A 57671-nucleotide genomic window follows, 5' to 3' on the forward strand; every position below is an offset into this window, starting at 1 on the left:
ATCAGCAACGGATAATTAAAGCTGCTGCGGTCGGTCAGGTTGACCTCGACCGTGCGCTTGACATTGCCCAGGCACAGCTCCAGATCAACCACTGGCCGCTTGGTGGGTGCGACGTCTTCATCATCATCGTCGCCTTCTTCCGAGCGGGTCTTGATCTTGCTGATCCGCGCGACTTTGTGTTCGTAGACCTTGTTGCTCGCATCTTTGGTGCCGAGGCGGAAACGTACCCATTCGTCGCCGTCACGGGTGAAGGTTTCGATGTCCTTGGCCGACAGCGAGGCGGTCAGGGCGCCGGTGTCCATTTTGGCCTTGAGCACTTCGCCGCCGATTTCCGGCAAGGCGATGTATTCGTAGCGGCCGTACAGGGTCGGCTCGGCGGCCAGGATGGGCAGGGCCACCAGGGAGAGCAGTGCAAGGAGGGATTTCACGTAATGGGCTTCCTTGAAGAGTGGGCAGCGGGATTTTAGACCGTTATCGATTAGATCGTTCCACGCTCTGCGTGGGAACGATCGGTAAGCAGCTGGACTTGCCCCTACCAAACCGGACACCAATTCCCCGTTAAATTGATGCTGCCGCTAAGCGCCTGAACTCCCTCGGAGAGCGATAGTTCAAGGCGCTGTGTGGATGCTGCTCGTTGTAGTGTTCGAAGGCAATTGCCAAATTACGCAGTGCGGTTTCCCGATCCGGTTTGGGCATGTGTGCCACATAGTCACGCTTGATCGTCTTCACGAAGCTCTCAGCCATGCCGTTGCTCTGCGGGCTGCGCACCGGTGTGGTCACCGGCTGCAAACCGATCTGCCGAGCAAACAGGCGTGTCTGTTCGGCGGTGTACGCCGAGCCGTTGTCGCTCAGCCATTGCACCGGCGTAGTGGGCAGTTGATCACCAAAACGCTTCTCCACGCTTTCCAGCATCAAGTCGCGGATATCATCGCCGCTGTACCCGGTCGGGCTCGCGACCCAGCCGATGGCTTCGCGGTCGCAGCAGTCCAGGGCGAAGGTCACGCTCAGTTTGGCACCGTCCTCACAACGGAACTCAAAGCCATCCGAGCACCAACGTGTATCACTGGTCTTCACGGCAATACGGCCTTCGTGCCGACGCGGCACACCGGGCTGTTTGATCCGCCGCTCAAGCAGCAAGTTGTGATCACGCATGACCCGGTAAACCCGCTTCACGTTGATCGCCGGCAGCGACCGCTTTTCACGTGCACGACGCAGCAGTCCCCAGACGCGACGGTATCCATAGCTGGGCAGTTCGCTGACCTCTTGCTGGATTTCAGCGACCAGCTCTACATCGTTCACAGGCCTGCTTCGCCGCACTTTGGGCGATACCGATTGCTTGATTCGAACCGTTAATTGCGAGCGCGCCACACCGAGACATTCGCTGACCAGCTTCACTGGTCGTCCCCCGGCAACAAGGGTGAGTGCGCAATCCATTTTCGCGACCGGGCGATCTCCACGGCCTCTTTGAGGATTTCGGCTTCCATCGTTTTCTTGCCCAGCATCCGTTGCAGTTCACGGATCTGCTTAAGCGCATCGCTCAGCTCGGAGGCAGGCACCACGGCTTCGCCAGCACTGACCGCCGACAGGCTGCCGTCCTGATACAACTTGCGCCACAGGAACAGTTGGTTGGCATTGATGCCGTTGCGCCGAGCGACGACCGACACACTTTGTCCTGGCTCAAGGCTCTCGCGAACCATGGCCAGTTTTTGCTCCGGGCTCCAGCGGCGCCGCCGCTCCTGGCCCAAAAGCTCCCCACTCTTATCGTTGCTGTTAGTCATAAACATAACCGTTTGCCTATCCCTTATCGTAAGGGGGAAACGGTGTCCTGTCTTTCACGGGGCTCGTTCAGCAGCCTTCCACACGGCGCGTGGGAACGATCAGTGGAGGGAGGTTAGCGGTTCAAAGGTGAAACATTTGTCACCGTCGATTTGGCCTCTCGAACGAAGCTGCCTATCATGGCGCGCCCAAACGTTTTCAAGAGTGCCCCATGCGCCGCCTGCTCACCGGCTGTTTCGTTACCCTGTTGCTGTTGCTCAATACCCTGGCCCTGTTCGGACCGCTGATGGTGTTCGCCTTGCTCAAGCTGGTCCTGCCCGGGCGTTTTCGCGATTACGCCTCCTGGGCGGTGATGTGGATCGCCGAGACCTGGGCCGAGATCGACAAGCTGATCTTCCAGCTGTGCATCCCCACCCGATGGGACATTCGCGGCGGCGATGACCTGCGCCGCGACACCTCGTACCTGGTGATCGGCAACCATCAATCCTGGGTCGATATCCCCGCGCTGATCCAGACCCTGAATCGACGAACGCCGTTCTTCAAATTCTTCCTCAAGAAAGAATTGATCTGGGTGCCCTTCCTCGGTCTGGCCTGGTGGGCGCTGGATTACCCGTTCATGAAGCGCTACACCAAGGCGTTCCTGGCGAAGAACCCGGAGCTGGCCGGCAAGGACCTGGAGATCACCAAGGCTGCCTGCGAGCTGTTCAAGCGCCAGCCGGTGACGGTGGTCAATTACCTGGAAGGCACCCGTTTTACTGCAGCGAAAAGCCGTCTGCAACAATCACCCTTCACTCACCTGCTCAAACCCAAGGCGGGTGGCGTGGCCTTTGTGCTGGCGGCGATGGGCGAACAGCTTGACGCCGTTCTCGATGTGACGGTGGTGTATCCGCAGCAGCAGATTCCGGGGTTTTGGGACTTGATCAGCGGTAACGTGCCGCGGGTGATCATCGATATCAAGACCCGCGAACTCGACCCTGCGCTGTGGCAGGGCGACTACGAAAACGATCCGGTGTTTCGCCAAACCGTCCAGAACTGGGTCAACCAGCTCTGGATCGAAAAGGACCGGCGCATCGACGCCTTGCGCGCCGAGCGCCCCTGAATCAGCTACCGATGCCGGTGCCGGCGCCCCAGATCCCGCCCAGACTTTGCAGCAACGAACCGCCAACGCCCTGTTGACCGAAGTATTGCAGGATTAGCGGGGCAAACTGGGCGATCATGCCAGTGTCCATGCCCAAGGCGCTGAAGGCGTTGTTCAGGTCATTGGTGCTCTTGACGGCGCCCAGTGCGTTGTCCAGGCCGGCCATCTTGCCGGAGGAGCCGAGCAAACCGGCGAGCGCGCCCAGTTCACCACCACCCGACAGCTTGTCGATACCCGGCACGCTTTTGGCCAGTTCCGAATAGTCGGTCGAACTCAATTGATTCTTCGCCAGCCCCAGCATCGCACTGGTGCCGCCAACGGCCTGTTGTGGCGTCACGTTCAACTGGCTGAGCGCACTCAGCAGGCCAGCCGTCTCGGAAGTGGGCGCGGCCGTGGCGGCGGTGTTATCGCCTTTCATGCCGGAAATGGCATTGGCCGCATCGCTGAAGCTGAACTGAGCAAAGACCGGGCTGGCCGCCAGGGTCATGAGCGATGCCAGTGCAAAACCGCGTGAAATCTTCATTCAGACATCCTCTTGTGCCATGAAAACCGCCTGTTGATAGACGGAAAAACTGCCGGTTTGACCGGGTATTGGCCGGCATGTTCCTCAGCGCTGCGCCCATTTTTACGCCCACTCACGTGAATACAACGTGAAACCAACCATGCCGCTCGATAAAACGGTTTTCGCCGTTCGAACCTAGCAGTTCTGCTAGTAGGCAATCCGGACCGATTGCATCAAAGTGAAAGCTTGGATAGATGGATCCTTCAGGAGCCCTAGTCATGACTGCTCGCCGCGAAATCCCACTCTGCCATTACCGGTACGACCCACTGGATCAACTGATTAGTTGCGCGACGTCCGCGCAAGCCAACACTCAGCGTTTCTACCTCAAGGATCGCCTGGCCAACGAGGTTCAAGGTGCGGTGCAGCGTTCGATCATGCAGCATGGGGATCAACTGCTGGCGGAACAACGCTGTGAAGGCGGCCCACTGGAAACCACCATTCTCGCCACTGATCAGCAGCGTTCAGTGTTGACTACCCTCGACTCAACCAGACCGCATACTCTCGCTTACACACCCTATGGTCACCGTATTCCGGAAAACGGCTTGCTCAGCCTGCTCGGCTTCAGCGGCGAACGGCCAGATCCAGTTACGGGGTGCTATTTGTTGGGAAATGGCTATCGTGCGTTTAACCCTGTGTTGATGCGGTTTAACAGCCCGGAAAGTTTAAGTCCGTTTGGGGAGGGAGGATTAAATGCATATGCTTATTGTGTGGGGGATCCGATTAATCGAGTGGATCCGACAGGACATGTTGGAGAGTGGATAAGTAAACTCTTAGGTTTTTTAAATAATGCAAGCGGCACCGTGGCAGTCAACCAATCCGTGTCGAAAAGTAGATACATGAAGAACATGACTATCTTGGGTGATGGAGCGTTCACATTTGACGATATTTTCAAGGGAAAACAGCGCCTAAACATATCAGCGCACGGAATAGAAACACCTTTCGATCAGCCTTCAAAAATGGTGATGAACAGAGAAACCTGGCTCCCCTCTCAAGTGTATACCGAAATGAAAAACCAAGGATATGATTTCAGTTCCTATGCAGAAATTCGTTTGATCTTTTGCCATTCTGCGAATGGCGGACAGCAATCATTTGCATCACAATTTCAGAAACTGACGAATATAAACACGAAGGGCTATCTCGGAACTGTCGTTGAAAAACATCCCATTGACGATGTTATGAAGGTTTTTGAAAAAGGCAAAATCAAATATCCTGACAACCCCCAGAAATATCTTCGTGAGCATTACAATAAAGAAAAGTCATATACCTACAAAAAACGCTATGGCCTCATAGCCGTCAATTACCACTCAGTTAGATTCCCATCATAGTGCAAAAAAATGACGACATCACAAGGCCATATGACGATCCAGCTGCAGCGATTTAAAGCAAATGCCCTTATCTTGCGATACGGGCATTTTCTTTAAACGATGACCAGGTTGCCAGGTTTTTACACGGCCTGACCACGTCGCCCTCTTCTTATTTGAAAATGAATGCTCAGCTGCCCATTTTCGTGGCCGCATCCACAGCACCTGGATCTTCAGTCACGTAGAGGTCAGGGATACCGATCTTGCCAGCCATGCGAACCACACCCATCAGGGAGTTGAGCACGGTGGCCGGAGCCTCGTGTTTCACACCGTCATGACCATGACCACGCGCTTCGAAGCCCACGGCGTCGACGGCGTAATCCACTTCCGGCTCGCCCAGCAGCGCGGCGATCTGCTCGTGCAGCGGTGTGTCCGGGAACAGGTCGACGATTTCGAAACCATTCAGACATCCTCTTGTGTCATGCAAACCGTCTGACGGAAAAACTGCCGATTGAACCGGGCATTGGTCGGCATGCTCCTCAGCGCGGAACCCATTTTTTACGCCCCCTCACGTGAATACAACGTGAAACCAACCATGCCGCTCGACGAAACGGTTTTCGCCGTTCGAACCTAGCAGTTCTGCTAGTAGGCAATCCGGACCGATTGCATCAAAGTGCAAGCTTGGATAGATGGATCCTTCAGGAGCCCTAGTCATGACTGCTCGCCGCGAAATCCCACTCTGCCATTACCGGTACGACCCACTGGATCAACTGATTAGTTGCGCGATGTCCGCGCAAGCCAACACTCAGCGTTTCTACCTCAAGGATCGCCTGGCCAACGAGGTTCAAGGCGCGGTGCAGCGTTCGATCATGCAGCATGGGGATCAACTGCTGGCGGAACAACGCTGTGAAGGCGGCCCACTGGAAACCACCATTATCGCCACTGATCAGCAGCGTTCAGTGTTGACTACCCTCGACTCAACCAGACCGCATACTCTCGCTTACACACCCTATGGTCACCGTATTCCGGAAAACGGCTTGCTCAGCCTGCTCGGCTTCAGCGGCGAACGGCCGGATCCAGTTACGGGGTGCTATTTGTTGGGAAATGGTTATCGGGCGTTTAATCCAGTGCTGATGCGGTTCAACAGTCCGGACAGTTGGAGTCCGTTTGGGGACGGTGGACTGAATGCTTATACGTATTGTGTAGGAGATCCGATAAATCGGGAGGACAAAACAGGACATGTTCCAAACTGGTTCTCCAAGATAAAAGCTCTGATGACTCGCGGAAATGGATTTAAGCGTCTCTCATCAACTTCGCTTGACTCAGCCCGTTCAATGGTTAGCACGAAAAGTGCGCTTGCTACAGGTTCTGCAACTCCACACGCTACGGCCGGGACGCTGCTGCCTGGCCTTGATCCATCCTCGACGTCGCGAAATGCAACAACAACTGCGAGCAACTCGACACCAAGCGCCAGTGGCGTATGGGATGTGAAAAACACTTTATACGATGCTAATTCCGCCATAGAAAGCGCACAATTGAAAAAATATAGCGGATCGAAACTAAAGTCATTAAAAAAGGCTGCAAAAAAACTGGAACACTACGATAACAACAAGGAGAGATTGCTATCAAAACTTAAAAACAGGCAAGAAAACCTTATTGAGTACGGCTTAGTAAAACCAGAAAACCTTCCAACACCGCAGCAACTGGCACTGGAAAAAATTAACGAACAACGCAAAAGCGTTATCTTTTTAACCGACGAACTCAATAAAAAACTCAGAGGAACGTAAATCAACTAAAGCTTCGAGTTGAGCACATACCCAACACATGACCTCTCATAAAAAAGAGCGACCACTGGTCGCTATTTTTTAGCCTTTCTTACGCCGCACCAAACAACTTATGCTGATCAATCACAAACTTCTTCGGTACACCCGCATCAAACTCGCCATACCCGCGCGGCGCGTCATCCAAGCTAATCACCTCAACGTCCACGATGTCAGCGATATGAATACGGCCCCACATGATCGCTTGCATCAACTGACGGTTGTACTTCATCGCCCGCGTCTGCCCATCGTGGAAGTTGTGAGATTTAGCCCACCCAAATCGAAACGGACGCTTAGGCTGCCCATTTTCGCGACGGCATCCACTGCACCTGGATCTTCGGTGACGTAGAGGCCCGGGATACCGATCTTGCCGGCCACACGCACCACGCCCATCAACGAGTTGAGCACGGTAGCCGGAGCCTGATCCATAAATAAATCTGTCCCCTTAAATACTGTTAAATACAGTCCCCTTAAATACATACATAAGTCTGGCTGCTGCTTGCTGCCGTCCCCTGCTGGCTCCCTTGCTGTGCACTGATAAATTCAAGAGGCTTTCAATCGGTTACAACTACTATCACAAGTGATAGTAGGACTGAAGACTGTAGTTCGTAAAGATGACCACTCCCAAACAATGGAGTATCAATCATGCGATCAACAATTACTGCTAGTTTACTCATTACATTAATGACCATCGGAAACGCTTATGCCGCAAGTTCTGCCTGCCCGGCCGTCAGCGACATCATTCAAGTCAAGGATGAACAGGAAGGAGGCTATGAATATTTCGCCCCTGGACCTGATAAACGGGTATGGGTTGGCTCCAACCCTTATGCTGAAGAGCATCACATCGAGACGTTTGAATTCACCGGTGGGTTGTACCGGGATATCAGTTCGGAGGGCAATAAGTTTGTGGTGTCCTGCGACTACGAGGGAGAGGAGTTTCTCGCGTTCACGCGCTTGACGCTGTACTCCTTCAATGATTGGAAACCTGCTACCCATACGCTTTGGAAACGCGAAGTTAACAAACAAGCGCTCCTTAACAACAAGAACGCCCAGCACGTGGAAACCTGTACATCCAAGGACCAGGAGAAGTGTGTTTTCGAGTATTCTTCGCTGTCGGCTGCACCGTCTAAAAAATAACCTGCATGCATCGTTCTGGAAGAGCGTGACAGGCAGGAAAGTATTGAATTGCGCTACAACAAAAAAGGCGATCCAAGATCGCCTTTTTTTTGTACAGCGTTTATGCAGCGCTAAACAGCTTATGCGGATCAATCACAAACTTCTTCGGCACACCCGCATCAAACTCGCCATACCCACGCGGCGCGTCATCCAGGCTGATCACCTCAACGCCAACGATGTCCGCAATATGAATACGGTCCCACATGATCGCCTGCATCAGCTGGCGGTTGTACTTCATCACCGGCGTCTGGCCAGTGTGGAAGCTATGGGATTTGGCCCAGCCCAGACCGAAACGAATGCTCAGGCTGCCCATTTTCGCGGCGGCGTCCACTGCACCTGGATCTTCGGTGACGTAGAGGCCAGGAATACCGATCTTGCCGGCCACACGCACCACGCCCATCAACGAGTTGAGCACGGTGGCCGGAGCCTCGTGTTTCACACCGTCATGACCATGACCACGCGCTTCGAAGCCTACGGCATCGACGGCGCAATCCACTTCCGGCTCGCCCAGCAGCGCGGCGATCTGTTCGTGCAGCGGGGTGTCGAGGGACAGGTCGGCGATTTCGAAACCCTGGGCCTTGGCGTGTGCCAGGCGGACGGTGTTGACGTCACCGATGATCACCACGGCCGCGCCCAGCAGGCGAGCGGAAGCGGCGGCCGCCAGGCCAACCGGGCCGGCGCCCGCGATGTACACGGTGCTGCCCGGGCCAACGCCGGCGGTGACGGCGCCGTGGTAACCGGTGGGCAGGATGTCGGAGAGGCAGGTCAGGTCACGGATTTTTTCCATGGCGCGATCGCGATCCGGCAGTTTCAGCAGGTTGAAGTCGGCGTATGGCACCATGGCGTATTCGGCCTGGCCACCGGTCCAGTCGCCCATGTCGACATAGCCGTAGGCACCGCCTGGACGGGCGGGGTTGACGCTGAGGCAGACACCGGTATGCATCTCTTTGCAGGAACGGCAGCGCCCGCAAGCGACGTTGAACGGCACGGAGACCAGGTCGCCGATTTGCAGGTTTTCGACGTCGCTGCCCTTCTCGATCACTTCACCGGTGATTTCGTGACCCAGTACCAGGCCGGTCTGGGCGGTGGTACGACCGCGCACCATGTGCTGGTCGGAACCACAGATGTTGGTTGAAACCACACGCAGGATGACGGCGTGATTGATCTTCCTGCCGCGCGGGTCCTGCATTTTGGGATAGTCGATTTTCTGTATTTCGACCTGGCCATTGCCGAGATACACGACACCACGATTACCAGACATGCTTTCACCTCGCTGTTGTTTTTATGTAGTCGCGTCGCCCGGGATCGGCGGCGCGTTGATTGCTTGGGTTATTGCTTGTGTCTTTTTGCGTTGTTTGTAAGGGCCTCATCGCGAGCAAGCTCGCTCCCACAGTTGATCTTTGGTGTGACTGAGATCTGGGGGCAGACACAAATCCCTGTGGGAGCGAGCTTGCTCGCGATAGCGATCTAAAGAACGACAGTGCGATTAGCGTTCAGGAAAACCCTTCGTTCAATGTGATATCCAACGGCCCGCGCCAATGTCAGCCCTTCGATATCCCGCCCCTTGGCAATCAGATCTTCGGGGTAATGACTGTGATCCACAGCCTCCACGCCCTGGGCGATGATCGGACCTTCGTCCAGGTCGTTGTTGATGTAGTGCGCGGTGGCGCCGACCAGTTTCACGCCCTTGTTGTAGGCCTGGTGATACGGCTTGGCGCCCTTGAAGCCCGGCAGCAGGGAGTGGTGAATGTTGATTGCCTTGCCGTCGAGTTTGCGGCACAGCTCTGGCGACAGGACCTGCATGTAACGAGCAAGAATGACCAGCTCGGCGCCGGACTCTTCGATCACTTGCCAGACCTGGCGCTCCTGGGATGGCTTATCGTTCGGGTCCAGCGGGAAGTGGTAATAGGGAATCTGGTGCCAGTCGGCCAACGGCTTGAGGTCGGGGTGATTGGACACCACGGCGGCCACATCCATGGACAGCTGGCCGATGCGCTGACGGTAGAGCAAGTCGTTGAGGCAGTGGTCGGCCTTGGAGACCATGATCACCACTTTCGGCCGGTAGTTCGGCGCGGTCAGTTCGAAGATCATGCCAAACGCCTGGCCACGTTCTTCAAGGCCTGCGCGGAAGGATTGTTCGTCGAAGCCGTCGGGCTGGCGGAATTCCACGCGAATGAAGAAACGGCCCGAGAGCCGGTCATCGAAGGAGTGGTGTTCGGTGACGTAGCAGCCCTGCTCGAACAGAAAGCGCGTCACCGCATCCACGGTGCCGAGGACGCTTGGGCAATCGGCGGTCAGAATCCATGTGTCTGGGGCGCGGCTCATAGTGCGGTGACTCCTGAGACATCGATAATCGAAACTGCCTCCCCTGTAGGAGCGAGCTTGCTCGCGATGGACGTCAACGATAACGCGTACTTCCTGGAATAACGCGTCGCCTTCAACTCCATCGCGAGCAAGCTCGCTCCTACAGGGAGGCGGCGGTCAGGCCTGGACGCTAAGCCCGAATTCAGCGGACGCATCCTGCAACCACAACCACCAGTAATCCGAGAAGCTGCGACGGATCAGCAGTTCCCAGGTGTCTTCGGCGGTGTGGCGGATCATCAGTTGCGATTTGGCAAACACCGTGCCCACTGCCTTGCCGACCGGAAAGCTGTTGGGGTGCACGTCGTAGCTGGTGGATTTCATCAGCACCTGGCGCACGTTCGGGCCGCTCAGTTCGAGAAGCTGCTGGCCGCCGCTGACGTTGACGATGGCGATATGCAGATCGCCCAGCGCTTTACGCAGTTTTTGCTCGGCAGCGAATTCTTCGCCGCTCGGGACGATCAGCAACCATTCATCCGGCCCCATCCATTGCAGGCTGGTTTCGCCTTTGACGATGACGGTCAGCGCGCCTGGCAATTCGATGCCCAGCGCTTTTTGCACGCCAGCGGCGAAGGCTGCATCGTGGCCATCGCCACGAATGGTCAGGTGGCCGAGCAGTTTTTTCTCGCGCACGATCACGCCGGCGCTTTTACGGCCCTTGCCCACCAGGCTGGCGAGGTCGGCATGATGCAGCGACGACTCGGCCTTGGCCCCGGTGGTTGGGCGTTGTTGGTACACATTGGCTGCGGTCATAAAACACCTTTCCTGAATTCGTACGACACACCGTAGGAGCGAGGCTCGCCCGCGAAGGCAGCGACGCGGTTTATCTGAGGGACCGCGTTATCGTTCTTCGCGGGCAAGCCTCGCTCCTACGGGAGCTGTGGTGTTACACGTTCTGGCGATCGCCTTTCGGATCGAAGAACACCGAAGAAACGATTTCCGCCTCGATCACGCTGCCGTCGGCCAGCGGTGCGAACACGCGCTCACCGATGCGCTTCAAGCCGCCCTTGACCACACCCATGGCAAACGAATAGCCGAGGGAGTTGTGCAGGTAACTGGAAGTCACGTGACCAACCATGGTCATCGGGATGGTTTGCTTGGTGTTGAACACCAACTGCGCACCCTCTGGCAGCCATTTGGTCGGATCGATCGGCTTCAGGCCCACCAGCTGCTTGCGCTGATCACGCACGCAGTCTTCGCGGTTCATGCCACGCCAGCCAATCCACGAGAACGGTTTGGTGCGACCGACACACCAGCCCATGTTCAGGTCGTCCGGGGTCATCGAGCTGTCAGTGTCCTGACCGACGATGATGAAGCCCTTCTCGGCCCGCAGCACGTGCATGGTTTCGGTGCCGTACGGGGTCAGGTTGTACTTCTTGCCAGCATCGACAATTTTTTCCAGCACGCCCATGGCGTAGTCGGCTTGCACGTTGACTTCGTACGACAGCTCACCGGTAAACGAAATCCGGAATACCCGCGCCGGCACACCGCCGACCAGGCCTTCTTTCCAGGTCATGAACGGGAAGGCTTCGTTGCTGATATCGATGTCGGTGACTTCGCCCAGCAGCTTGCGGCTGTTCGGGCCGGACAGGGTCATGGTTGCCCAGTGGTCCGTCACGGACGTGAAGTACACCTTCAAGTCTGGCCATTCGGTCTGGTGGTAGATTTCCAGCCATTGCAGCACGCGCGCAGCGCCGCCGGTGGTGGTGGTCATCACGAAATGGTTGTCGGCCAGGCATGCAGTCACGCCGTCGTCGAACACCATGCCGTCTTCTTTGCACATCAGGCCGTAGCGGGCCTTGCCCACGTCGAGCTTGGTCCAGGCATTGGTGTAGATGCGGTTGAGAAACTCGCGGGAGTCCGGGCCCTGGATGTCGATCTTGCCCAGGGTCGAAGCGTCCAGCAGGCCGACGCTGTCGCGCACGGCTTTGCATTCGCGCTTGACCGCGGCGTGCAGGTCTTCACCGTTTTTCGGGAAGTACCATGGACGTTTCCACTGACCGACGTCTTCGAACTCGGCGCCATTCTTCACGTGCCAGTGATGCAGCGCAGTGAAGCGTACCGGCTCGAAGATGTGCCCACAGTGACGACCGGCCACGGCGCCGAAGGTCACCGGCGTGTAGTTCGGACGGAACATGGTGGTGCCCATCTGCGGGATGGTCACGTTCAGCGAACGGGCGGCGATGGCCAGGCCGTTGACGTTGCCCAGCTTGCCCTGGTCGGTACCGAAGCCCAGTGCGGTGTAGCGTTTGACGTGCTCGACCGATTCGAAGCCTTCGCGGGTCGCCAGTTCGATGCCGCCAGCGGTGACGTCGTTCTGGAAGTCGACGAATTGCTTCGGCGCTCGTGCAGAGTTCTTTTCGTGAGGCACCTGGAACAGCGCCAGCGTCGGTTCTTCGACACGGCTCAGGGCTTTGGGCAAGGTGCCTTCGACCCCACTGAAGCCGGCTTCGCTGGCCGCGCGGGCGCCACCTTCGAAACCATCGGCCAGGGAATCGCCGAGACCGTAGACGCCGTTGATGCCACCGACACATACGCGTTTCTGCGGTGCTTCGCCCGGTACGAAACCGAGGATATCGTCGCGCCAGATCGGCTTGCCGCCCAAGTGCGAGGCCAGGTGAACCACCGGGCTGTAACCGCCGGAGCTGGCGACCAGGTCGCATTCGAGCCATTCACCCGGGCTGGTCACGGCGTGCGCCTTGACGTCGATCGCGGCAACGCGGGCAGCGGTCACGCGCTTGCTGCCGCGGGCCTCGATCACGGCGCTGCCGGTCAGGATGCGGATGCCTTTGGCGCGCGCTTCTTCAACCAGCGCACCGCGCGGATTGCTGCGAGCGTCGGCGATGGCCACCACTTGCAGGCTGGCGTCGAGCCAGTCCAGGGCAACGCGGTAGGCGTGGTCGTTGTTGGTCGACAGCACCAGTTTTTTGCCTGGCGCCACGCCGTAACGGCGCACGTAAGTCGACACCGCGCCGGCGAGCATGTTGCCCGGCACGTCGTTGTTGCCGTAAACCAGTGGACGCTCGTGAGTGCCGGTCGCCAGCACCACACGCTTGGCGCGAACCCGGTGGATGCGCTGACGCACCTGGCCAATCGGTGCGCGGTCGCCGAGGTGATCGGTCAGGCGCTCGTGAATGGTCAGGAAGTTGTGGTCGTGGTAACCGTTGACCGTGGCGCGCGGCAACAGCAGCACGTCCGGGGTATTTTTCAATTCGTCGATGACGCTGGCGACCCACTCGATAGCAGGCTTGCCGTCGAGGCTTTCACGGGAATCGAGCAGGCTGCCGCCGAACTCTTCCTGCTCATCGGCCAGGATCACACGCGCACCGCTGCGGGCAGCCGCCAGTGCAGCCGCCAGACCCGCAGGGCCAGCGCCGACGATCAGCACGTCGCAGTGCTGGTTCATGTAGTCGTAGGTGTCCGGATCGTTCTCGGTCGGCGAACGGCCTAAACCTGCGGCCTTACGAATGTACTTCTCGTAGGTCATCCAGAACGATTGCGGGTACATGAAGGTTTTGTAGTAGAAGCCCGGCGGCATCAGCTTGCCGCCGACCTTGCCGAGAATCCCCATCATATCGTTGTTCACGCTTGGCCAGCCGTTGGTGCTGGTGGCGACCAGGCCTTGGTACAGCGCCTGTTGCGTGGCGCGCACGTTTGGAATCTGGGTGGCTTCGGTGGCGCCGATCTGCAGCACCGCGTTCGGCTCTTCGGCACCGGCGGCGAAGATGCCGCGCGGACGCGAATACTTGAAGCTGCGACCGATGATGTCCACACCGTTGGCGATCAGGGCGGCCGCCAGGGAGTCGCCTTCAAAGCCTTTGTAGCTCTGGCCGTTGAACGTGAAGCTCAGCACTTTGTTGCGGTCGATCCGTCCGCCGTTGGACAGGCGATTGATCTGGCTCATACCTTCTCTCCCAGAGCCGTGGCGGCCGCTTTCGGGCTGTCGGTCTTGTCGGTGAATTGTGGCTTGGTGCCGATCTTGTAGGTTTCGAGAATCTCGTAGGTCACGGTGTCGCGCGTCACGTTGAAATACTGACGGCAGCCGGCGACGTGATCCCACAGTTCGTGGTGCAGACCGCGAGGGTTATCGCGGAAGAACATGTAGTCGCCCCACTCCTCGTCGGTGCAGCTATTCGGATCCAGTGGACGCGGGATATGCGCCTGGCCGGATGCGTGGAATTCCTCTTCGGAGCGCAGTTCGCCACAGTGAGGACAGAAGATATGCAACATAGGGATTTCTCCTGTTAGTGGGCGACTGCTGCAGCGCCGTGTTCGTCGATCAACGCACCGTTGTGGAAACGGTCGATGGAGAAAGGTGCGGCCAACGGGTGCATTTCACCCTTGGCCAGGCTTGCGGCAAATACGTTGCCCGAGCCAGGTGTGGCCTTGAAGCCACCGGTGCCCCAACCGCAGTTGAAGAACATGTTCGGTACCGGCGTCTTGGAGATGATCGGGCACGCATCCGGCGTGGTGTCGACGATGCCGCCCCACTGACGGTTCATGCGTACGCGCGACAGCACCGGGAACATTTCGACGATGGCCTGGACGGTGTGCTCGATCACCGGGTACGAACCCCGCTGGCCATAGCCGTTGTAGCCGTCGATACCGGCGCCGATCACCAGGTCGCCCTTGTCGGACTGGCTGATGTAACCGTGTACGGCGTTGGACATGATCACGCTGTCGATAATCGGCTTGATCGGCTCGGACACCAGCGCTTGCAGCGGGTGGGATTCGATCGGCAGGCGGAAACCGGCGAGCTTGGCCATGTGCCCGGAATTACCGGCGGTGACCACGCCGACGCGCTTGCCGCCGATGAAGCCCTTGTTGGTTTCAACGCCGATGCACACGCCGTTTTCCTTGCGGAAGCCGATCACTTCGGTCTGCTGGATCAGGTCCACGCCCAAGGCGTCAGCGGCACGGGCAAAACCCCAGGCCACGGCATCGTGACGGGCCACGCCGCCGCGACGCTGGACGGTGGCGCCCATCACCGGGTAGCGGGTGTTCTTCGAGCAGTCGAGATACGGAATCTCGTCGGCCACTTGCTTGGCATCGAGCAGCTCGCCGTCCACGCCGTTGAGGCGGTTGGCGCTGACCCGACGCTCGGAATCACGGATGTCCTGCAGGGTGTGGCACAGGTTGTAGACGCCGCGCTGGGAGAACATCACGTTGTAGTTCAGGTCCTGGGACAGGCCTTCCCACAATTTCATTGCGTGTTCGTACAGGTGCGCCGACTCGTCCCACAGGTAGTTGGAGCGAACGATGGTGGTGTTGCGCGCGGTGTTACCGCCGCCCAGCCAGCCTTTCTCGACCACGGCCACGTTGGTGATGCCATGCTCTTTTGCCAGGTAGTAGGCGGTCGCCAGACCATGCCCGCCACCGCCGACGATGACCACGTCATAGACCTTTTTCGGGGTCGGCGTGCGCCACATCCGCTGCCAGTTTTCGTGGTGGCTGAGGGAGTGTTTGAAGAGGCCGAAGCCTGAGTAGCGTTGCATAGTCATTTACTCCAAAACCGCGCTCAGCGATAAACCGGGAAGTCCGCGCACAGTGCCGACACTTGCTGGGCGACATTCGCTTCGACATCGGCGTCGCCGAGGTTGTCGAGGATGTCGCAGATCCAGCCGGCCAGTTCCACGCACTGGGTCACCTTGAAGCCGCGGGTGGTTACCGCCGGGGTGCCGATACGCAGGCCGGAGGTGACGAACGGCGACTGTGGATCGTTCGGGACAGCGTTCTTGTTCACGGTGATGTGGGCGCGACCGAGTGCTGCGTCCGCCTCTTTGCCGGTGAGGCCCTGACGGATCAGGCTGACCAGGAACAGGTGGTTATCGGTACCGCCGGACACTACATCGTAGCCGCGTTTGATAAATACGCCGGCCATGGCCTGGGCGTTGTCGATCACTTGTTGCTGATAGGCCTTGAAACCTGGCTCCAGCGCTTCCTTGAAGCAGACCGCTTTACCAGCGATCACGTGCATCAGCGGGCCGCCCTGGGCACCCGGGAAGACTGCCGCGTTGAGCTTCTTCTCGATTTCTTCGTTGGACTTGCACAGGATCAGGCCGCCACGCGGACCGCGCAGGGTCTTGTGGGTAGTGGTAGTGACCACATCGGCGTATGGCAGCGGATTCGGGTACAGACCTGCAGCGACCAGACCGGCGACGTGAGCCATGTCGACGAACAGCAGGGCACCGACCTTGTCGGCGATCTGACGGAAGCGTGGGAAATCCAGAGTCTTGGAGTAGGCAGAGAAGCCGGCAACGATCATCTTCGGCTTGCACTCAACGGCCAGGCGCTCGACTTCGTCGTAGTCGATCAGGCCGGTCTTGGTGTCGATGCCGTACTGCACGGCGTTGTACAGCTTGCCCGAGGACGACACTTTGGCGCCGTGGGTCAAGTGACCGCCGTGGGCCAGGCTCATGCCCAGAATGGTGTCGCCGGCTTGCAGCAGGGCCAGGTAAACGGCGCTGTTGGCCGAGGAACCGGAGTGCGGTTGCACGTTGGCGTAGTCGGCACCGAACAGTTGCTTGGCGCGTTCGATGGCCAGCGCTTCGACTTTATCGACGTGCTCGCAGCCACCGTAGTAGCGCTTGCCCGGATAGCCTTCGGCGTATTTGTTGGTCAGGCCACTGCCTTGCGCTTCCATGACGCGTTTGCTGGTGTAGTTCTCTGACGCGATCAGCTCGATGTGATCTTCCTGGCGTTGTTCCTCGGCATTCATCGCCGCCAGCAGTGCATCGTCGTAGCCTTTGATCTGGTCTTGCTTGCTGAACATCGCGTCTCTCCCAGCGGCGGTGGTGCGCCATTCGTCTCGGTGAGGCACTGGCGTTTCGGCAGTGCCCTTTGAATGCGATGGTATGACCGGCGCAGACAGGCCAAATGCCTACGGACGCCACGCAAAGGTGCGTTTACGACATGGCCTGAAATGGCAAGTCGAACACGATCTCCAAATCAACAGAGAACCCTGTGGGAGCGGGCTTGCTCGCGATAGCGGTGGGTCAGCCGCCATCATTGCTGGATGTGATGCCGCCATCGCGGGCAAGCCCGCTCCCACAGGGTTATGCGGCGAGCTTGCGGATGAGTAGCAGCAGTAAGAAATGCAGTGGATATAAGGCATACGCCCAGCGCCGCATCGGCGGCAGCTTGAAATGCCCGGCATGTCGCAACAAGACCATCCCCAGCAATGGCGCGATCAGACAAACGGCGATGCCGAGGATGGCTGCGCGGTTGCCGAACCGGGCCGAGTAATACAGCACCTCCCATTGATTGGCCGCCAGGCAGATCAATCCCGGTAACAGGTTGAAATACCAGGGCCGCCTGATCACCAGCAACGTCACCAACGGCAACAACACCCCGAAAAAACCGAACATCAGTCGCTCCGGGAACAGTGCCGCCAACACCAACGCAGCGGCCGCCAGCAGTCGCGATTGCAGCAGCGGTTGCTGCCAGCCCCGCGCCACCAACAGGCCCAGGGCCAGCGTGGGCAGCACATTGAAGGTGTCGGGGTCAGGAATGAACATTCTGTAGGGCATTTCACTGACGGCGCTAAACAGCAACAACCACCCCAGATACCGCCAATGGCCGTCGGTCGTGACGCTTCGGGCGCGCGACAGATTGGCCGCCATCGCCAGACAGAACCACGGGAACGCCAGGCGCCCCGGCACATACAGGATATCGACGGAATAACCGATATATCGCAGATGATCGAGCACCATGCTCAATAGTGCCAGCCACTTCAGCAGATCCAGTGCACCGTCCCGTTGAGTCATGTGCATAATTGCCCTGTATTTTTCTGACAGAAAGATCCCGTGCGCTCCCCGGACGACCTTCGGTAGAGTGCGCACCATCATTGACCACGATGCTCTTCACCATAAGAGTCTCGATCACGGAAGCCGGCCATGACCGACAAGAGCCAACAATTCGCCAGCGACAACTATTCCGGTATCTGCCCTGAAGCCTGGGCGGCCATGGAACAGGCCAACCACGGCCACCAGCGCGCGTATGGCGACGATGAATGGACCGCCCGCGCGGCTGATCAATTCCGCAAACTGTTCGAAACCGACTGCGAAGTGTTTTTCGCCTTCAACGGCACCGCCGCCAACTCCCTGGCCCTGTCGTCGCTGTGCCAGAGTTACCACAGCGTGATCTGCTCGGAAACCGCCCACGTCGAAACCGACGAATGCGGCGCGCCGGAGTTCTTTTCCAACGGTTCCAAATTGCTCGTCGCCCGCACCGAAAACGGCAAGCTGACCCCGGAATCGATCCGCGAAATCGCCCTCAAGCGCCAGGACATTCACTACCCGAAACCGCGCGTCGTGACCCTGACCCAGGCCACTGAAGTCGGCAGCGTCTACACCCCCGAAGAAATCCGCGCCATCAGCGTCACCTGTAAGGAACTGGGCCTGAACCTGCACATGGACGGCGCGCGCTTCTCCAATGCCTGCGCATTCCTTGGCTGCTCACCCGCCGACCTGACCTGGAAGGCCGGTGTCGACGTGTTGTGCTTTGGCGGTACGAAAAACGGCATGGCGGTCGGCGAGGCCATCCTGTTCTTCAATCACAAACTGGCCGAAGACTTTGACTACCGCTGCAAACAGGCAGGCCAGCTGGCTTCCAAAATGCGCTTCCTGTCCGCCCCGTGGGTCGGGATCCTGGAAAACGACGCCTGGCTAAACTACGCCCGCCACGCCAACCACTGCGCCCAATTGTTGGCGGAACTGGTCAGCGACATTCCGGGAGTGGAACTGATGTTCCCGGTGCAGGCCAACGGCGTATTCCTGCAACTCTCGGAACCGGCGATCGCCGCATTGACCGCCAAGGGCTGGCGCTTCTACACCTTCATCGGCAACGGCGGCGCCCGCTTCATGTGCTCGTGGGACACCGAAGAAGAGCGTGTGCGGGAACTGGCGACGGATATTCGTGAAGTGATGGCCCGCTAACCCTCGTTCACGACACACACCCTGTGTACCGATGGTTGTGGAAACGCCAAACCCTGTGGGAGCCGGCTTGCCGGCGAAGGCGTCTTCAAGGGCCCTGCAAGGCTCAAGACCTTTCGCTGCGGTGCGGCGAGCCGACAAGCCAGCTCCGACAATCCTCATTACAAACATGCATGCGTTCAGCCAGCAGACTTCGTCTACATTGACTGGCGAGCCGATAACACTCAGGAGCGCATGCATGTCATTACAAGGAAAAACCCTGTTCATTACCGGCGCCAGCCGCGGCATCGGGCGCGAGATTGCGCTGCGGGCCGCACGGGACGGGGCCAATATTGTGATTGCGGCCAAAAGCGCCGAGCCGCACCCCAAGTTGCCGGGCACGATTTTCAGCGTGGCGAAGGAAGTCGAAGCCGCTGGCGGTAAAGCGCTGGCCTTGCAGGTGGATGTGCGTGACGAGGTCGCGGTACATGAAGCACTGGCCAGGGCCAACGAGCATTTCGGTGGCATCGATGCGCTGGTCAACAACGCCGGGGCGATCAAGCTGACCGGCGTGCAACACATCGAACTCAAGCGCTTCGACCTGATGCACCAGATCAACACCCGCGCCGTACTGCTATGCAGCCAGGCTGCCCTGCCCTACCTGAAAAAGAGCAGCGGCCATATCCTCAACCTGTCGCCGCCACTGAACCTGGCGAGCAAATGGTTCGCCCAGTACAGCCCCTACACCGTGACCAAATACGGCATGAGCATGCTGACCGTCGGCATGAGCGAGGAATTCAAGCACTACGGCATCAGCGTCAACTCGCTGTGGCCGCAGACCATGATCGCCACCGCCGCCATCGAGTTTCAGCTGGGTTCCCGGGAGTCGTTCAAGCATGCGCGTACGCCGGCGATCATGGCGGATGCTGCGCACGTGATTCTGGACAGCAGCGAGCGCAGCATTACGGGGCGCTTGCTGATTGATGAGGAGATTCTGCGTGAGCATGGCGTGACCGAATTTGATCACTACCGCTTCGAGCCCGGCACCAACGACAAGCTGATGCCCGACTTGTTTATCGATTGAAAAACGGTCAGTCATGACACCGCTGAACCTGTGGGAGCGAGCTTGCTCGCGATGACGGCGGTACATTCAACATCTATGTTGGCTGACCTACCGCTATCGCGAGCAAGCTCGCTCCCACAGGTTTCGCAGTGTTGATCAAAACTCGATCCGCACATCGCCCTTCGGCACGCTGCAGCACGACAGGATGAACCCCTCGGCTTCGTCTTCCTCGGTGATCCCGCCGTTGTGGTCCATGTCGACCTCGCCACCCAGTTTCAACACCTTGCACGTCCCGCAGATCCCCATCCCGCACGCTTTCGGAATCAACAGGCCCAACTTGGCGGCAGCGGCGTGAACGGTTTCCCCCGGTGCAACACGAATGCTCTTGCCGGACGCCGTGAACTCCACCTGATGCAGGTCCGCCACGTCGATGTCCGGTGCGTCTGCGGCAATTTCGGCTTGCTCCACCGCATCGGCGCGGGCTTCCGGTGGCGTGGCGCCGAAAGATTCCTCGTGATAACGCGACATGTCGAAGCCGATCATTTCCAGCATGCGCTTCACCGCATTCATGTACGGCGTCGGGCCGCAGCAGAACACTTCGCGCTCCATGAAGTCCGGCGCCATCAACTCGAGCATCTTCTGGTTCAGGTAACCGCGATAACCGGCCCATGGTTCACCCAGGCCATGCTTCTCGCAGATCAGGTGCAGGCTGAAGTTGTCGATCCGCGACGCCATGTGTTCCAGCTCGCGGTGGTAAATGATGTCTTTGGGCGAACGGGCGCTGTGGATAAACACCATGTCGACGTTGCCGTTGGTGTCGTAGAACCAGCGCGCCATGGACATGACCGGCGTGATGCCAACGCCGCCGCTGAGGTACAGCACTTTCGGCGCGGTGAAGTCCATGGCGTTGAACAGCCCGACCGGTCCGTGCACCGCCAATTCCTGGCCTTCGTGCAGGGTGTCGTGCAACCAGTTGGAAACCTTGCCGCCCGGCACGCGCTTGATGGTCACCGAAAAGCTGTACGGCACCGACGGCGAGCTGGAAATGGTGTAGGAGCGCATGATCGGCACGCCTTCGATTTCCAGCTCCAGGGTGACAAACTGCCCGGGCTTGAAAAAGAACAGGATCGGCTGGTCGGCCATGAAGCAGAAGGTGCGCACATCCCAGGTTTCCTGGATGACTTTGACGCAACGGACGATATGTCGGCCATTGGCCCAGGTCTGGGTGGTTACCGGATTCAGGAAGCTGTTGGACATGCTGTTCTCCACCGCCGATGGTCGGCCTTATGTTGGCGATTCTGCGTATACCGCGAACCACCCATTTACCTATCTGCGACATTCACATACTTATCGCGACCAGCCCCCAACTACCGGGGGTTGCGCGTCGGGAACAGATTGGGCCATGTCGCCCATGGATAAGGTTCCCGGCAGCGCCGGCCCCACACTCGCCACAACAGATAAATGCTGTTTGTGTCTTGCGTAGCAACCGTATCAGCCACTATTCGCCGGCCACACAGAATGGCCATGAGGATCAAAACGATGGACGTCACCGCAAAAATCAGCCTGGGCGATCCGCTGGAACCCGCACGCAAGGCCACCGCGCAGATGCTGCAAGAGCGCGAGCGCACTTTCTCGCTGCCGCAGCCGTTTTACTCTGACGAGCGGCTGTTTGATATCGACATGCAGGAAATCTTCCAGAAAGAATGGTTGATCGCCGGCATGACCTGCGAGATCCCGACCAAGGGCAACTACCTGACCCTGCAGATCGGCAAGAACCCGATCATCGTGATCCGCGGCGCCGAAGGTGTGGTGCATGCGTTCCACAACGTCTGTCGTCACCGTGGTTCGCGGCTGTGCACCAGTGAAAAAGGCAAGGTCGCCAAGCTGGTCTGCCACTACCACCAGTGGACTTACGAGCTGGACGGTCGCCTGCTGTTCGCCGGCACCGAAATGGGCGCCGACTTCGACATGAAGCAATACGGCCTCAAACCGGTGAACGTGAAGACCGCCGGCGGCTATATCTTCATCAGCCTGTCGGAGAACCCGCCAGCCATCGATGACTTCCTGGCGACGTTGAACCATTACATGGAACCGTACGACATGGAGAACACCAAGGTGGCGATTACCACCACCTTGATGGAAAAGGCCAACTGGAAGCTGGTGCTGGAGAACAACCGCGAGTGCTACCACTGCAACGCCTCGCACCCGGAACTGCTGAAAACCCTGCTGGAATGGGACGACGTCACCGACCCGCGGGCCGACCAGGCGTTCAAGGACCACGTCGCCGCCTCCGCCGCCGCCTGGGAAGCCGAAAAAATTCCTTACGCCCACGCCAGCTTCGGCCTGCGTAACCGTATCGTGCGCATGCCGCTGCTCAAGGGCACCGTGTCGATGACCTTGGACGGCAAGCAGGGTTGCGCCAAACTCATGGGTCGCATCAAGAACCCGGACCTGGGCTCGATGCGTATCCTGCACCTGCCGCACTCCTGGAACCACTGCATGGGCGACCACATCATCGTCTTCACGGTGTGGCCGATCAGCGCCCAGGAAACCATGGTCACCACCAAGTGGGTCGTGCACAAGGACGCGGTCGAAGGCGTGGACTACGACGTGGAGCGCATGCGCCAGGTCTGGGATGCGACCAACGACCAGGACCGTCGCCTGGCCGAAGAGAACCAGCGCGGGATCAACTCCACGGCGTACCAGCCCGGGCCTTATTCCAAGACCTATGAGTTCGGTGTGGTGAACTTTGTGGACTGGTATAGCGAGCGGTTGTTGAACAATCTTGGGGCTGAGCCTGCGCCTTACCTCAAAGGCGTCCCGGTTCAGGGCTAACAGCAAAAGCATCGCGGGCAAGCCCGCTCCCACAGGGGATTGGTGGTGTTCAAAAATACTGCGAACAACATCAATCACTGTGGGAGCGAGCTTGCTCGCGATGGGGCCCTCACATTCACCTCATCAGCTTGAAGACCACCGCACCGACCCATCCTCTCCAATAAACTCCTCAAAACGCTCACCCCCCACCCACCGCACCTTCACATAATCATTCAACACCCGATCCGGGTAGGTTGAGGTTATCCATCGCGCGCGCTCCCTGAACCGATGTGGATTATTGACGGCTGTCCTTGTGCCGCGTGAGCGAACAGGTGACCGGCTGAAGTCAACACATGCCTTATAACTGTATGAAATCTGATCTATTGCGTTCAGGCCTATGCGGAACGTGGCTTGCAGGGTTTGGCGAACAAGTTATCCACAACTCCACCCACAGCTAATGGGGACAAGTGTGCAATCGGTGGAAATTTTATTCACAAAATGCGAAGAAAATCCGTGACTTATCCGGAATCAGGGTTCCTGGCGACAATTGGCTATTTTTTGATCTAAAGCTTGTAAGCCACGTTTTACCTGGCCCCCAGAGGATGGCGAACACCTTATCCACAGAAGCGCCAACAGACTTTGGGGGCAACTATGGCCGCTCTGTGGAAAACCACGGAAACCCGCGATAAATCGGGGTTTTAGGAAGGTATTCCACAATAATACGCTGATTTGACTGTTTTTTAACCAGACCCCTGATAGGCCCGTTTTATATGGCCTGCAGCCGACAGCAAACATCTTATCCACAGAAGCGCCAACAGAGATTGGGGGCAAGTATGGGTCCGCCAGTAAACTTATCCTCTGGAAAAAGCTCGAGAAAACCGTGAGTTAGGCTGGTTGTTTTTTGTACGAAGGCTTGCAGGGCTTGTTTTACATGGGGTGCAGCGAGGGGCGAACATGTTATCCACAGAAGCGCTAACAGGGATTGTGGGTAAATGATAAACCCTGTAGGAGCTGGCTTGCCAGCGAAGAGGCCGTAACATTCAACATCTATTTTGACTGTTACGCCGCCTTCGCTGGCAAGCCAGCTCCTACAGGGTTGTGGGTAACGGCTACGGACGGTACATCAGATACGCCTCACCCGTGACCCGAATCATCGGGTGCGGCGTGATCTGACAGGTGTCGACGATGCGGAAGCCATTGCGCTCGTAAAACCGGCGGGCGCCGGTGTTTGCGGCGTAGTCGATCAGGCTCAAGCCGTTGAGGCCCAACTGGTTGGCGCGGTCGTAAGCATAGGCAAGGAATTGCTTGCCCAAGCCCTGGTTGCGCCAGCCTTCATGCAAAGCCAGGCTGGAAATGTAGAGGGTGTCGGGGATTTCCATCGTCGCGTAGGGCGCCAGCACCGGGTCGGTTGTCGGCTCTGCCAGCGGATCGTGACGCATCACATAGCTGTGCATCATGCCAATGACCTCGTCATTCGCCTGTGCGATAAGGCAGTTCTGCCAGGAGAAGTCTACGTCGTCACGGGCATATCGGGTGGCGCCGACGTCCAGCAGATCCTGGCCGGGCTGTGCCAGTTGACTCCAGATGTAATCCGCAGCCCCCTCCGATGTGATTTGAAACAAACGCGCAATTTCCCGCGCGTCCGCACGCACTGCCGAACGAAACTCAACTGTCATTGTTTCCCCATAAATGTCGGTGACCAAACATCCTGTGGGAGCGGGCTTGCTCCGGGCGGCGTTCCGACGAACGCGGCGTGTCAGGCAATCAAATGTCGACTGACTCACTGCATTCGTCGGAACGCCGCCCGGAGCAAGCCCGCTCCCACAATGGACTAGCGGTGGATTTGTTTTAGCGGACCACGCCTTCTTCGATCAGCAATTTGAGAATGGCTTCGGCGCCTGCTTGCGCCGTGACGCCTTTGAGCACCTGACCACCGCCGCCACTGGCCTTGGCCGTGGCCGCCTTCATCCGGTCCGCGCCGCTCTTGGCCTTGATCACCTTCAAGCGCTTGGGCCGTGGCTTGGCCGGTTGCAGCGTCGCAACAGCCAGCAACTCGTCATCGACCACTTCAACTTCATCCGCCTGCAGCACTCCCCGCCGAGCCGGGCCGTAGGCGCTCTGCCGAGCCTTCGGCGCGGCGTTATCCACAGTCGCGAGAAACGGCAAGCGCACTTTCAACCGACGGCGCTGCCCCCGAGGCAAGGCTTGCAGCACCAAGGCCGAGCTGCCGTCGATGGATTCAACCTGGGCCAGCCCCACTACCAGCGGCCAGCCAAGACTTTCGGCCAGCAGGAACGGCAGCATGCCCGAGCCTTCGCCGGTTTCCGCCTGGCTGCCGGTCAATACGACCTGCGCGCCGGCGTCACGCAAATAGGCGGTCAAAGCGGGCAGCGCATCGGCGCCGACCGGTTGTTCCAGCACATGCAGCTGTTCCAGGCCCATGCCCAGATAAGCCCGCAACGCCGGTTCCGCAACGTCGCCGGCATGCAGCACTTGCAGGTTATCCCCAGCCAGTTGCAACCCCAGTTCCACCGCCCGCGCATCCTGCTCCGCGCGACGTGGCCGGCCGGAGGTCGGGTGGGCGCCGATGGACACCAGGCTGATGATTTTCGTGCTCATAACCCTTTCCTTCCCTTAAGCCGCATCGCGCTTGGCTTCGTTGCGGTAAGCCTCTACCGCCGCGATCAAGGCTTGAAGTATCTCGGCGCTCTCGCCGATCACCGACAGGTCGGCCCGTTTGATCATGTCGCAACCCGGGTCGAGGTTGATCGCCACCACCTTGTCGCAGGCACCGATGCCTTGCAGATGCTGGATCGCCCCGGAAATCCCCACGGCCACGTAGACCCGAGCGGTGACCCAGGTGCCGGACGCACCGACCTGACGGTCGCGGGCCATGAAGCCATCGTCCACCGCCACTCGAGAGGCGCCTTCGGTCGCGCCCAACGCTTCGGCGGTACTGTGGAAAAGTGCCCAGTCCTTGACCCCGTTACCACCGGAGAAGATGAACTCCGCTTCTGCCATCGGAATCGCCGCCGGATCCACCGCCACCGCGCCCAAATCTTCAATACGCGACAGGCTGCGAGCCACGGTTGTGGATAACTCCACCGGCAACGCCTCGTGACGGGTTTCGCTGACCGGTTCGGCGCATTCGACGGCAGCCAGAATCAAGCGCGCCACCGGGCGTGCCAAATCCTGCAGACCGGCACCGGCACGACCGATGCACGCCTCATCCTTGACCTGCCAGACCCGCGTCGCCGGGCGTTCGCCCAGTGCGGCCGCAAAGCGTCGACCCAATTCGCCGCCACCGGTGCGGCTGTCAGGCAGCAGCCAGTGACGCGGGCTGAACTGGTTATCCACAGCCCGCAGGCCCTGCACCCGTTGTTCCGGTGCATAACCGCTGAACTCTTCGCCATCGAGCACCAGCAAGCGATCGACGCCCGCGGTGGCGAAGGCATTTTCCTTGTGTTCACCGAAGACCACGGCCAACACCGCGCCGTCCTTGCCGGCCAGTTGATGCGCCAGGCCGAGCAGGTCGCGGTCGTGGCTGCTCAAGCGGCCACCGACCATGTCCGGCACCACGCTGATGTAGAACGCCGGTGCAGGCACCTGATGCAACGGCAATTGCACTTCAACCGCGGCCGAGCGTTTACTCGCTCCGCCCTGCTGGGCGCCGCTGCGGTCGATGCGCTTGATGCCGTTGGGACCGATGAAACCGATGCCATGGGGGTTCTTGCGGATGACGCCATTAGGTCCCATCCAGCTGTGTTGCACCGGTTGCATCGCCGCATGCAGCGGATGCAGACGGTTGCGGGCGATCCATTCGGCGCGTGGATCACGGCGGATAATGTCGCTCATCAGTGGGCCTCCGCAGGTTCTTCACGTTTGGCCGGCGCATTGGGTTTGCTCGGGGCAGCGTCTTCGAGCAAAGCGTCCGCGACCAATTCGGCGATGTCCTTGATCAGCGGACGGGGTTCGACCACGCCTTCGAGCATCGCGGTGCATTGTGGACAACCCACGGCCACCAGTTCGGCGCCGGTTTCGCGGATGTCTTCCATGCGCATGTCGGGGATCCGTTGCTTGCCCGGAATGTCGGTGATCGGCGCGCCGCCACCACCGCCGCAGCAGCGGGAGCGGAAACCGGAGCGTTGCATCTCTTTCACTTCAATCCCGAGGGCGCGCAGCACTTCACGCGGTGCCTCGTATTCGCCGTTGTAGCGACCGAGGTAGCACGGGTCGTGATACGTCACGCTGCTGCCTTTGTGCTGGCCGAGGTTCAGGGCGCCAGCGCCGATGATTTCCGCCATATAGGTGCTGTGGTGCTGCACGAGGTAGTTGCCGTCGAAGGCGCCGTACTCGTTTTTCAGCACGTGGAAGCTGTGCGGGTCGCAGGTGACGATGCGGTTGAAGCTGTATTTGGCCAAGGTCTGGATGTTGCGTTTGGCCAACAGCTGGAAGGTCGCTTCGTCGCCCAGGCGTCGGGCCACGTCACCGCTGTCGCGCTCTTCGAGCCCCAGTACCGCGAAGTCGACCTTGGCCGCTTTCAGCACTTTGACGAAGGCGCGCAAGGTGCGCTGGTTGCGCATGTCGAAGGCGCCGTCGCCGACCCAGAACAGCACGTCGACCGACTTCTTCTCGCTGAGCAGGTCCAGGTTCAAGTCCGCCGCCCAGTTCATCCGCCCGCCCGGGGCGAAGCCGCCAGGGTTGTCGGTGGCGATCAGGTTCTCCAGGACTTCGGCGCCCTTGTTCGGGGTCGCGCCTTTTTCCAGGGTCAGATGGCGGCGCATGTCGACGATGGCATCGACGTGCTCGATCATCATCGGGCACTCCTCGACGCAGGCGCGGCAGGTGGTGCAGGACCACAGGGTTTCGGCGTCCACCAGACCGTTGACGATCGGTTGATGCGGGTTACCGGCGTGCTCGCCGATGGGTTTGCCTGGATAAGGGCTGCCGGCGAACTTGGCATCGGTGCCACCGGCCAGGCCGACCACCATGTCCTGGATCAGTTTTTTCGGGTTCAGCGGCTGGCCGGCGGCGAATGCCGGGCACGCGGCTTCGCATTTACCGCACTGCACACAGGCGTCGAAGCCGAGCAATTGGTTCCAGGTGAAATCCTTGGGTTTTTCCACGCCCAGCGGCGCGTTCGGGTCATTCAGATCCAGCGGCTTCAAACCGGTGGAACGACCCCCGCCAAAACGCTCGGCGCGACGGTGCCAGGCCAGGTGCAATGCGCCAGCGAAGGCGTGCTTCATCGGCCCGCCCCAGGTCATGCCGAAGAATAGTTCCGAGACGCCCCACAGCACACCGACACCGAGGATCGCCGCCACTACCCAGCCGCCGAAGTTTTCCGGAAGGATACCGGCGACCGGCAGGGTCAACAGGAAGAAGCTGACCGAGAACGCCAAGAGGCTTTTCGGCAGGCGCATCCACGGGCCTTTGGACAAGCGGGCCGGTGGGTTGCGGCGACGCAGGTAGACAAAAATCGCACCGACGAACATCACGGCCGTCATCAACAGCAGCGCATAACCGAGGATGCGGTTATGCAGGCCAAAACCGTGAACCAGAATCGCCAGTACGATGGACGCCACCGCGCCGCCTGCCGTGGCGACGTGGGTATTGGCGATGTATTTGTCCCGCGCGACAACATGGTGCAAGTCGACCATGTAGCGCTTGGGCATGGCGAACAGGCCGCCGATCAGGTCGACTTTCGACGCCCGGCCCCGGCGCCACATGGCCACCCGCCGCAACGCGCCCAGGACAGCCAGGCCCAGGGCAGCGAACAACAGGATTGGAAGAAGGGTGTTCAACATGGTGGAGCTCCCAAAGACCGCACGGTCTTGCAGGCCAAACTACCTGGATGCCTTGCCCGATGCCCTGTAGGAGCGAGGCTTGCCCGCGAAGGCGATGGATCAGCCGACATAAATGTTGAATGTCAGGACGCCTTCGCGGGCAAGTCGGAACGCCGCCCGCTCGTTCCTACAGGGTTATCCACAAGCTCTTAGAAATCCTTGCACAGCCGCAGTGCGTCATAGATGGCGGCGTGAATGTTCCGCTGCGCCACGCAGTCGCCAATGCGGAATAGCAAGTAGCCGTCGCCCGGTTGGCTCAACGAAGGTTGCGGCTTGATCGCAAACAAGGCTTCGACGTCGATCTGGCCCTTGTTGCGTGAACCTTCCTTCATCGCGTAGTAGATCTCTTCGTCCGGACGCACGCCGTTTTCCACGACCACCTGGTCCACCACCCGCTCCTCTTTGGCGCCGGTGTATTCGTTTTCCAGTACCGCGATCAGCTTGTCGCCTTCGCGGTAGACCTTCTCCAGCATCATGTCGCCGGTCATGATCACTTCTTTCGGGTACATGCTGCGGTAGTACGTCGGGAACGATGTGCCGCCAATCGCCACGCCGGGCTTGATGTCGTCGGTGACGATCTCGACCTGGCTGCCTTTGTCGGCCAGGAAGTCGGCCGCCGACATGCCGGTGAACTCGCAAATGGTGTCATAGACCAGCACGTTCTTGCCCGGCGCCACCTTGCCATCGAGGATGTCCCAGCTGCTGACCACCAGGCCTTCGGCCGCGCCCCAGTGCTCGTTCTGCTCCAGGTAGGAATGACCGCCAACGGCGAGCACCACCACGTCCGGACGCAGGTCGAGAATGGTCGGCGCATCGGCCGCCACGCCCAGGCGCAGGTCGACTTTCAACCTCGCCAGTTCCAGCTGGTACCAGCGCGTGATACCGGCGATCTGGTCCCGTTGCGGGGCTTTCGACGCGGTGGTGATCTGCCCGCCGATGAATTCCTTTTTCTCGAACAAGGTCACGTCGTGGCCTCGTTCGGCGGCCACACGAGCGGCTTCCATCCCCGCAGGGCCGGCACCGACCACCACGACTTTGCGTTTGACGCCCGTGGTTTTTTCGATGATGTGCGGCAGGCCCATGTACTCGCGGGATGTCGCGGCGTTCTGGATGCACAACACATCCAGGCCTTGGTATTGCCGGTCGATGCAGTAGTTGGCGCCGACGCATTGCTTGATCTGGTCGATCTGACCCATCTTGATCTTGGCGATCAGGTGCGGGTCGGCGATGTGGGCACGGGTCATGCCGACCATGTCGACGTAACCGCCCTCCAGGATACGGGTCGCCTGGTTCGGGTCCTTGATGTTCTGCGCGTGCAACACCGGCGCCTTGACCACTTCCTTGATACCGGCCGCCAGGTGCAGGAATGGCTCCGGTGGATAACTCATGTTCGGGATCACGTTGGCCAGGGTGTTGTGGGTGTCGCAACCCGACCCCACGACGCCGATGAAGTCCAGCATGCCGGTGTCGTCGTAATACTTGGCGATCTGTTTCATGTCCTCATGGGACAAGCCGTCCGGGTGGAATTCGTCACCGCACAGACGGATGCCGACGCAGAAATCCGGCCCGACTTCGGCGCGTACGGCCTTGAGCACTTCCAGGCCGAACCGCATGCGATTTTCGAAACTGCCGCCCCATTCATCGGTACGCTTGTTGACGCGCGGGCTCCAGAACTGGTCGATCATGTGCTGGTGCACAGCGGACAGTTCGACGCCATCCAGCCCCCCGGCCTTGGCCCGACGTGCGGCCTGCGCGTAGTTGCCGATCACCCGCCAGATTTCTTCCGGCTCGATGGTTTTGCAGGTGGCACGGTGCACCGGCTCGCGCACGCCCGACGGCGACATCAGCGTCGGCCAGTTAAAGCCGTCCCAACGCGAGCGACGGCCCATGTGGGTAATCTGGATCATGATCTTGGCGCCGTGCTTGTGCATGGCGTCGGCGAGATTCTGGAAGTGCGGAATGATGCGGTCGGTGGAGAGGTTCACCGAACTCCACCATTCCTGCGGGCTGTCGATCGCCACCACGGAGGAACCACCGCAAATCGCCAGGCCGATCCCGCCCTTGGCTTTCTCTTCGTAATACTTGATGTACCGGTCGGTGGTCATCCCGCCGTCGGTCGCGTAGACCTCGGCGTGCGCGGTGCTGAGCACGCGGTTGCGGATGGTCAGTTTGCCGATCTGGATCGGTTGGAACATTGCTTCGAAAGCCATGGCGGGATCCTCGACTTACAACGGCTTGACGGTGAACAAACCGTCGTCGTGGCCTTCTTCGGAGCCACCGTAGACTTGTTCGGCAACGGTGCGGATCTTGCTGCCGCGGGCTTGCAGAATCTGGTCCATGGCACCGGCAAACCAGCCAGTGAACATGTAGTCGACCTTGCGCCCGACCTTGCCGTACACATAGACAAATGCGGAGTGCTCGAGCTTGACGCTGGCGGTGCCTTTGTCGAGATCGATGTCCTGGATCTTGAACAGGCCCCAGCCACGTTGCGACAGGCGCTTCATGTAGTGTTCGAACACCGCGACGCCTTCCAGGCCGTGGCACTCGGCTTCTTTTTCACACCAGTGCCAGGCGGACTTGTAGCCGGCCTTGTAGAGGATCTCGGCGTAGGCGTCGGCGCCCAGCACTTCCTCGATGCCCATGTGGTTGTTGACGAAGAAATGGCGCGGTACGTACAGCATCGGCAGGGCGTCGGAAGTCCAGACACCGGTCTCGCTGTCGACTTCGATAGGTAATTGCGGGGCGATCTTGGCCATGGAAACTTAACTCCAGAAAAATTTTGGTGTTGCCTGCGGCGCGGATGGCCGCAGGAAAGGATTCAGAAGTGCGGCGGCTTATTCGCCCCAGACATCTTTCAAGACGTTGACCCAGTTCTCGCCCATGATCTTGCGCACCACGCGCTCGGAATGGCCGCGCTTGAGCAGGGTTTCGGTCAGGTTCGGGAACTCGCCGACGGTGCGGATGCCCAGCGGGTTGATGATCTTGCCGAAACTGGTCAGGCGACGGGCGTAGCCCTTGTCGTGGGTCAGGTATTCGAAGAAATCCTGGCCGTGGCCCTGGGTGAAGTCGGTGCCGATGCCGATGGCGTCTTCGCCAACGATGTTCATGGTGTATTCGATGGCTTCGGCGTAGTCGTCGATGGTCGAATCGATGCCCTTGGCCAGGAACGGTGCGAACATGGTCACGCCGACGAAACCGCCGTGGTCGGCAATGAACTTCAGCTCTTCATCGGACTTGTTGCGCGGGTGGATTTTCAGGCCCGACGGCAGGCAATGGGAGTAACAGACCGGCTTCTTCGATTCGAGGATGACTTCCTCGGAAGTCTTGGAGCCGACGTGGGACAGGTCGCACATCACGCCGACGCGGTTCATCTCGGCGACGATTTCGCGACCGAAGCCCGACAGGCCGCCGTCGCGTTCGTAGCAACCGGTACCAACCAGGTTCTGGGTGTTGTAGCACATCTGCACAATACCGACGCCCAGCTGCTTGAACACCTCGACGTAGCCGATCTGGTCTTCAAAGGCGTGGGCATTCTGGAAACCGAAGAGGATGCCGGTCTTGCCCTGCTCCTTGGCCTTGCGGATGTCGGCGGTAGTGCGCACCGGAATCACCAGGTCGCTGTTCTCGCGGATCAGTTTCTGGCTGGCGGCGATGTTGTTGACGGTGGCCTGGAAGCCCTCCCACACCGACACGGTGCAGTTGGCCGCGGTCAGACCGCCCTTGCGCATGTCTTCAAACAACTCGCGGTTCCACTTGGCAATAATCAGCCCGTCGATAACGATGCTGTCGGCGTGCAATTCGGCTGGGCTCATCAGGCTGTCCCCTATTAGCGATTCATGCGCCGAATCGTGTGCCGGCGCTTTGGGGCCAGCATATGCCTCGGTGCACTGGCAGCCGGGTGCAAAAACGACAGGGGAATTGCCGAAAGCGTCAATCCGCGACAAAGGGTCGTCAGCCGGCCGGATAAGCGACCTGTTCAAGCCCGTCCGCATACGCGAGAATCCATCGCATCACTGGATTTAGGGGCGGCGACGCGATGAAATCGATCTTTCTGGCTTTGGCATTGATAGCGACCGGCGCGCAGGCGGCTGAAGAGGCCGACGACAACCCCTGCGACGCCGTCGAAAACGAAATCCAGACCCTGGAATGCTCGGCCTACAGCAGAACCACGGCGGAAGACCTGCTGAGTGAAAACTACAAAAGCCTGACCGAGCGGCTGCAGATGCTCTATGGCAAGACCCCGGCGCAACTGACCGACGTCACCGCCAAGCTCAAGGCGGCCCAGCAACAGTGGCTGAAGACCCGGGACGCGGATTGCACCGTGGAGGCGTTCCCGGCGACCAGCGGCAGCAAGGCGTTCACCATTGCGCAGAACGATTGCGTGGCGCGGATGAGTGATGAGCGGTCGGAGTTTTTGGAGTCGATCGGGCAGGAGTAAGGACATAAGCATGGAGAATAATTTGATCCCACACGAAGTAGTCAGCCTTATCGTCGACGGTGCAACGCCTATTCGCGCCTGGCGCGAACACCTCAGCCTCACACAGGACGAAGTGGCCAAGCGCATGGGCATTTCCCAGCCGGCCTTCGCTCAGCAGGAAACCGTCGCCAAGCCTCGCAAGGCGACCCGTGAGAAAATTGCCGCGGCGTTTGGCATCACCGCCAACCAGTTAGAGCTGTAACCTGCACGCCAGCATGGCGACGTTGAACAAGTATCAGCATGAGGCTTACAAAACCGCGTGTTCGGTACTGATGAAGAAGTAACGGGTAGGAGCGAGGCTTGCCCGCGAAGACGGAGTACCAGTCGACAATGATTTCGAATGTGCCTTCCTCTTCCCGGGCAAGCCTCAAAAATAGTACCAACGCCAGCTACAGCTGTAAGAGATAGAGCAACACGATCAGGGCCTTCGGCGATTCCCACGTCGACACATTCTCCTGAGTTGTCGCTGGCTGTGGCCGCTTGCCCCTCTCATCGATTAATTGATTTGACCCGTGTCATGCCAAGCAGGGCAATTGATTGACCCGCTGTGGTACCACCAGCGAATCTGCTGCCTGCTCGTACTCGTAATCCAACGCGTCAATGTCCATGACTTCGCTGATCTTCAGCGTCCAGGGTTTGAGCACGTCATGGTAATTGTGGCCTTCAGGGCCGTTTTGCAGTGGCGCGTAATGCGGTGCCCATTGACCATTGTCTCGCACCATTCGCGCTTGCCAGTCGGCCCAGACTTTGTCGACGAAACAATGATGAAGAAAGAATACCGGGTCATCTGGAGAAGTCATCGGCAACATGTTGCCCCCCACCCAAAGATGAACCCGATTATGTAACTGGGAACTCGAAGTTGTGACCTGAGGGTCGCCTCGTTGGGTGATCCAGCCCTCCAGGCGGTTTCTGAAACCGCGCACGCAATGACTGGAGTCATACGGCGGCGTGTCGTAAAGACTTTCGCGCATTGCCATCTGCAGATCTTCAGGGGTTGGCAAAGAATTCACCACCAGACTGAACTGTCGCTTCAATCCAGGCCCTGGCAGGCCATCATCAGGATATGACGGGACGGGCCACTCCCCGTTCTTGTAGGCAAAAGGCCCGCTCGCCACCCGCCATTCGTCGCTCTCCACACCATTACCGCCCATGAAGTCGTCTTTCCACACCGGAGAGTTCAGCGGATCGGCGAAATCCTGTGTCCAGTCCCAATAGGGAATAGTGATCGAAGAGTCGATGGCCTGAAGGTCCGCTTCGAACTGAAGCAAGAAGGCTCGATGCCAGGGCAGGAAAGAGGGCCCCCGGTGGGCACCGTTTCTGTAATTGGGGTCATTCGGCTCATGGGGCAGAACGGTGGGCACCATGACGTGATGATGCTGATGCACGTACCGATCGTATTGCCCTGAGGCCTTGAGCTGAAGACAAGCAGCGACAAATTTCTGTTTTTCAACACTGCTCAACGAGCGAATATTTTTCCGAAGTTTCATCTGACTTGATCCTTAAGTGATTACCAGAACTGATGTCCCTGAAATGGGCCTGGCACCGGTAAAAATAAGGGCGGCATCGATAGGCAGGTACTCTCAGAAATGATAGGTCAACGCGATTTGCCGACCAACGGTCGAGCTTTCGCTGGTGACACGCCTCGGGATGACTTCATGCCTCGACTACGTCAACATCAAGGCTTTGCGGTTCGCTCATAGGGACATCAGTTCATGAATATCTGCGGTATCGAAATCAAAGGCAGCGAAGCGATCATCGCCGTGGCCTCCCTCGACGATCAGGTGCTCAGCCATGTTGCGCTGAGCACCAAAAAGATCGCCCTCGACGATGACGACGAGGCCGCGAACGTCAAAGTGTTTGCCGCTCAGGTCGCGTCGTTTGTGCGTGAGCATTCCATCGATCGGATCGCAATCAAGAAACGCAGCAAGAAAGGCGAATTTGCCGGTGGACCGACCACGTTCAAGATCGAAGGGATTTTCCAGTTGCTGGAGAATTGCGAAGTAACGCTGCTGTCGCCGCAGACGATCAATGCGCAGAACAAGAAGTTTGATTTTGCGCTGCCGGCGACGCTGAACAAGTATCAGCATGAGGCGTTTAAAGCGGCGTGTTCGGCATTGATGAAAAAGTAAGACTGCAACAGATCAAAACTGTGGGAGCGAGCTTGCTCGCGATAGCGGTGTATCAGACACCTGGATGCTGACTGTTACGACGCCATCGCGAGCAAGCTCGCTCCCACAGGGTTTTCTGGTGCTGTCGAAATCTTCGCTTAGACAAGTTCCCGGCCATCGCCCAACCGACGCCGGTCCTCCCGCGGACACCGCGCAAACCGCGCCCGATAACTGCGGGCGAAATACGACGGCGATTCAAACCCGCAGGCAATACTCACCTCCAGCACGCTCATATCCGTCTGACGCAACAATTGCCGGGCCTTTTCCAGCCGCAAGCGCAGATAGAAATTGCTCGGCGTGTCGTTCAGGTGCAGCCGAAACAAACGCTCCAGCTGCCGGCGCGTCACCTTGATCGATTCCGCCAGTTCCAGCGTGCTCAACGGCGGTTCGCTGTGCTGTTCCATTTCGCCAATAACGTGAACGAGTTTCTTATTGCTGATGCCATAGCGCGTGGCGACTTCCATGCGCTGGTGGTCTTTGCGTGGGCGGATGCGCCCGAGTACGAATTGTTCGCTGACCTGGATCGCCAGTGCCGGGCCGTGGGCCTGGGCGATGAGATCGAGCATCAGGTCGATGGAGGCAGTGCCGCCCGCTGACGTGATGCGCCGGCGATCGATCTCGAACAGCTCTTGGGTAACGCTGAGCTGTGGGTAAGACTCCTTGAACGCGTCGATGGCTTCCCAGTGCAAGGTCAGGCGATGGCCGTCGAGGAGGCCGGCTTCGGCGAGGACGAAGCTGCCGGTGTCGATGGCGCCGAGGGTCACGCCTTCGTTGTCCAGGCGGCGCAACCAGTGCTCCAGGGCCGGGGTGGCGAACTTCAGCGGTTCGAAACCGGCGACCACCAATAGGGTTGCACCTTTTTTCAGCGGTTCCAGCGCAGCGTCGGCGTTGACCGACATGCCATTGCTGGCCAATACCGCGCCCCCGTCGGCACTCAGCACATGCCAGCGGTATAGCTCGCCGCGAAAGCGATTGGCGACCCGCAGCGGCTCGATGGCCGAGATGAACCCGATGGCCGAGAAACCCGGCATCAACAAGAAGTAGAAATCCTGGGACATGTAGCGCACTCGACTGGCAGGTAACGAGAGGCGGGAAGCGTGTGGACGTTGATACGCCAGTTGCACGCGGCATTCAAGAGCACAGGTCGCTGCAGTGCAAGAGCTGGTCGCCGCAGTGCGCTTTCACGGGGTCTATGCTGCGTAACTTGTCATCACCGGCGCATGAAGACGCCGGAACCCACAATAACGTCTGCCGAGGAACCCGACATGAAACGACTGATCAGCAGCTGTGTTCTTGCACTCAGCGGTACCGCCTTATTGAGCGCCAGTGTCATGGCGGCCGAACCTGCGTCATGCCAGAACGTACGCATGGGCGTCGTGAACTGGACCGACGTAATCGCTACAAGTGCCATGACCCAAGTCCTGCTCGACGGCCTCGGCTACAACACCAAACAAACCAGCGCATCCCAGCAAATCATCTTCGCCGGGATCCGCGACCAGCGCCTGGACCTGTTCCTGGGCTACTGGAACCCGTTGATGACCCAGACCATCACGCCGTTCGTCCAGGCCAATCAAGTCAAGGTGCTGGAAGCGCCCAGCCTGAAAGATGCCCGCGCCACCCTCGCCGTTCCGACTTACCTCGCCGACAAGGGCCTGAAAACCTTTGCCGACATCGCCAAATTCCAGAAAGAACTGGGCGGCAAGATCTACGGCATCGAGCCTGGCTCGGGCGCCAACACCCAGATCAAGGCGATGATCGCCAAGAATCAGTTTGGCCTGGGCAAGTTCCAGCTGGTCGAGTCCAGTGAGGCCGGCATGCTCGCCGCAGTGGATCGCGCCGTGCGGCGCAAGGAAGCGGTGGTGTTCTTCGGCTGGGCGCCGCACCCGATGAACGTCAACGTGCAGATGACTTACCTCACGGGCAGCGAAGACGCCCTGGGCCCGAACGAAGGCATGGCCACGGTCTGGACCGTCACCTCGCCCAACTACGCGCAGCAGTGCCCGAACATCGGCCGCTTGCTGAGCAACCTGACCTACACCGCCGAAGACGAGAGCCGGATGATGCAGCCGCTGCTGGAGCACAAGGACGCTTTCGAATCGGCCAAACAATGGTTGAAGGATCACCCGCAAGACAAGCAACGCTGGCTTGAAGGTGTGACCACCTTCGATGGCAAACCGGCGGCTGACAACCTGAAATTGACCACCCAATAAACCCGATTGAACCACCGATTCGCAGCCCGACCGGGCTGCGAACGGAATCATCACGCCTGCAAGGAACCCGTCTCATGAACCACGACGTCATCATCACCTGCGCACTCACCGGTGCTGGCGACACGACCGCCAGAAGCCCGCACGTGCCGGTCACCCCGAAACAAATCGCCGCAGCCGCCGTGGAAGCCGCCAAGGCCGGTGCCACCGTGGTTCACTGCCACGTTCGCGACCCGCAAACAGGCAAATTCAGCCGTGACGTCGCGCTGTACCGCGAAGTGATGGAGCGCATCCGCGAGGCGGACGTCGACATCATCGTCAACCTCACCGCCGGCATGGGCGGCGACCTGGAAATCGGCGCGGGCGAGAACCCGATGGAGTTCGGCCCCAATACCGACCTGGTCGGCCCGCTGACCCGCCTGGCCCACGTCGAAGAACTGCTGCCGGAAATCTGCACCCTCGATTGCGGCACCCTGAACTTCGGCGACGGCGACACCATCTACGTGTCCACCCCGGCGCAACTGCGTGCCGGCGCCAAACGCATTCAAGAGCTGGGCGTGAAAGCCGAGCTGGAAATCTTCGACACCGGTCACCTGTGGTTTGCCAAGCAGATGATCAAGGAAGGCCTGCTGGACAACCCGCTGTTCCAGCTCTGCCTGGGCATCCCGTGGGGCGCGCCGGCGGACACCACCACCATGAAAGCCATGGTCGACAACCTGCCAGCCGACGCGGTCTGGGCCGGCTTCGGCATCGGTCGCATGCAGATGCCGATGGCGGCACAAGCGGTGCTGCTGGGCGGCAACGTACGGGTCGGCCTGGAAGACAACCTGTGGCTGGACAAGGGCGTGCTGGCGACCAACGGCCAACTGGTCGAACGCGCCTCGGAAATCCTCAGCCGCCTCGGCGCCCGGGTGCTGACCCCGGCGGAAGGCCGGACAAAAATGGGCCTGACCAAGCGCGGCTAAACCCACACAAAAAACCTCTGTAGGAGCGAGGCTTGCCCGCGAAGAGACCGGTACATCCGCCACATACTCCGCGGCTGGACCACCGTCTTCGCGAGCAAGCTTCGCCCCTACAGGGCATCACCAAATTCTTCAGGACGTTGCCATGACCTTTATTACCGAAATCAAAACCTTCGCCGCCCTGGGCAGCGGCGTGATCGGCAGCGGCTGGGTCTCCCGCGCCCTCGCCCACGGCCTCGACGTCGTGGCCTGGGACCCGGCGCCCGGCGCCGAAGCCGCCCTGCGCAAACGCGTCGCCAATGCCTGGGGCGCACTGGAAAAACAAGGCCTGGCACCCGGCGCATCACAGGATCGGTTGCGCTTTGTCGCCACCATTGAAGAATGCGTTCGCGACGCGGATTTCATTCAGGAAAGCGCCCCTGAGCGTCTGGACTTGAAACTGGAACTGCACAGCAAAATCAGTGCGGCGGCCAAACCGGATGCCCTGATCGGCTCCAGTACCTCCGGGCTGTTGCCGAGTGAGTTTTACGAAAGTTCGACCCACCCGGAACGCTGCGTCGTCGGGCACCCGTTCAACCCGGTTTATCTGCTGCCGTTGGTCGAAGTGGTAGGTGGCAAAAACACTGCACCAGAAGCCGTGCAGGCAGCGATGAAAGTTTACGAATCCTTAGGCATGCGTCCGCTGCATGTACGCAAGGAAGTGCCAGGCTTTATCGCCGACCGCCTGCTCGAAGCGCTGTGGCGTGAAGCGCTGCACCTGGTCAACGATGGCGTGGCGACCACCGGTGAAATCGACGATGCCATTCGTTTTGGCGCCGGTCTGCGCTGGTCGTTCATGGGGACTTTCCTGACTTACACCCTGGCTGGAGGCGACGCGGGCATGCGCCACTTCATGGCGCAGTTCGGGCCGGCATTGCAGTTGCCGTGGACCTATTTGCCGGCGCCGGAACTGACAGACAAGTTGATCGATGATGTGGTGGATGGCACCAGTGATCAGCTGGGAACGCACAGCATTTCGGCGCTGGAGCGCTATCGTGATGATTGCCTGCTGGCGGTGCTTGAGGCGGTGAAAACCACCAAAGAGAAGCATGGGATGGCGTTCGCCGAATAATTATCCAGCAGGACCGACCCTTTCGCGGGCAAGCCTCGCTCCTACAAGGATTACGCGCATTCCTGTAGGAGCGAGGCTTGCCCGCGAAAGCGGCAGTCCAGTCAACACACATCTTGGATCACTCACCATGCCCACCCTCACCACCTACCAAACCACAATCATCCCCGACTGGGTCGACTACAACGGCCACCTGCGCGATGCCTTCTACCTGCTGATCTTCAGCTACGCCACCGACGCACTGATGGATCGGCTGGGTATGGACAGCAACAACCGCGAAGCCAGCGGCAACTCGCTGTTCACCCTCGAACTCCACCTCAACTACCTGCACGAAGTGAAGCTCGATGCCGAAGTCGAAGTGCACACGCAAATCATCGGCCACGACAGCAAACGCCTGCACCTCTACCACAGCCTGCACCTGGTGGGCGATGACAAGGAACTGGCAGGCAATGAACAAATGCTGCTGCACGTCGACCTCGCCGGGCCGCGATCCGCGCCCTTCAGTGAAGAGACCTTGAGCAAGCTGCAAGCCATGGTCGCCGAGCAAGCCGACTTGCCCGCCCCCGCCTGCATTGGCCGCGTGATCGCGCTGCCACCGGCAAAATAGCCACCACCGAACAATCACCCTCGAACAAGGAGATCGCCATTGAACACCGCCGCCGCTTTTGCCGACTTCCGCACTTACCCGTTGATCAGCGCGCTGGCTGGCGTGCAAGCCCTGACGGATCGCGTTCTGGTGAAATGGGCCGACGACCGTGTCAGTCCGTTTCACCACCAATGGCTGCGGGACAACTGCCCGTGCCCACTGTGCGTCTACACGGTGACTCGCGAGCAGGTGCTGGAAATCGTCGATGTCGAAGAAAATCTCCTGCCCGCAGAGACAAGCGTCGACGCTGAAGGCTGCCTCTGCGTCGCATGGCAGGACGGCCACCGCAGCCGCTTCGATCCGGGCTGGCTACGGGCCCACGCTTATGACGATGAGTCCCGTGCCGAACGCCGCGCCGGCAAACCGCAAGCCAGGCTCTGGAACAGTGATCTACAGTTGCCGGTGTTCGACTACGCGGCGCTGATGAACGATAACGACGCGCTGTTGCAGTGGCTGTTGGCGGTGCGCGACATCGGCCTGACCCAGGTCCGTGGCGTGCCCACCGAGCCCGGCTCGCTGAAGCTGATCGCCCAGCGGATTTCCTTCATCCGCGAGAGTAATTTCGGTGTGCTGTTCAACGTGCAATCCAAGGCCGATGCCGACAGCAACGCCTACACCGCCTTCAACCTGCCGCTGCACAGCGACCTGCCGACCCGGGAGTTGCAACCAGGGCTGCAATTCCTGCATTGCCTGGTCAATGACGCCGAGGGTGGCGAGAGTATTTTCGTCGACGGTTTTGCCATCGCCGACGCCTTGCGCCAGGAAGATCCCGAAGCGTTCCAGGCCTTGTGTGAAATCCCCGTGGAGTTTCGCAATAAGGACCGTCATAGCGACTACCGCCGCCTCGCGCCGATCATCGCTTTGGACGCTTCGGGACAGGTGTCGGAAATCCGCATGGCGAACTTCCTGCGCGGCCCGTTCGATGCGGCGGTGGAGCAGATGCCGAAGCTGTATCGCGCTTATCGCCGGTTCATCGCCATGACTCGGGAGCCTCGATTCAGGCTGATGCAAAGGCTCAATCCCGGGGAACTGTGGTGTTTCGACAACCGTCGTACGCTCCATGCGCGCAATGCTTTCGACCCGGCCACTGGCGCGCGGCATTTCCAGGGTTGCTATGTTGACCGGGATGAATTGCTGTCGCGGATCCTCGTTTTACAACGTTAGACCGCGTCATATTCTTCGCGGGCAAGTCGGATCGCCGCACCGCTCGCTCCTACAGGAGATCGCATACCTCTGTAGGAGCGAGCGGTGCGGCGATCCGACTTGCCCGCGAAAGCGTCAGCCCAGACACCACCTGCATTCCTGATTCACAGGCAAAAAAAACCCCGATCAAGCCGTGACAGGATCGGGGCAGAGGTGGGTAACTGTTGAGGAGCCGTTGCGCGAGGGTGACCAAACCTTCGTGAAGCCAGCTGAATCCAGTGTGCCCCGTCCTCTCTTTAGAAAGTTAGCCGAAAACGACATGTTCATAGCCATTGCGGTCATTGCGACAAATTGCCCTTGCCGCCACCCCGGGGCCCTACCAGAATCGAGCCAAGACAACGTTCCCTGAAGAAGGATTGCGTCATGATGCACGCTGATTTGATTGACCAGGAAGACCTGTTGGGCCAGCTGAAGGCGTTGGGATTTGCAGTGCCCCCTGGCGCTACCGCCGAGCAGGCCTGCGAATGCGCGGTACGGGGTTTGAACAACGAACGGGCAACGGAACTGCGGACCATGGTCAAGCAGATGTACACCAGCAGCGCGACCATCCTGCCGGCCGTGCGCCAGGCTATCGACAAGCAATTGCTGCCGGCACTGGCGGAGTATCAGCAAAGCCGTAGTGTCTGACAGGACGCCTTCGCGGGCAAGCCCGCTCCCACAGTTGACCGCATTCCCCTAAGCGAACTCGGTCAATGTGGGAGCGGGCTTGCTCCGGGCGGCGTTCCGACGAATGCAGGCGCCCCGGTCTAGAGCCTTACGCTAGCAAAAGTCGACTCATTACGCGCCTGACTCAACGCCGACAACGGCCCGGACAACGGCGACAGCACCAGTGCCTGTGGCAGCGGCATCATCGCCACTTGCTGCGTGGTGTTGGAACCGACGCGTTCGTCGCGTGGCGGAATGCCGAAGTATTCGCGGTAGCACTTGGAGAAGTGCGGCGTAGACACAAACCCACACACCGATGCCACTTCGATGATCGACATCGGCGTTTGCTTGAGCAACTGCCGGGCGCGGATCAAGCGCAGTTTCAGGTAGTAGCGCGACGGCGAGCAGTGCAGGTATTTCTGGAACAACCGCTCCAGCTGACGACGGGACACGGCGACGTACACCGCCAGTTCGTCGAGATCGATCGGCTCCTCCAGGTTGGCTTCCATCAGCGCGACGATTTCCTGCAGCTTCGGCTGGTTGGTGCCGAGCATGTGCTTGAGCGGTACACGCTGGTGATCCTGCTCGTTGCGGATGCGCTCGTAGACGAACATTTCCGAGATCGCGGCCGACAGTTCACGTCCGTGATCGCGGCTGATCAGGTGCAGCATCATGTCCAGCGGTGCGGTGCCGCCGGAACTGGTGAAACGGTTACGGTCCAGGGTGAACAGGCGCGTACTCATGGCGACACGCGGGAAGGCTTCCTGCATCGAGGCCAGGCATTCCCAGTGCACGCTGCAGTCGAAGCCGTCCAGCAGGCCGGCGCAAGCCAGGGCCCAGCTGCCGGTGCACACCGCGCCGAGACGGCGGGACTGACGGGCCTGGCTTTGCAGCCACGACACGTGTTCACGGGTAACGGTACGCTGGATGCCGATACCGCCGCAGACAATGATGGTGTCCAGGGCGGGCGCTTTGTGCATGGAGCAGTCGGGGGTGATCTGCAGACCGTCACTGGCCCAGACCTGACCGCCATCGACGGTGATCGTGGTCCAGCGATACAGTTCGCGACCGGACAATTGGTTGGCCATGCGCAGGGGTTCTACTGCGGACGCCAGAGAAATAAGCGTGAAATTGTCCAGCAGCAGAAAGCCGATGGATTGAGGCGCACGGTTCTGGGGTTGGGCCCCGGAGTTGAACGTCGTCATCGCGGTATCTCCTCACACAAAGCGGGTGATGGCCTCAGGCGGAGGCTCTTGTTATGGCCATCGTTCTCTCGTGGGAGACGGGCTTTGTAATGACAGAGCAATTGCCATGCCTAAAATTGAATGCGTGTTCAATAACTCCTGAAAACGACGTCGCGATGTGTCTGGATATGACGCAAATAGAGTGTGGAATTTATGTGCCATCAATGGCAGCAAGCGCGCTGTCCCGTTACCTGTGAGCAAATCGGTAGCACTTGTGGGAACAGGTCTGCGACGGGGCTGGGAAGAGTGTCACCACAAGCACGGGTGACGGGCGGTAATGGCCAATCTGGATCCGTGATCCAGATGAAGGCGCTTATCTGTAAGCGACGCGCCAAAACGTGGCGCGTTTTGAATCGGGTGTTCATTTAGTGCGCAGTTTTGACTGGTCTGGCGCCTTCGCGGGCAAGCCTCGCTCCTACAGGTTTTGTATTGCCCTTGTAGGAGCGAGGCTTGCCCGCGAACGAGGCGACGCGGTCTTACTGAATCAACACTCCACCGCGCTAACCGCCAACCCGCCCCGCGATGTCTCTTTATATTTGTCATGCATATCAGCCCCGGTATCACGCATGGTGCGGATCACCCGATCCAGCGAGATAAAGTGCTGACCGTCGCCCCGCAGCGCCATCTGTGCCGCGTTGATCGCCTTCACCGCCGCAATCGCATTACGCTCGATGCACGGCACCTGCACCAGCCCACCCACCGGATCACAGGTCAGGCCGAGGTTGTGTTCCAGGCCGATCTCCGCCGCGTTGCACAGTTGCTCCGGCGTAGCCCCGAGAATCTCTGCCAACCCCGCAGCCGCCATGGCGCAAGCCGAACCGACCTCGCCCTGGCAACCGACTTCCGCACCGGAAATCGAAGCGTTCTTTTTGCACAGGATCCCCACCGCCGCCGCACTGAGGAAATAGTCGACCACGTTGGCGTCGGTCACCGCTTCGCTGAACTTCATAAAGTAGTGCAGGACCGCCGGAATGATGCCCGCCGCGCCGTTGGTCGGTGCCGTGACCATACGCCCGCCAGCGGCGTTTTCTTCATTGACCGCCAGGGCGAACAGGTTGACCCACTCCATGGCGCTCAGGGTCGAGCCAATCACGTTGGGCTTGTTCAACTCCTGCAGGCTACGGTGCAGCTTGGCCGCGCGTCGGCGCACATTCAGGCCGCCAGGCAGGATGCCTTCGTGCTTGAGGCCCTGTTCGACGCAATCCTGCATCGCGCGCCAGAGCTTCATCAGGCCGGTACGGATTTCTTCTTCGCTGCGCCAGACCTTCTCGTTGGCCATCATCAGTTCGGCAACGCGCAGGTCGTGCTGCTTGCACAGACTGAGCAGCTCGGCGGCGCTGGAGAAGTCGTACGGCAACACCGTGCGATCCAGGTCCACCACTCCGCTGCTGGCTTGTGCTTCATCGACGACAAACCCGCCGCCGATGGAATAGTAGGTATCGCGATGCAGCTCACCGTCATCACCCTCGGCAACCAGGGTCATGGCGTTGGGATGGAATGGCAGGTTTTCGTCGATCAGGCGCATATCCCGGGCCCAGATGAACGGCACCGGCAAACGCCCATCGAGCAACAGCGTGTCGGTTTCACGCAAGGTGGCGATATGGAGGCCGATCTGCGACGGATCGATCGCGTCCGGCCACTCGCCCATCAGCCCCATGATCACTGCGTTGTCGCTGCCGTGTCCGATGCCGGTGGCTGACAGCGACCCGTACAGCTGAACCTCGATACGCCGCACTTGCTCCACAAGCCCCTGCTCACGCATACCTTGCACGAACAACGCCGCGGCCCGCATGGGCCCAACGGTGTGCGAACTGGAAGGGCCAATACCGATTTTGAACAGGTCGAAAACGCTGATAGCCATTGCTGCCGAACTCCTGGATGTGCCAACTCCAGACGCAAAAGCGCCTGGCGACGGAGCTGCTACGCTCAAGCTGCAATCCGCCGGTATGGCTGCATCATCAGGCTTTTACCCTGTCATTCGACGTCTGACACCGACGTACTCTTGTCCACAAACGCCGCGTGCGTTTTACGCTGTGTTTTCGGCGTTTTTTTGCAGTTCAGAGCAACGAACAGGGCTGAAAAAAGCTGTAAGCGACGTCACCGACACTGGATGCGACCCTCCCTGTACTGGTTACGACGCACCCTGTAGGCGTCAGATTTTCACTGGTACATGATCGTATCGACTCGATTGCAAGGCGCCGTGGTAGAGATGTCTCCAAAACGCCATCCAACCGCAACCTATAAGTGCGGTGGTCCAGTCGGAACACTGCCAAAAAAAACACCAAGGAGTCCATTCATGAAAGGTTCCCCGCCGTTGTTGTTGGCCGCCATGCTGAGTCTGCCGTTTCTGGCGCAAGCCGCCGAACCGGCTCAGTGCAAAACCGTAAACTTCTCCGATGTCGGCTGGACTGACATCACCGTGACTACCGCCACCACCAGCGTCGTGCTCGATGCCCTGGGCTACAAGACCAAGACCACGATGATTTCCGTGCCGGTGACCTACAAATCCCTGGCCGATGGCAAGAACATGGACGTATTCCTGGGTAACTGGATGCCGACCATGGAAAACGACATCAAGGCCTACCGCGATGCCGGCACCGTGGACACCCTGCGCGCCAACCTGGAAAACGCAAAATACACCCTCGCCGTCCCCGAAGAGTTGTATAACAAGGGTCTGAAGGATTTTGCCGACATCGCCAAGTTCAAGAAAGAACTCGACGGCAAGATCTACGGCATCGAACCGGGCAACGACGGCAACCGCCTGATTCAGAGCATGATCGACAAGAACGCCTTCGGCTTGAAAGACGCCGGCTTCAAGGTGGTCGAATCCAGCGAGGCAGGCATGCTCTCGCAAGTCGATCGCGCCCAGCGCCGCAACACCGCCGTGGTGTTCCTGGGCTGGGAACCGCACCCGATGAACACGCGTTTCAAGATGAAGTACCTGACCGGCGGCGACGACTTCTTCGGCCCGAACTTCGGTCAGGCGACCATCTTCACCAACACCCGCAAGGGCTACGCGCAGGAATGCAGCAACGTGGGTCAGTTGCTGAAAAACCTGGTGTTTACCCTCGACATGGAAAGCACGCTGATGGGCAACGTCCTGGACGACAAAATGAAGCCTGACGCGGCCGCCAAGGCCTGGCTGAAAAAGAATCCACAGGTCCTCGATACCTGGCTCGCTGGCGTGACCACCATTGACGGTAAACCAGGCCTGGAGGCCGTTAAAGCCAAGCTCGCTCAGTAATCGCTTACGCCGGGGGAGGCAACTTCCCCGGGCTGTTTATTTCCTTGCATGCGGACGTTCACTACCATGCTGATTGATCAGAAAATACCTTTAGGCCAGTACATCGCAGGCTTCGTTGAATGGTTGACGCAAAACGGCGCCAGCACTTTCGACGCCATCGCCGTGTCACTGGAAACGATGATCCACGGCGTGACTTTCGCGCTGACCTGGTTCAACCCGCTGGCATTGATCGGCCTCATCGCGCTACTGGCACACTTCATTCAACGAAAGTGGGGCCTGACCGTTTTTGTCATCGCCTCCTTCCTGCTGATCCTCAACCTGGGGTACTGGCAGGAAACCATGGAAACCCTCGCCCAGGTGTTGTTCGCCACCCTGGTCTGCGTGCTGATCGGCGTGCCATTGGGCATCGTCGCCGCGCATAAACCGATGTTCTACACAGTGATGCGGCCGGTACTCGATCTGATGCAGACCGTGCCGACCTTCGTCTACCTCATTCCTACCCTGACCCTCTTCGGTCTGGGTGTGGTCCCGGGCCTGATTTCCACGGTGGTGTTCGCGATTGCCGCGCCCATCCGCCTGACTTACCTGGGTATTCGCGATGTCCCGGAAGAATTGATGGACGCTGGCAAGGCCTTTGGCTGCTCGCGACGTCAACTGCTCTCACGGATTGAATTGCCCCACGCCATGCCAAGCATCGCGGCCGGTATCACCCAGTGCATCATGCTGTCGTTGTCGATGGTGGTGATCGCGGCACTGGTGGGCGCCGACGGCCTGGGCAAACCCGTGGTCAACGCACTGAACACTGCTGATATCGCCCTGGGCTTCGAAGCAGGCCTGGCGATCGTACTGCTGGCGATCATGCTCGACCGTATCTGCAAACAACCCGAAGCCAAAGTAGGGGGTGACGCATGAGCATTATTCGCTTCGATAACGTCGACGTAATTTTCTCCAAGGATCCACGCGAGGCACTCAAGCTGCTGGATCAAGGCATGACCCGTAACGAGATCCTGAAAAAGACCGGGCAGATCGTAGGGGTCGAAAAGGCCAGCCTGGACGTCGAAAAAGGTGAAATCTGCGTACTGATGGGCCTGTCCGGCTCGGGCAAGTCCAGTCTGTTGCGCTGCATCAACGGCCTCAACACCGTCAGCCGCGGCAAATTGTTCGTCGAGCACGAAGGCAAGCAGATCGACATCGCCTCTTGCACTCCGGCAGAACTGAAAATGATGCGCACCAAGCGCATTGCGATGGTGTTCCAGAAGTTCGCCCTGATGCCTTGGCTGACCGTTCGCGAGAACATCAGTTTCGGTCTGGAAATGCAGGGTCGCCCTGAGAAAGAACGCCGCAAACTGGTGGATGAAAAGCTTGAGCTGGTGGGGCTGACCCAATGGCGCAACAAGAAACCCAACGAGCTGTCCGGTGGTATGCAACAACGCGTGGGCCTGGCCCGTGCACTGGCGATGGACGCCGACATCCTGCTGATGGACGAACCGTTCTCGGCCCTCGACCCGCTGATCCGCCAGGGCCTGCAGGACGAACTGCTGGAACTGCAACGCAAACTGAGCAAGACCATCGTTTTCGTGAGCCACGACCTCGATGAAGCCCTGAAGCTCGGCAGCCGTATTGCAATCATGAAAGACGGTCGGATCATTCAGTACAGCAAACCTGAAGAGATCGTGTTGAACCCGGCGGACGATTACGTGCGGACATTCGTCGCCCACACCAATCCGCTGAACGTGCTGTGCGGTCGCAGCCTGATGCGCACCCTGGACAATTGCAAGCGTATCAACGGTTCGGTATGCCTGGATCCGGGTGGCGATTCGTGGCTGGACCTGGCCGAAGGCAACACCATCAAGGGCGCTCGCCAGAACGGCGCGAGCCTGGACCTGCAGAACTGGATCCCAGGGCAAGCGGTTGAAGGGTTGGGGCGTCGGCCGACATTGGTCGACTCCAACATCGGCATGCGCGATGCCTTGCAGATCCGTTATCAGACCGGCAACAAGCTGGTGCTGCACGATAACAACAAGGTGGTCGGGATTCTCGGGGACAGCGAGTTGTATCACGCGCTGCTCGGCAAGAACCTGGGGTAAGAAGCAACACACACAAAAACGCCGCGACAGGATCGCGGCGTTTTTGTTTATGGGATATCGGGTCAAGCAGTTTCGATGCTTATGGCCCCTTCGCTGTGTAGAAACGGACACATCCTTTACGACTGAAACCGGGGACATCCTTTACGTTTCTGTTGGCTTGAAAGGCGGCTCTCGCCGCTTTTCAGTCTGCCTAAAAGGTAGTTGCAAAGGTAAATATCCCACACATCATCGTCCACTTCCTTCAGTCCTAGCGCCTCACCTGCCAAAGATTCACTGACGAAAATCATTTTGCCTTTCCATTTCATCGATCCATTTTGTCGGATCATGCGGATCCTCATATCCGAAGCGTAATCAGCCTCAGGCACGCGTCCGTCGTACTGCCTTGGCGAAGGCTTATACAGATCCGCAGGAACCTTCATCTCTAAAGCCTTATGAGGTCTTACGTAATTGAACTCCTGTCGAAACTGTTCAAATGCCAACTGTTGTTCCACCAGATTACGTTCAGGCGCATGAAGTAATGCAGCCTTGAGCGTTCGATGCATGCGCTCATGACGGCCATTCTGGTCAGGCCGCCCCGGCTGGATTCGCTCAGGGTAGATCCCTAGGCGTATCCACCAAGCCGCCAGGCTGGATATGCGCGAAATGCCGGTGGAGGCAAAGGGGGAGCCGTTGTCTGTGCGAATCACATTAGGCAACCCGTACTCCCGAAACGCCCAGTCGAACCCTTCGCGAGCCCCGGCAACGCTGCTTTGCGCTCTGCACAGCAATAGAAATCGGCTGACGTGATCAGTAATGGTCAGTGGGTAACAACGTTGGCCGTTCTGAAGCGCGAAGTCACCTTTGAAATCCGCCGCCCATGTCTGATTAGGCGCAGTAGCGTCGCGCAGCGGATTTTTCCCCGCTGGCGGGCGATTGAGGAAACGACGTTTTTGCACCAGACCTGCTCGCTTAAGCCATTCGCCTGCCGTGCTGACTGTTGGCCAAGACAACTCTGGATGATCAATCTTAAGGTTATGCACCAGCTTCTCAGGTCCCCAGCTGTGATGCTCGCGCTTGTACGCGACTAGCAGCTCAAGCACCTCATCGCTGATTTTGAAAGGGCTCGTATGCGGACGCCGTGACAGTTCCTTGAGCCCATCAATGCCCTGTGTTTCGTAGCGCGCAAGCCATTTATCCAAAGTGGGTCGGCTGAGCCCGTAGTGACGGGCCAACTCGCTTTTGGAATAGCTGCCTTGCAGCCAGTCGCCTATGAGTTTGATTCGTTGATCCATTGGGGACTCTCGATTCCAGGGCATGGTCAGGCACCTCCTGACCGTATTTCATACCTGTAAACGATGTCTCCGGTTTAAAACGTAAAGGATGTCTCCGGTTTCTACCCGGGCAAGCCCGCTCCCACAGGGGTCGGTGTGGTGAACAATATTTGCATACACCCCCGATCCTGTGGGAGCGGGCTTGCCCGCGATGAAGGCGACGCGGTGCTTCAGGCAGAAACACCGCATCACCTCACAACTCAGCTATAGACGCGGCCAAGGAGCTGCCGATGGCTTTCAAACTGATCGAGCACGTCACGGGTGATCTGATCCTGAGTGAAGCCCATCAAGTCATAGTCCTGGCTGCCGTTGTGCAGGTACACCTCGGCGCGGTAGTAACGTGCGCGGGGTTCCTCGGCACTTTCAGCCGACACCGTGTCGCTCGCCGCCGCCAGATAACCATCCAGGCTCACTTCGTAGACAAACGGATTGCCCTCCTCCATCTCGATGCGCACGCCCATGCAGCGCTTGGCCTTGCCCAGCAGCGTCTGCACGTCCAGCCCCTGCCCGCGCAATTGCACCGTCGCCTCTTCCAGCGCCGGGCTGACGTGCTTGTCCATGAAGCGTTGCACGATCGACTGGTTCGGTTGCAGGTCCAGCTGAGTCAAACGCTCGCTGAAACCACGACGACCGCGGGCGGCGAGTTCCGCCTGCTCCTGTTCGATCTGCACGTCCTGGCGCATGGCCTTGTGCAAGCCGAACATAAAGCACACCAGCACCACCGAGAACGGCAGGCCCGCCAGCACCACCATGGTTTGCATGGCTTCGAAGTTACCGGCAAACAACAGGCCGATGGTCACCAGCGTAATGATCACGGACCAGAAGATCCGCAGCCAGTGCGGCGCATCTTCATCGACATTGCCACCCTTGCACGAAAGGTTGGCCATCATCACCGCGCCAGAATCCGCCGGGGTCAGGAACAGTACGAAGCCGACGAAGATCGATACGCCAATCACCACTTTCGACGCCGGGTAATGCTCCAGCAACTGGTAGATCGCCATGGACGGCTGTTCCAGCGCCGTCTTCCCGAGCTCCACCGCCCCATGGTTCATCACCAGGTCCAGGGCCGAGTTACCGAAGATCGACAGCCAGGCCAGGGTGAAACCCAGCGGGATCAGCAGCACGCCAGCCACCAGCTCACGCACCGTGCGACCACGGGAAATACGCGCGATGAACATGCCGACGAATGGCGCCCAGGAAATCCACCACGCCCAGTAGAACAAGGTCCACAGGCCCAACCAGCGATCGGACTTCTCACTATCGCCTTCGTACACATAGAGGTCGAAGGTCTTCAGCACCACGCTGTTCAGATAGTCACCGACGTTTTGCACGAAGCCGTTGAGCAGGTGCAGGGTCGGGCCGAACAGCAGCACGAAAATCAACAGGCCGCTGAACAACACGATGTTCAGGTTGGACAGACGGCGAATGCCATTTTCGACACCGGACACGGCCGCGATGGTCGCTACGGTGCTCATCACGATGATCACGATCAGCAGGTTCGTATTGCTGTGCTGCATGCCGAACAGGTTTTCAAGGCCCGACGACACTTGCAGCGAACCAATCCCCAGGTTCGTCACCAGGCCCAGCAGGGTCACGAACATGCCGAAGCCGTCCACCGCGTGACCGGCAGCGCCTTTGACCCAACGCTCGCCCACCAGCGGATACAACGCCGAACGCAACGCCAGCGGCTGGTTGTGCCGGTAAGCAAAGTAGGCAACGGCCAACCCGACCAGGGCATAGATCGCCCAGCCGTGCAGGCCCCAGTGCAGGAATGTCAGCTGCACTGCCTGACGGGCGGCAAGGTTGCTGCCGGCCACGCCTTCCGGTGGATTGAAGTAGTGGTCCAGCGGCTCGGATGCACCGAAGTACAGCAGCGAGATGCCGATACCCGACGAAAACAGCATCCCCGCCCAGGCGCCGTAGCTGAAATCCGGGGTGTCGTCCTTGCTGCCCAGTTTGAGCTTGCCATAGGAAGAAAACGCCAGGCCGACCACGAACACCAGGTAGGCGGCAATCACCACCATGTAGTACCAGCCGAAGCTGCGGGACAACCAGGCTTGCGCCGTACCCAGCAGTCTGCCGGCCTCTTGCGGGGCGATGATCAGAATGGCGGTCAACAGCAGGATCAGCGCGGTAGAGGTGTAGAACACCCAACCGTTGACCGTCACCTTCTCGGGCGGGGTCTTTATTAGAGAGGCAGAACTCATGGCACAGGGGCTCCGGCAGTGCGAGAGAAAGACACAAGGCAACGCGATACCCGACCAATCGGTTAGAGGGGCAGCCGACCGACGGGTGATATAAAGACACCCCGAAAAAAGCCCGATCCCCAGGAACGCCAGCGCGTATAGGTTTCGAGCAGTTTTGGATGTCGGTTTTTCGCCATTTACATGTAGGAAAAATCTGTAAGCAGCGACGAATTGTCGCAGATCTTATTCTTTGTTGATTGAACGTTCAATCAAAACAAAATAGACTGGCCTTCAACCCGACAGACGTTTTACGTCCAGCGGAAGGCCTAAGGAGATGTGCAAGATGCCCAAGGTCGGTATGCAACCCATCCGTCGCCAGCAGTTGATCGAAGCCACGCTGCAGGCGGTAGATCAGGTCGGAATGGGGGACGCCAGCATTGCGCTGATCGCCCGTTTGGCCGGCGTCTCGAATGGCATCATCAGTCACTACTTTCAGGACAAGAACGGCCTGATCGCCGCCACGGCGCAGTATCTGATGAGTGTCCTCAGCGAGAACGTCACCGCGCGCCGTCAGGCGCTGGAGGACGACAGCCCGCGGGCTCACCTCCAGGTGATTGTCGAAGGCAACTTCGACGCCAGCCAGGTCAATGGCCCGGCAATGAAAACCTGGCTGGCCTTCTGGGCCACCAGCATGCACCACCCGTCATTGCACAGGTTGCAGCGGATCAACGATCACCGCCTGTATTCCAACCTGTGCTGCCAGTTCCGCCGTGTATTGCCGCTCGATGACGCGCGCAGTGCAGCTCGAGGTCTGGCAGCCCTCATTGACGGTTTGTGGTTGCGCGGCGCGCTGTCGGGAGATGCTTTCGACACCGCGCAGGCGCACCAGATCGCTTACGAATACATGGATTTCCAACTGGCCAAGCAGGTGAGTTAGAGCACATATAAATGCTCAGCCCCTGAACTGCTACTGATCGATGTTGCCACAACCTTATGGCATCACCGCGGTGGCCTACGCCAACCACTTATGCACTTGCGAGGACACTATGGCCCGTTTCGAACTGCAAAAACTTTACATCGATGGCGGTTACTCCGACGCCAGCAGCGACGCCACCTTCGAAGCCATCAACCCGGCTAACGGTGAAGTCCTCGCAACCGTACAGCGTGCGACCAAGGAAGACGTCGAGCGCGCTGTGGTCAGCGCCGAAAAGGGCCAGAAAATCTGGGCCGCGATGACCGCCATGGAGCGTTCGCGCATCCTGCGTCGCGCCGTGGACATCCTGCGCGAGCGCAACGATGAACTGGCTGCCCTGGAAACCCTGGATACCGGCAAGTCGTACTCCGAAACCAAGTATGTCGACATCGTCACCGGTGCTGACGTGCTGGAATACTACGCTGGCCTGGTACCGGCCATCGAAGGCGAGCAGATCCCGCTGCGCACCACGTCTTTCGTTTACACCCGTCGCGAGCCGCTGGGCGTCGTGGCCGGTATCGGCGCGTGGAACTACCCGATCCAGATCGCCCTTTGGAAGTCCGCGCCAGCCCTGGCGGCCGGTAACGCGATGATCTTCAAGCCAAGCGAAGTCACCTCCCTGACCACGCTGAAACTGGCCGAGATCTACACCGAAGCCGGCGTTCCGGCGGGCGTGTTCAACGTGCTGACCGGCAGCGGCCGCGAAGTCGGCACCTGGCTGACCGAACACCCGCGCATCGAGAAAATCTCCTTCACCGGCGGCACCGACACCGGCAAGAAGGTCATGGCCAGCGCTTCGGGTTCGTCCTTGAAAGACGTGACCATGGAACTGGGCGGCAAATCCCCGCTGATCATCTTCGACGACGCCGACCTCGATCGCGCCGCCGACACCGCGATGATGGCCAACTTCTACAGCTCCGGTCAGGTCTGCACCAACGGCACTCGCGTGTTCGTACCGAGCCAGCTGAAAGCGGCTTTCGAAGCCAAGATCGCTGAGCGTGTTGCCCGCATCCGCATCGGCAACCCGGAAGACGAGAACACCAACTTCGGTCCGCTGGTCAGCTTTGCCCACATGGAAAGCGTGCTGGGCTACATCGCCAAGGGCAAGGAAGAAGGCGCTCGCCTGCTGTGCGGCGGTACTCGCCTGACCGACGGCGAATTCGCCAAGGGCGCGTTCGTGGCACCGACCGTGTTCACTGATTGCACCGACGAGATGACCATCGTTCGCGAAGAAATCTTCGGCCCGGTGATGAGCATCCTGACGTACGAAACCGAAGAAGAAGTGATCCGTCGTGCCAACGACACCGACTTCGGCCTGGCCGCCGGCGTCGTCACCAAGGACCTGAACCGCGCTCACCGCGTGATCCATCAACTGGAAGCCGGTATCTGCTGGATCAACGCCTGGGGCGAGTCCGACGCCAAAATGCCGGTCGGCGGCTACAAGCAGTCGGGCGTGGGTCGTGAGAACGGCATCAGCTCGCTGAACAACTTCACACGCATCAAATCGGTACAGGTCGAACTGGGCGATTACGCCTCGGTTTTCTAAGGCGATATCCGCTTCGCCTGCGAGGCCGCCTTCGCGGGCAAGCCTCGCTCCTACAGGTCCTGCGTGGTCCTTGTAGGAGCGAGGCTTGCCCGCGATCGAGTGCGCAGCACTCGTCAGGCCAGACCTGACCAACTTCAAAGAGGGTGCATTCAATGTCCCAAGAATTCGACTACATCATCATCGGTGCCGGCTCGGCCGGTAACACCCTGGCGACCCGTCTGACTGAAGACGAAGGCGTCACCGTCCTGCTGCTCGAAGCCGGCGGCCCGGACTACCGTCTCGACTTCCGCACGCAGATGCCGGCCGCACTGGCCTTCCCGCTGCAAGGCCGCCGCTACAACTGGGCCTACGAAACCGATCCAGAGCCACACATGGACGGTCGTCGGATGGAATGCGGTCGCGGCAAGGGCCTGGGTGGTTCCTCGCTGATCAACGGCATGTGCTACATCCGCGGCAACGCCATGGACTACGACAACTGGGCCAAGCTTCCAGGCCTGGAAGACTGGGACTACCTCAACTGCCTGCCGTATTTCCGCAAGGCGGAAACCCGTGACATCGGCCCGAACGACTACCACGGTGGCGACGGCCCGGTCAGCGTGACCACGCCGAAAGCCGGCAACAACCCGCTGTTCCACGCAATGGTTGAAGCAGGCGTACAAGCCGGTTACCCGCGCACCGAAGACCTGAACGGTTACCAGCAAGAAGGCTTCGGCCCGATGGACCGTACCGTGACGCCGAACGGCCGTCGCGCCAGCACCGCCCGCGGTTACCTGGACATCGCCAAGAAGCGCTCGACCCTGACCATCGTCACCCACGCCCTGACCGACAAGATCCTGTTCGAAGGCAAGCGTGCGGTCGGCGTGCGTTACCTGATCGGCGCCGCTGAAGAACGCATTGAAGCCCGCGCCCGCAAGGAAGTGTTGCTGTGCTCCGGCGCCATCGCATCGCCGCAGATCCTGCAGCGTTCTGGTGTCGGCCCGGCGGAACTGCTGAACAAGCTCGACATCCCGGTGGTTCACGACCTGCCAGGCGTGGGTGAAAACCTGCAGGATCACCTCGAGTTGTACCTGCAATACGCCTGCACCCAACCGGTCTCGCTGTACCCGTCGCTCCTCTGGTACAACCAGCCGGCCATCGGTGCCGAGTGGCTGTTCAACGGCACCGGCATCGGCGCCAGCAACCAGTTCGAAGCCGGCGGTTTCATCCGCTCACGTCCGGAATTCGATTGGCCGAACATCCAGTACCACTTCCTGCCGGTCGCCATTAACTACAACGGCAGCAACGGCGTGAAGGAACACGGTTTCCAGGCGCACATGGGTTCCATGCGCTCGCCGAGCCGCGGTCGCATCCAGGCCAAGTCCAAGGATCCGCGCGAGTACCCGAGCATCCTGTTCAACTACATGGCCACCGAGCAGGACTGGCAGGAATTTCGCGATGGCATCCGCCTGACCCGTGAAATCATGCAACAGCCGGCACTGGACGCCTTCCGTGGCCGCGAAATCAGCCCGGGCATCGAAGTGCAAACCGATGAGCAGCTCGACAAGTTCATCCGCGAACACGCCGAAACCGCGTTCCACCCGTCCTGCTCGTGCAAGATGGGCACCGACGAGATGGCCGTGGTCGATGGCGAAGGTCGTGTGCATGGCATGCAGGGCCTGCGCGTGGTCGATGCCTCGATCATGCCGATCATCACCACGGGCAACCTGAACGCGCCGACCATCATGATCGCCGAGAAAATCGCCGACAAGATCCGTGGTCGCAAGCCGTTGCCGCGCAGCACCGCTGATTATTACGTTGCCGGTGAAGCGCCGGTGCGTGGCAAGCCGTTGCGGGAAGTGAGCCTGACTGCTCAGTAAGACGTAATACCGAGGCGCGCCCTTCGCGGGCAAGCCTCGCTCCTACAGGAGAACGCGATTCCTTGTAGGAGCGAGGCTTGCCCGCGAAGACGCCAGACCAAGCACCATACCTCCCGAAGTAATCCTTTCCTACACCGCCCCGCCCTTGATATCGCTCCCCGCCCAGGCCTAATCTAGCCCCACGCAATCGTTTCACCCCCTCGCAACACCGATGCTCCATACCAAGGAGGTCCACGAATGTTCGATTTCCACCCCCAGCTCAAGCAGCGCTTCGCTGCCTTGCGCACGGGCGCTGAATTCTTTTCGCTGCGTTATGTGCGCGAGTCCGGCCAGTACCTGTCGGTGCGCAAGAACGTCGCCGAGCCTCCAAGCCTGAGCCGGGACGAAGGCGCGATGCTGACGGTTCGGGTCAACGGCGTGGAAACCTATGCCGCGACCAACGACCTGTCCCAATCCGGCCTGCAGGCCGCACTGGACAAAGCCGAGCAACACGCCCGCCGACTCAAGCCCCACGCCCTGCTCGACCTGCGCGAACAAGCCGTTTCCAGTGACCGCGCCGATTACTTCTCGCCGAACCTCGACCAGCCCTTCCCGTCCCTGAGCGATTGCTACCAATTGCTCGGCGCCGAATCCGCGGCCGTGCCCAAGGACGAGCGCCTGGTGAACTGGCAGGTGAGCATCGGCATCACCCACGTCGAGCAGATCTACCTCAACAGCGCCGGCGCCGAGCTGCGCCAGGCTCAACGTTTCGTGTACCCGGGCCTGGACGTCACTGCCTACGATGGCAGCGACAGCCAGACCCGCACCCTCGGCCGCGAGAACTTCGGCCAGCAGGGTGGTTTTGATGTGATCAGCCGCTGCGGCCTGGTGGGTGCCGGTCCTAAAATCGCTGATCAGGCGCTGCAATTGCTACTGGCGCCGAACACCCCGCAAGGCCCACGCGACCTGCTGCTGATGCCCGACCAGATGATGTTGCAGATCCACGAATCCATCGGTCACCCGCTGGAACTGGACCGTATCCTCGGCGACGAGCGCAATTA

General features: G+C 59.5%; 47 protein-coding genes and 3 pseudogenes (2 of these 50 only partly in view). 23 read left to right on the forward strand and 27 right to left on the reverse strand.

Going from position 1 to position 57671, the window contains the following annotated elements; genetic code table 11:
- Both rloA2 and PMA3_RS31290 read right to left on the reverse strand, forming a co-directional pair.
- Window positions 1–428, reverse strand: partial view of a retropepsin-like aspartic peptidase RloA2 gene (gene rloA2 / locus PMA3_RS27890; RefSeq protein WP_064680154.1) — the 5' portion only. The gene continues 79 nt to the left of window position 1, outside the view; only the first 428 of its 507 coding nucleotides appear in the window; it begins with the start codon at window positions 426–428; its stop codon lies off the left edge, out of view.
- A gap of 130 nt (window positions 429–558) precedes the next feature.
- A protein-coding gene (locus PMA3_RS31290) for an IS3 family transposase (protein WP_405047541.1) occupies window positions 559–1778 on the reverse strand; the annotation gives its coding sequence in 2 pieces (ribosomal slippage) (window positions 559–1433 and window positions 1433–1778; 1221 coding nt in all).
- A 209-nt stretch (window positions 1779–1987) separates the two neighbouring features.
- Between PMA3_RS31290 and PMA3_RS27905 the strand changes: the two genes are divergently transcribed.
- The gene (locus PMA3_RS27905) at window positions 1988–2875 is read left to right on the forward strand and encodes an acyltransferase (protein WP_064680155.1); all 888 of its coding nucleotides are present in this window, start codon (window positions 1988–1990) and stop codon (window positions 2873–2875) included.
- Window position 2876: 1 nt separating this feature from the next.
- Here PMA3_RS27905 and PMA3_RS27910 read toward each other — a convergent pair whose 3' ends face one another.
- Window positions 2877–3437, reverse strand: a complete 561-nt coding sequence (locus PMA3_RS27910) for a DUF2780 domain-containing protein (RefSeq protein WP_064680156.1) — start codon at window positions 3435–3437, stop codon at window positions 2877–2879.
- Between the two features lie 257 nt (window positions 3438–3694).
- Here PMA3_RS27910 and PMA3_RS31295 point away from each other — a divergent pair, with 257 nt between their 5' ends.
- On the forward strand, window positions 3695–4801 hold the full coding sequence (locus tag PMA3_RS31295; RefSeq protein WP_082930438.1) for an RHS repeat-associated core domain-containing protein: 1107 nt from the start codon (window positions 3695–3697) through the stop codon (window positions 4799–4801).
- Between the two features lie 169 nt (window positions 4802–4970).
- Here the strand turns inward: PMA3_RS31295 and PMA3_RS27920 are convergent.
- Window positions 4971–5237, reverse strand: a pseudogene (locus PMA3_RS27920) (formaldehyde dehydrogenase, glutathione-independent); the annotation flags it as partial.
- Window positions 5238–5490: 253 nt separating this feature from the next.
- On the opposite strand from PMA3_RS27920, the gene PMA3_RS31300 reads away from it, so the two are divergent.
- Window positions 5491–6564 carry an RHS repeat-associated core domain-containing protein gene (locus PMA3_RS31300; protein WP_082930439.1) on the forward strand — a complete coding sequence of 358 codons (1074 nt, stop codon included), beginning with the start codon at window positions 5491–5493 and terminating at the stop codon, window positions 6562–6564.
- An 88-nt stretch (window positions 6565–6652) separates the two neighbouring features.
- Here PMA3_RS31300 and PMA3_RS31305 read toward each other — a convergent pair.
- Window positions 6653–7020 (reverse strand): annotated as a pseudogene (locus PMA3_RS31305) (formaldehyde dehydrogenase, glutathione-independent); the annotation flags it as partial.
- Between the two features lie 222 nt (window positions 7021–7242).
- Between PMA3_RS31305 and PMA3_RS27930 the strand changes: the two are divergent.
- Window positions 7243–7734 carry a DUF3757 domain-containing protein gene (locus PMA3_RS27930; RefSeq protein ID WP_064680159.1) on the forward strand — a complete coding sequence of 164 codons (492 nt, stop codon included), beginning with the start codon at window positions 7243–7245 and terminating at the stop codon, window positions 7732–7734.
- Between the two features lie 100 nt (window positions 7735–7834).
- Here the strand turns inward: PMA3_RS27930 and fdhA are convergent, their stop codons facing one another.
- The 8 genes from fdhA to PMA3_RS27970 all read right to left on the reverse strand — a co-directional run bounded on the left by fdhA (window position 7835) and on the right by PMA3_RS27970 (window position 17906).
- Window positions 7835–9034 carry a formaldehyde dehydrogenase, glutathione-independent gene (gene fdhA, locus PMA3_RS27935; RefSeq protein ID WP_064680160.1) on the reverse strand — a complete coding sequence of 400 codons (1200 nt, stop codon included), beginning with the start codon at window positions 9032–9034 and terminating at the stop codon, window positions 7835–7837.
- A gap of 206 nt (window positions 9035–9240) precedes the next feature.
- The gene (gene purU, locus PMA3_RS27940; RefSeq protein ID WP_064680161.1) at window positions 9241–10098 is read right to left on the reverse strand and encodes a formyltetrahydrofolate deformylase; all 858 of its coding nucleotides are present in this window, start codon (window positions 10096–10098) and stop codon (window positions 9241–9243) included.
- 156 nt (window positions 10099–10254) lie between these two features.
- On the reverse strand, window positions 10255–10887 hold the full coding sequence (locus tag PMA3_RS27945) for a sarcosine oxidase subunit gamma (protein WP_064680162.1): 633 nt from the start codon (window positions 10885–10887) through the stop codon (window positions 10255–10257).
- A 133-nt stretch (window positions 10888–11020) separates the two neighbouring features.
- The gene (locus PMA3_RS27950) at window positions 11021–14038 is read right to left on the reverse strand and encodes a sarcosine oxidase subunit alpha (protein WP_064680163.1); all 3018 of its coding nucleotides are present in this window, start codon (window positions 14036–14038) and stop codon (window positions 11021–11023) included.
- Window positions 14035–14364 carry a sarcosine oxidase subunit delta gene (locus tag PMA3_RS27955; RefSeq protein ID WP_007907563.1) on the reverse strand — a complete coding sequence of 110 codons (330 nt, stop codon included), beginning with the start codon at window positions 14362–14364 and terminating at the stop codon, window positions 14035–14037. The genes PMA3_RS27950 and PMA3_RS27955 overlap by 4 nt, the downstream gene beginning before the upstream one ends.
- Window positions 14365–14378: 14 nt before the next feature.
- A complete protein-coding gene (locus tag PMA3_RS27960) occupies window positions 14379–15629 on the reverse strand; it encodes a sarcosine oxidase subunit beta family protein (RefSeq protein WP_064680164.1) in 1251 nt (416 codons plus the stop codon).
- Between the two features lie 23 nt (window positions 15630–15652).
- Window positions 15653–16906 (reverse strand): serine hydroxymethyltransferase, encoded by a 1254-nt coding sequence (glyA, locus tag PMA3_RS27965; RefSeq protein ID WP_064680165.1) that lies wholly within the window; start codon window positions 16904–16906, stop codon window positions 15653–15655.
- A gap of 283 nt (window positions 16907–17189) precedes the next feature.
- Window positions 17190–17906, reverse strand: coding sequence for a TraX family protein (locus tag PMA3_RS27970; RefSeq protein WP_064680166.1), 717 nt, complete (start codon window positions 17904–17906; stop codon window positions 17190–17192).
- 123 nt (window positions 17907–18029) lie between these two features.
- On the opposite strand from PMA3_RS27970, the gene PMA3_RS27975 reads away from it, so the two are divergent.
- On the forward strand, window positions 18030–19070 hold the full coding sequence (locus tag PMA3_RS27975; RefSeq protein WP_064680167.1) for a threonine aldolase family protein: 1041 nt from the start codon (window positions 18030–18032) through the stop codon (window positions 19068–19070).
- A 235-nt stretch (window positions 19071–19305) separates the two neighbouring features.
- Window positions 19306–20130, forward strand: a complete 825-nt coding sequence (locus PMA3_RS27980) for an SDR family oxidoreductase (RefSeq protein WP_064680168.1) — start codon at window positions 19306–19308, stop codon at window positions 20128–20130.
- A gap of 135 nt (window positions 20131–20265) precedes the next feature.
- Here the strand turns inward: PMA3_RS27980 and gbcB are convergent, their stop codons facing one another.
- On the reverse strand, window positions 20266–21366 hold the full coding sequence (gbcB, locus tag PMA3_RS27985) for a glycine-betaine demethylase subunit GbcB (RefSeq protein ID WP_064680169.1): 1101 nt from the start codon (window positions 21364–21366) through the stop codon (window positions 20266–20268).
- Window positions 21367–21648: 282 nt separating this feature from the next.
- Here gbcB and gbcA point away from each other — a divergent pair, with 282 nt between their 5' ends.
- Complete coding sequence (gene gbcA, locus PMA3_RS27990) at window positions 21649–22944, forward strand: glycine-betaine demethylase subunit GbcA (protein WP_064680170.1); 1296 nt, start codon at window positions 21649–21651, stop codon at window positions 22942–22944.
- 1088 nt (window positions 22945–24032) lie between these two features.
- Here the strand turns inward: gbcA and PMA3_RS27995 are convergent.
- From PMA3_RS27995 to PMA3_RS28025, 7 genes are all read right to left on the reverse strand, one after another.
- Window positions 24033–24599: a GNAT family N-acetyltransferase gene (locus tag PMA3_RS27995; protein WP_064680171.1), complete on the reverse strand. Its 567-nt coding sequence runs from the start codon at window positions 24597–24599 to the stop codon at window positions 24033–24035.
- 172 nt (window positions 24600–24771) lie between these two features.
- A complete protein-coding gene (gene etfB / locus PMA3_RS28000; RefSeq protein WP_064680172.1) occupies window positions 24772–25542 on the reverse strand; it encodes an electron transfer flavoprotein subunit beta in 771 nt (256 codons plus the stop codon).
- A gap of 15 nt (window positions 25543–25557) precedes the next feature.
- Complete coding sequence (gene etfA, locus PMA3_RS28005; RefSeq protein WP_064680173.1) at window positions 25558–26778, reverse strand: electron transfer flavoprotein subunit alpha; 1221 nt, start codon at window positions 26776–26778, stop codon at window positions 25558–25560.
- Window positions 26778–28730 carry a dimethylglycine demethylation protein DgcB gene (gene dgcB / locus PMA3_RS28010; RefSeq protein ID WP_064680174.1) on the reverse strand — a complete coding sequence of 651 codons (1953 nt, stop codon included), beginning with the start codon at window positions 28728–28730 and terminating at the stop codon, window positions 26778–26780. Before dgcB ends, etfA begins: the two co-directional genes overlap by 1 nt.
- A 188-nt stretch (window positions 28731–28918) precedes the next feature.
- Window positions 28919–30979 (reverse strand): dimethylglycine demethylation protein DgcA, encoded by a 2061-nt coding sequence (gene dgcA / locus PMA3_RS28015; RefSeq protein ID WP_064680175.1) that lies wholly within the window; start codon window positions 30977–30979, stop codon window positions 28919–28921.
- A gap of 15 nt (window positions 30980–30994) precedes the next feature.
- Window positions 30995–31525 (reverse strand): DUF5943 domain-containing protein, encoded by a 531-nt coding sequence (locus PMA3_RS28020; RefSeq protein ID WP_008033249.1) that lies wholly within the window; start codon window positions 31523–31525, stop codon window positions 30995–30997.
- Between the two features lie 78 nt (window positions 31526–31603).
- Complete coding sequence (locus tag PMA3_RS28025; RefSeq protein WP_008033250.1) at window positions 31604–32581, reverse strand: dipeptidase; 978 nt, start codon at window positions 32579–32581, stop codon at window positions 31604–31606.
- Window positions 32582–32805: 224 nt separating this feature from the next.
- On the opposite strand from PMA3_RS28025, the gene PMA3_RS28030 reads away from it, so the two are divergent.
- Window positions 32806–33207, forward strand: a complete 402-nt coding sequence (locus PMA3_RS28030; protein WP_064680176.1) for a lysozyme inhibitor LprI family protein — start codon at window positions 32806–32808, stop codon at window positions 33205–33207.
- 10 nt (window positions 33208–33217) lie between these two features.
- Window positions 33218–33448: pseudogene (locus PMA3_RS28035) on the forward strand (helix-turn-helix domain-containing protein); the annotation flags it as partial.
- A 313-nt stretch (window positions 33449–33761) separates the two neighbouring features.
- On the opposite strand, the gene PMA3_RS28040 reads toward PMA3_RS28035, so the two are convergent.
- A complete protein-coding gene (locus PMA3_RS28040; RefSeq protein WP_064680178.1) occupies window positions 33762–34733 on the reverse strand; it encodes a tyrosinase family protein in 972 nt (323 codons plus the stop codon).
- A gap of 225 nt (window positions 34734–34958) precedes the next feature.
- On the opposite strand from PMA3_RS28040, the gene PMA3_RS28045 reads away from it, so the two are divergent.
- Window positions 34959–35375 carry a DUF3010 family protein gene (locus tag PMA3_RS28045; RefSeq protein WP_064680179.1) on the forward strand — a complete coding sequence of 139 codons (417 nt, stop codon included), beginning with the start codon at window positions 34959–34961 and terminating at the stop codon, window positions 35373–35375.
- A gap of 137 nt (window positions 35376–35512) precedes the next feature.
- On the opposite strand, the gene PMA3_RS28050 is transcribed toward PMA3_RS28045, so the two are convergent.
- On the reverse strand, window positions 35513–36472 hold the full coding sequence (locus PMA3_RS28050; protein WP_064680180.1) for a GlxA family transcriptional regulator: 960 nt from the start codon (window positions 36470–36472) through the stop codon (window positions 35513–35515).
- A gap of 207 nt (window positions 36473–36679) precedes the next feature.
- Here PMA3_RS28050 and choX point away from each other — a divergent pair, with 207 nt between their 5' ends.
- From choX to PMA3_RS28080, 6 genes are all read left to right on the forward strand, one after another.
- Window positions 36680–37624, forward strand: a complete 945-nt coding sequence (gene choX / locus PMA3_RS28055; RefSeq protein WP_064680181.1) for a choline ABC transporter substrate-binding protein — start codon at window positions 36680–36682, stop codon at window positions 37622–37624.
- A gap of 74 nt (window positions 37625–37698) precedes the next feature.
- Window positions 37699–38586: a 3-dehydrocarnitine:acetyl-CoA trimethylamine transferase CdhC gene (gene cdhC, locus PMA3_RS28060; RefSeq protein ID WP_064680182.1), complete on the forward strand. Its 888-nt coding sequence runs from the start codon at window positions 37699–37701 to the stop codon at window positions 38584–38586.
- A 142-nt stretch (window positions 38587–38728) separates the two neighbouring features.
- Window positions 38729–39694, forward strand: coding sequence for an L-carnitine dehydrogenase (locus PMA3_RS28065; protein WP_064680183.1), 966 nt, complete (start codon window positions 38729–38731; stop codon window positions 39692–39694).
- A 127-nt stretch (window positions 39695–39821) separates the two neighbouring features.
- The gene (locus PMA3_RS28070; RefSeq protein WP_064680184.1) at window positions 39822–40298 is read left to right on the forward strand and encodes a thioesterase family protein; all 477 of its coding nucleotides are present in this window, start codon (window positions 39822–39824) and stop codon (window positions 40296–40298) included.
- A gap of 39 nt (window positions 40299–40337) precedes the next feature.
- Window positions 40338–41501 (forward strand): gamma-butyrobetaine dioxygenase, encoded by a 1164-nt coding sequence (locus PMA3_RS28075; RefSeq protein WP_064680185.1) that lies wholly within the window; start codon window positions 40338–40340, stop codon window positions 41499–41501.
- Between the two features lie 402 nt (window positions 41502–41903).
- Window positions 41904–42167: a hypothetical protein gene (locus tag PMA3_RS28080; protein ID WP_064680186.1), complete on the forward strand. Its 264-nt coding sequence runs from the start codon at window positions 41904–41906 to the stop codon at window positions 42165–42167.
- 119 nt (window positions 42168–42286) lie between these two features.
- Here PMA3_RS28080 and gbdR read toward each other — a convergent pair whose 3' ends face one another.
- Window positions 42287–43390: a choline metabolism transcriptional regulator GbdR gene (gene gbdR / locus PMA3_RS28085; RefSeq protein ID WP_046029844.1), complete on the reverse strand. Its 1104-nt coding sequence runs from the start codon at window positions 43388–43390 to the stop codon at window positions 42287–42289.
- A gap of 523 nt (window positions 43391–43913) precedes the next feature.
- Window positions 43914–45290: an L-serine ammonia-lyase gene (locus tag PMA3_RS28090; RefSeq protein ID WP_064680187.1), complete on the reverse strand. Its 1377-nt coding sequence runs from the start codon at window positions 45288–45290 to the stop codon at window positions 43914–43916.
- Between the two features lie 435 nt (window positions 45291–45725).
- Here PMA3_RS28090 and PMA3_RS28095 point away from each other — a divergent pair, with 435 nt between their 5' ends.
- The 3 genes from PMA3_RS28095 (at window position 45726) to choV (ending at window position 48760) form a co-directional block, all read left to right on the forward strand.
- Window positions 45726–46673, forward strand: a complete 948-nt coding sequence (locus PMA3_RS28095) for a choline ABC transporter substrate-binding protein (RefSeq protein WP_064680188.1) — start codon at window positions 45726–45728, stop codon at window positions 46671–46673.
- Window positions 46674–46739: 66 nt separating this feature from the next.
- Entirely contained in the window at window positions 46740–47585 is an 846-nt protein-coding gene (gene choW, locus PMA3_RS28100; protein WP_064680189.1) for a choline ABC transporter permease subunit, read from the forward strand.
- The gene (gene choV, locus PMA3_RS28105) at window positions 47582–48760 is read left to right on the forward strand and encodes a choline ABC transporter ATP-binding protein (RefSeq protein ID WP_064680190.1); all 1179 of its coding nucleotides are present in this window, start codon (window positions 47582–47584) and stop codon (window positions 48758–48760) included. The genes choW and choV overlap by 4 nt, the downstream gene beginning before the upstream one ends.
- Window positions 48761–48876: 116 nt before the next feature.
- On the opposite strand, the gene PMA3_RS28110 is transcribed toward choV, so the two are convergent.
- Together PMA3_RS28110 and PMA3_RS28115 are read right to left on the reverse strand one after the other, a co-directional pair.
- Window positions 48877–50055 carry an integrase core domain-containing protein gene (locus PMA3_RS28110; protein ID WP_064675632.1) on the reverse strand — a complete coding sequence of 393 codons (1179 nt, stop codon included), beginning with the start codon at window positions 50053–50055 and terminating at the stop codon, window positions 48877–48879.
- A gap of 215 nt (window positions 50056–50270) precedes the next feature.
- Window positions 50271–52220 (reverse strand): BCCT family transporter, encoded by a 1950-nt coding sequence (locus PMA3_RS28115; protein ID WP_237140748.1) that lies wholly within the window; start codon window positions 52218–52220, stop codon window positions 50271–50273.
- Between the two features lie 379 nt (window positions 52221–52599).
- On the opposite strand from PMA3_RS28115, the gene betI reads away from it, so the two are divergent.
- The 4 genes from betI to PMA3_RS28135 form a co-directional block, all read left to right on the forward strand.
- On the forward strand, window positions 52600–53193 hold the full coding sequence (betI, locus tag PMA3_RS28120; RefSeq protein ID WP_064680192.1) for a transcriptional regulator BetI: 594 nt from the start codon (window positions 52600–52602) through the stop codon (window positions 53191–53193).
- 109 nt (window positions 53194–53302) lie between these two features.
- Complete coding sequence (gene betB, locus PMA3_RS28125) at window positions 53303–54775, forward strand: betaine-aldehyde dehydrogenase (protein ID WP_064680821.1); 1473 nt, start codon at window positions 53303–53305, stop codon at window positions 54773–54775.
- Window positions 54776–54927: 152 nt separating this feature from the next.
- Window positions 54928–56631 carry a choline dehydrogenase gene (gene betA, locus PMA3_RS28130; protein WP_064680193.1) on the forward strand — a complete coding sequence of 568 codons (1704 nt, stop codon included), beginning with the start codon at window positions 54928–54930 and terminating at the stop codon, window positions 56629–56631.
- 237 nt (window positions 56632–56868) lie between these two features.
- Window positions 56869–57671: the 5' portion of a TldD/PmbA family protein gene (locus tag PMA3_RS28135; protein ID WP_064680194.1), read on the forward strand. It continues 640 nt past the right edge of the window; only the first 803 of its 1443 coding nucleotides appear in the window; the start codon lies at window positions 56869–56871; the stop codon falls past the right edge of the window.

Source organism: Pseudomonas silesiensis (genome assembly GCF_001661075.1).
GTDB lineage: Bacteria > Pseudomonadota > Gammaproteobacteria > Pseudomonadales > Pseudomonadaceae > Aquipseudomonas > Aquipseudomonas silesiensis.

Bases quoted from the DNA above. Each gene is read 5' to 3' on its own strand.
- etfB (WP_064680172.1), bottom strand. From the start codon at position 25,542: ATGAGCACGAAAATCATCAGCCTGGTGTCCATCGGCGCCCACCCGACC.
- choW (WP_064680189.1), top strand. From the start codon at position 46,740: ATGCTGATTGATCAGAAAATACCTTTAGGCCAGTACATCGCAGGCTTC.
- betB (WP_064680821.1), top strand. From the start codon at position 53,303: ATGGCCCGTTTCGAACTGCAAAAACTTTACATCGATGGCGGTTACTCC.
- PMA3_RS27995 (WP_064680171.1), bottom strand. From the start codon at position 24,599: ATGACAGTTGAGTTTCGTTCGGCAGTGCGTGCGGACGCGCGGGAAATT.
- purU (WP_064680161.1), bottom strand. From the start codon at position 10,098: ATGAGCCGCGCCCCAGACACATGGATTCTGACCGCCGATTGCCCAAGC.
- PMA3_RS28110 (WP_064675632.1), bottom strand. From the start codon at position 50,055: ATGCCCTGGAATCGAGAGTCCCCAATGGATCAACGAATCAAACTCATA.
- cdhC (WP_064680182.1), top strand. From the start codon at position 37,699: ATGAACCACGACGTCATCATCACCTGCGCACTCACCGGTGCTGGCGAC.
- choX (WP_064680181.1), top strand. From the start codon at position 36,680: ATGAAACGACTGATCAGCAGCTGTGTTCTTGCACTCAGCGGTACCGCC.
- PMA3_RS27945 (WP_064680162.1), bottom strand. From the start codon at position 10,887: ATGACCGCAGCCAATGTGTACCAACAACGCCCAACCACCGGGGCCAAG.
- PMA3_RS28040 (WP_064680178.1), bottom strand. From the start codon at position 34,733: ATGAAACTTCGGAAAAATATTCGCTCGTTGAGCAGTGTTGAAAAACAG.
- PMA3_RS27970 (WP_064680166.1), bottom strand. From the start codon at position 17,906: ATGCACATGACTCAACGGGACGGTGCACTGGATCTGCTGAAGTGGCTG.
- betA (WP_064680193.1), top strand. From the start codon at position 54,928: ATGTCCCAAGAATTCGACTACATCATCATCGGTGCCGGCTCGGCCGGT.
- PMA3_RS31295 (WP_082930438.1), top strand. From the start codon at position 3,695: ATGACTGCTCGCCGCGAAATCCCACTCTGCCATTACCGGTACGACCCA.
- PMA3_RS28025 (WP_008033250.1), bottom strand. From the start codon at position 32,581: ATGAGCCCAGCCGAATTGCACGCCGACAGCATCGTTATCGACGGGCTG.
- gbdR (WP_046029844.1), bottom strand. From the start codon at position 43,390: ATGACGACGTTCAACTCCGGGGCCCAACCCCAGAACCGTGCGCCTCAA.
- glyA (WP_064680165.1), bottom strand. From the start codon at position 16,906: ATGTTCAGCAAGCAAGACCAGATCAAAGGCTACGACGATGCACTGCTG.
- PMA3_RS27905 (WP_064680155.1), top strand. From the start codon at position 1,988: ATGCGCCGCCTGCTCACCGGCTGTTTCGTTACCCTGTTGCTGTTGCTC.
- PMA3_RS28030 (WP_064680176.1), top strand. From the start codon at position 32,806: ATGAAATCGATCTTTCTGGCTTTGGCATTGATAGCGACCGGCGCGCAG.
- gbcB (WP_064680169.1), bottom strand. From the start codon at position 21,366: ATGTCCAACAGCTTCCTGAATCCGGTAACCACCCAGACCTGGGCCAAT.
- PMA3_RS27960 (WP_064680164.1), bottom strand. From the start codon at position 15,629: ATGCAACGCTACTCAGGCTTCGGCCTCTTCAAACACTCCCTCAGCCAC.
- PMA3_RS27975 (WP_064680167.1), top strand. From the start codon at position 18,030: ATGACCGACAAGAGCCAACAATTCGCCAGCGACAACTATTCCGGTATC.
- PMA3_RS31300 (WP_082930439.1), top strand. From the start codon at position 5,491: ATGACTGCTCGCCGCGAAATCCCACTCTGCCATTACCGGTACGACCCA.
- fdhA (WP_064680160.1), bottom strand. From the start codon at position 9,034: ATGTCTGGTAATCGTGGTGTCGTGTATCTCGGCAATGGCCAGGTCGAA.
- gbcA (WP_064680170.1), top strand. From the start codon at position 21,649: ATGGACGTCACCGCAAAAATCAGCCTGGGCGATCCGCTGGAACCCGCA.
- PMA3_RS28050 (WP_064680180.1), bottom strand. From the start codon at position 36,472: ATGTCCCAGGATTTCTACTTCTTGTTGATGCCGGGTTTCTCGGCCATC.
- PMA3_RS27980 (WP_064680168.1), top strand. From the start codon at position 19,306: ATGTCATTACAAGGAAAAACCCTGTTCATTACCGGCGCCAGCCGCGGC.
- etfA (WP_064680173.1), bottom strand. From the start codon at position 26,778: ATGAGCGACATTATCCGCCGTGATCCACGCGCCGAATGGATCGCCCGC.
- PMA3_RS28095 (WP_064680188.1), top strand. From the start codon at position 45,726: ATGAAAGGTTCCCCGCCGTTGTTGTTGGCCGCCATGCTGAGTCTGCCG.
- dgcB (WP_064680174.1), bottom strand. From the start codon at position 28,730: ATGTTGAACACCCTTCTTCCAATCCTGTTGTTCGCTGCCCTGGGCCTG.
- PMA3_RS28020 (WP_008033249.1), bottom strand. From the start codon at position 31,525: ATGGCCAAGATCGCCCCGCAATTACCTATCGAAGTCGACAGCGAGACC.
- PMA3_RS27910 (WP_064680156.1), bottom strand. From the start codon at position 3,437: ATGAAGATTTCACGCGGTTTTGCACTGGCATCGCTCATGACCCTGGCG.
- PMA3_RS28045 (WP_064680179.1), top strand. From the start codon at position 34,959: ATGAATATCTGCGGTATCGAAATCAAAGGCAGCGAAGCGATCATCGCC.
- PMA3_RS28070 (WP_064680184.1), top strand. From the start codon at position 39,822: ATGCCCACCCTCACCACCTACCAAACCACAATCATCCCCGACTGGGTC.
- dgcA (WP_064680175.1), bottom strand. From the start codon at position 30,979: ATGGCTTTCGAAGCAATGTTCCAACCGATCCAGATCGGCAAACTGACC.
- PMA3_RS27950 (WP_064680163.1), bottom strand. From the start codon at position 14,038: ATGAGCCAGATCAATCGCCTGTCCAACGGCGGACGGATCGACCGCAAC.
- choV (WP_064680190.1), top strand. From the start codon at position 47,582: ATGAGCATTATTCGCTTCGATAACGTCGACGTAATTTTCTCCAAGGAT.
- PMA3_RS28065 (WP_064680183.1), top strand. From the start codon at position 38,729: ATGACCTTTATTACCGAAATCAAAACCTTCGCCGCCCTGGGCAGCGGC.
- PMA3_RS27955 (WP_007907563.1), bottom strand. From the start codon at position 14,364: ATGTTGCATATCTTCTGTCCTCACTGTGGCGAACTGCGCTCCGAAGAG.
- PMA3_RS28080 (WP_064680186.1), top strand. From the start codon at position 41,904: ATGATGCACGCTGATTTGATTGACCAGGAAGACCTGTTGGGCCAGCTG.
- PMA3_RS27930 (WP_064680159.1), top strand. From the start codon at position 7,243: ATGCGATCAACAATTACTGCTAGTTTACTCATTACATTAATGACCATC.
- betI (WP_064680192.1), top strand. From the start codon at position 52,600: ATGCCCAAGGTCGGTATGCAACCCATCCGTCGCCAGCAGTTGATCGAA.
- PMA3_RS28090 (WP_064680187.1), bottom strand. From the start codon at position 45,290: ATGGCTATCAGCGTTTTCGACCTGTTCAAAATCGGTATTGGCCCTTCC.